Annotated in this window: 53 protein-coding genes and 1 tRNA gene (1 of these 54 only partly in view); 24 read left to right on the top strand and 30 right to left on the bottom strand. The window is 67.4% G+C overall.

What is annotated here, in order from left to right; translation table 11 throughout:
* The 4 genes from nagA to nagE all read left to right on the top strand — a co-directional run.
* On the top strand, positions 1 to 80 hold the 3' end of the coding sequence (gene nagA, locus MMB92_RS19240) for an N-acetylglucosamine-6-phosphate deacetylase (protein WP_012492393.1). It extends 1,024 nt beyond the left edge of the window; only the last 80 of its 1,104 coding nucleotides appear in the window; its start codon lies beyond the left edge, outside the window; its stop codon occupies positions 78 to 80.
* A complete protein-coding gene (locus MMB92_RS19235; RefSeq protein WP_006499033.1) occupies positions 73 to 1,104 on the top strand; it encodes an SIS domain-containing protein in 1,032 nt (343 codons plus the stop codon). Before nagA ends, MMB92_RS19235 begins: the two co-directional genes overlap by 8 nt.
* A 15-nt stretch (positions 1,105 to 1,119) precedes the next feature.
* Positions 1,120 to 3,702 (top strand): phosphoenolpyruvate--protein phosphotransferase, encoded by a 2,583-nt coding sequence (gene ptsP, locus MMB92_RS19230; RefSeq protein ID WP_277562861.1) that lies wholly within the window; start codon positions 1,120 to 1,122, stop codon positions 3,700 to 3,702.
* 86 nt (positions 3,703 to 3,788) lie between these two features.
* Positions 3,789 to 5,555: an N-acetylglucosamine-specific PTS transporter subunit IIBC gene (gene nagE / locus MMB92_RS19225; RefSeq protein WP_006499031.1), complete on the top strand. Its 1,767-nt coding sequence runs from the start codon at positions 3,789 to 3,791 to the stop codon at positions 5,553 to 5,555.
* Between the two features lie 180 nt (positions 5,556 to 5,735).
* Here nagE and MMB92_RS19220 read toward each other — a convergent pair whose 3' ends face one another.
* From MMB92_RS19220 to rpoH, 6 genes are all read right to left on the bottom strand, one after another.
* Positions 5,736 to 8,222: a family 20 glycosylhydrolase gene (locus MMB92_RS19220; RefSeq protein WP_111442038.1), complete on the bottom strand. Its 2,487-nt coding sequence runs from the start codon at positions 8,220 to 8,222 to the stop codon at positions 5,736 to 5,738.
* Positions 8,223 to 8,792: 570 nt separating this feature from the next.
* Positions 8,793 to 8,915 (bottom strand): cytochrome bd-I oxidase subunit CydX, encoded by a 123-nt coding sequence (cydX, locus tag MMB92_RS19215; protein ID WP_006483737.1) that lies wholly within the window; start codon positions 8,913 to 8,915, stop codon positions 8,793 to 8,795.
* A 62-nt stretch (positions 8,916 to 8,977) separates the two neighbouring features.
* Complete coding sequence (gene cydB / locus MMB92_RS19210; protein WP_006483746.1) at positions 8,978 to 10,114, bottom strand: cytochrome d ubiquinol oxidase subunit II; 1,137 nt, start codon at positions 10,112 to 10,114, stop codon at positions 8,978 to 8,980.
* Positions 10,115 to 10,145: 31 nt separating this feature from the next.
* The gene (locus MMB92_RS19205; protein ID WP_006483728.1) at positions 10,146 to 11,726 is read right to left on the bottom strand and encodes a cytochrome ubiquinol oxidase subunit I; all 1,581 of its coding nucleotides are present in this window, start codon (positions 11,724 to 11,726) and stop codon (positions 10,146 to 10,148) included.
* Complete coding sequence (gene cydP / locus MMB92_RS19200) at positions 11,716 to 11,982, bottom strand: cytochrome oxidase putative small subunit CydP (protein ID WP_006499026.1); 267 nt, start codon at positions 11,980 to 11,982, stop codon at positions 11,716 to 11,718. Before cydP ends, MMB92_RS19205 begins: the two co-directional genes overlap by 11 nt.
* 366 nt (positions 11,983 to 12,348) lie before the next feature.
* Positions 12,349 to 13,284, bottom strand: a complete 936-nt coding sequence (gene rpoH, locus MMB92_RS19195; protein WP_006483735.1) for an RNA polymerase sigma factor RpoH — start codon at positions 13,282 to 13,284, stop codon at positions 12,349 to 12,351.
* 360 nt (positions 13,285 to 13,644) lie between these two features.
* On the opposite strand from rpoH, the gene pagL reads away from it, so the two are divergent.
* On the top strand, positions 13,645 to 14,214 hold the full coding sequence (gene pagL, locus MMB92_RS19190; RefSeq protein ID WP_006483740.1) for a lipid A 3-O-deacylase PagL: 570 nt from the start codon (positions 13,645 to 13,647) through the stop codon (positions 14,212 to 14,214).
* Positions 14,215 to 14,259: 45 nt separating this feature from the next.
* Complete coding sequence (locus tag MMB92_RS19185) at positions 14,260 to 14,643, top strand: nuclear transport factor 2 family protein (RefSeq protein ID WP_006483747.1); 384 nt, start codon at positions 14,260 to 14,262, stop codon at positions 14,641 to 14,643.
* 144 nt (positions 14,644 to 14,787) lie between these two features.
* Here the strand turns inward: MMB92_RS19185 and leuA are convergent, their stop codons facing one another.
* Both leuA and ybiB read right to left on the bottom strand, forming a co-directional pair.
* Positions 14,788 to 16,434, bottom strand: a complete 1,647-nt coding sequence (gene leuA / locus MMB92_RS19180) for a 2-isopropylmalate synthase (RefSeq protein ID WP_006499025.1) — start codon at positions 16,432 to 16,434, stop codon at positions 14,788 to 14,790.
* A 368-nt stretch (positions 16,435 to 16,802) separates the two neighbouring features.
* Positions 16,803 to 17,777 carry a DNA-binding protein YbiB gene (gene ybiB, locus MMB92_RS19175; RefSeq protein ID WP_205672180.1) on the bottom strand — a complete coding sequence of 325 codons (975 nt, stop codon included), beginning with the start codon at positions 17,775 to 17,777 and terminating at the stop codon, positions 16,803 to 16,805.
* 179 nt (positions 17,778 to 17,956) lie between these two features.
* On the opposite strand from ybiB, the gene maiA reads away from it, so the two are divergent.
* Positions 17,957 to 18,601: a maleylacetoacetate isomerase gene (gene maiA, locus MMB92_RS19170; RefSeq protein ID WP_006499022.1), complete on the top strand. Its 645-nt coding sequence runs from the start codon at positions 17,957 to 17,959 to the stop codon at positions 18,599 to 18,601.
* Positions 18,602 to 18,686: 85 nt separating this feature from the next.
* Here maiA and ftsY read toward each other — a convergent pair whose 3' ends face one another.
* A complete protein-coding gene (gene ftsY / locus MMB92_RS19165; RefSeq protein ID WP_006483736.1) occupies positions 18,687 to 19,847 on the bottom strand; it encodes a signal recognition particle-docking protein FtsY in 1,161 nt (386 codons plus the stop codon).
* A gap of 216 nt (positions 19,848 to 20,063) precedes the next feature.
* Here ftsY and rsmD point away from each other — a divergent pair, with 216 nt between their 5' ends.
* The 3 genes from rsmD to MMB92_RS19150 all read left to right on the top strand — a co-directional run bounded on the left by rsmD (position 20,064) and on the right by MMB92_RS19150 (position 21,613).
* Entirely contained in the window at positions 20,064 to 20,678 is a 615-nt protein-coding gene (gene rsmD / locus MMB92_RS19160) for a 16S rRNA (guanine(966)-N(2))-methyltransferase RsmD (RefSeq protein ID WP_006483748.1), read from the top strand.
* Between the two features lie 111 nt (positions 20,679 to 20,789).
* Positions 20,790 to 21,287: a pantetheine-phosphate adenylyltransferase gene (gene coaD, locus MMB92_RS19155; RefSeq protein WP_006477773.1), complete on the top strand. Its 498-nt coding sequence runs from the start codon at positions 20,790 to 20,792 to the stop codon at positions 21,285 to 21,287.
* A gap of 59 nt (positions 21,288 to 21,346) precedes the next feature.
* On the top strand, positions 21,347 to 21,613 hold the full coding sequence (locus MMB92_RS19150) for a YfhL family 4Fe-4S dicluster ferredoxin (protein ID WP_043206196.1): 267 nt from the start codon (positions 21,347 to 21,349) through the stop codon (positions 21,611 to 21,613).
* A 78-nt stretch (positions 21,614 to 21,691) separates the two neighbouring features.
* On the opposite strand, the gene hisC is transcribed toward MMB92_RS19150, so the two are convergent.
* From hisC to MMB92_RS19110, 8 genes are all read right to left on the bottom strand, one after another.
* A complete protein-coding gene (gene hisC, locus MMB92_RS19145; RefSeq protein ID WP_034201349.1) occupies positions 21,692 to 22,759 on the bottom strand; it encodes a histidinol-phosphate transaminase in 1,068 nt (355 codons plus the stop codon).
* A 116-nt stretch (positions 22,760 to 22,875) separates the two neighbouring features.
* On the bottom strand, positions 22,876 to 23,475 hold the full coding sequence (gene pth / locus MMB92_RS19140; RefSeq protein WP_034201350.1) for an aminoacyl-tRNA hydrolase: 600 nt from the start codon (positions 23,473 to 23,475) through the stop codon (positions 22,876 to 22,878).
* Positions 23,476 to 23,595: 120 nt separating this feature from the next.
* Positions 23,596 to 24,201, bottom strand: a complete 606-nt coding sequence (locus MMB92_RS19135) for a 50S ribosomal protein L25/general stress protein Ctc (protein ID WP_006483734.1) — start codon at positions 24,199 to 24,201, stop codon at positions 23,596 to 23,598.
* Positions 24,202 to 24,362: 161 nt separating this feature from the next.
* A complete protein-coding gene (locus tag MMB92_RS19130) occupies positions 24,363 to 25,325 on the bottom strand; it encodes a ribose-phosphate pyrophosphokinase (RefSeq protein ID WP_006483739.1) in 963 nt (320 codons plus the stop codon).
* A gap of 44 nt (positions 25,326 to 25,369) precedes the next feature.
* Positions 25,370 to 25,446, bottom strand: a tRNA-Gln gene (locus MMB92_RS19125).
* Positions 25,447 to 25,501: 55 nt separating this feature from the next.
* On the bottom strand, positions 25,502 to 26,383 hold the full coding sequence (gene ispE, locus MMB92_RS19120) for a 4-(cytidine 5'-diphospho)-2-C-methyl-D-erythritol kinase (protein WP_058901819.1): 882 nt from the start codon (positions 26,381 to 26,383) through the stop codon (positions 25,502 to 25,504).
* Between the two features lie 27 nt (positions 26,384 to 26,410).
* A complete protein-coding gene (gene lolB, locus MMB92_RS19115; protein WP_020979425.1) occupies positions 26,411 to 27,031 on the bottom strand; it encodes a lipoprotein insertase outer membrane protein LolB in 621 nt (206 codons plus the stop codon).
* Positions 27,031 to 28,854 carry a tetratricopeptide repeat protein gene (locus MMB92_RS19110; protein WP_006483151.1) on the bottom strand — a complete coding sequence of 608 codons (1,824 nt, stop codon included), beginning with the start codon at positions 28,852 to 28,854 and terminating at the stop codon, positions 27,031 to 27,033. Before MMB92_RS19110 ends, lolB begins: the two co-directional genes overlap by 1 nt.
* Before the next feature lie 247 nt (positions 28,855 to 29,101).
* On the opposite strand from MMB92_RS19110, the gene mutM reads away from it, so the two are divergent.
* Positions 29,102 to 29,929, top strand: coding sequence for a bifunctional DNA-formamidopyrimidine glycosylase/DNA-(apurinic or apyrimidinic site) lyase (mutM, locus tag MMB92_RS19105; protein WP_058901818.1), 828 nt, complete (start codon positions 29,102 to 29,104; stop codon positions 29,927 to 29,929).
* A gap of 24 nt (positions 29,930 to 29,953) precedes the next feature.
* Positions 29,954 to 31,060, top strand: coding sequence for an A/G-specific adenine glycosylase (mutY, locus tag MMB92_RS19100; protein WP_048986777.1), 1,107 nt, complete (start codon positions 29,954 to 29,956; stop codon positions 31,058 to 31,060).
* 117 nt (positions 31,061 to 31,177) lie between these two features.
* Here the strand turns inward: mutY and MMB92_RS19095 are convergent, their stop codons facing one another.
* The 11 genes from MMB92_RS19095 to kdsD form a co-directional block, all read right to left on the bottom strand.
* A complete protein-coding gene (locus MMB92_RS19095; protein WP_006483137.1) occupies positions 31,178 to 31,813 on the bottom strand; it encodes an LON peptidase substrate-binding domain-containing protein in 636 nt (211 codons plus the stop codon).
* 26 nt (positions 31,814 to 31,839) lie between these two features.
* A complete protein-coding gene (gene rapZ / locus MMB92_RS19090; protein WP_006483144.1) occupies positions 31,840 to 32,748 on the bottom strand; it encodes an RNase adapter RapZ in 909 nt (302 codons plus the stop codon).
* Positions 32,749 to 32,822: 74 nt separating this feature from the next.
* The gene (gene hprK / locus MMB92_RS19085) at positions 32,823 to 33,791 is read right to left on the bottom strand and encodes an HPr(Ser) kinase/phosphatase (RefSeq protein ID WP_006483133.1); all 969 of its coding nucleotides are present in this window, start codon (positions 33,789 to 33,791) and stop codon (positions 32,823 to 32,825) included.
* A gap of 129 nt (positions 33,792 to 33,920) precedes the next feature.
* Complete coding sequence (locus MMB92_RS19080) at positions 33,921 to 34,433, bottom strand: PTS sugar transporter subunit IIA (protein ID WP_034195643.1); 513 nt, start codon at positions 34,431 to 34,433, stop codon at positions 33,921 to 33,923.
* Positions 34,434 to 34,628: 195 nt separating this feature from the next.
* On the bottom strand, positions 34,629 to 34,988 hold the full coding sequence (gene raiA / locus MMB92_RS19075; protein ID WP_006477786.1) for a ribosome-associated translation inhibitor RaiA: 360 nt from the start codon (positions 34,986 to 34,988) through the stop codon (positions 34,629 to 34,631).
* 158 nt (positions 34,989 to 35,146) lie between these two features.
* Positions 35,147 to 36,652 (bottom strand): RNA polymerase factor sigma-54, encoded by a 1,506-nt coding sequence (locus tag MMB92_RS19070; protein ID WP_006483132.1) that lies wholly within the window; start codon positions 36,650 to 36,652, stop codon positions 35,147 to 35,149.
* 172 nt (positions 36,653 to 36,824) lie between these two features.
* Positions 36,825 to 37,601, bottom strand: a complete 777-nt coding sequence (gene lptB / locus MMB92_RS19065; protein WP_006483143.1) for an LPS export ABC transporter ATP-binding protein — start codon at positions 37,599 to 37,601, stop codon at positions 36,825 to 36,827.
* Complete coding sequence (gene lptA, locus MMB92_RS19060; RefSeq protein WP_006483139.1) at positions 37,598 to 38,263, bottom strand: lipopolysaccharide transport periplasmic protein LptA; 666 nt, start codon at positions 38,261 to 38,263, stop codon at positions 37,598 to 37,600. The genes lptB and lptA overlap by 4 nt, the downstream gene beginning before the upstream one ends.
* Before the next feature lie 20 nt (positions 38,264 to 38,283).
* Positions 38,284 to 38,898 (bottom strand): LPS export ABC transporter periplasmic protein LptC, encoded by a 615-nt coding sequence (lptC, locus tag MMB92_RS19055; RefSeq protein WP_006483145.1) that lies wholly within the window; start codon positions 38,896 to 38,898, stop codon positions 38,284 to 38,286.
* Positions 38,899 to 38,901: 3 nt separating this feature from the next.
* Complete coding sequence (locus tag MMB92_RS19050) at positions 38,902 to 39,438, bottom strand: HAD family hydrolase (protein ID WP_006483148.1); 537 nt, start codon at positions 39,436 to 39,438, stop codon at positions 38,902 to 38,904.
* Complete coding sequence (gene kdsD, locus MMB92_RS19045) at positions 39,438 to 40,421, bottom strand: arabinose 5-phosphate isomerase KdsD (protein ID WP_006483136.1); 984 nt, start codon at positions 40,419 to 40,421, stop codon at positions 39,438 to 39,440. Before kdsD ends, MMB92_RS19050 begins: the two co-directional genes overlap by 1 nt.
* A gap of 125 nt (positions 40,422 to 40,546) precedes the next feature.
* Between kdsD and MMB92_RS19040 the strand changes: the two genes are divergently transcribed.
* From MMB92_RS19040 to purU, 5 genes are all read left to right on the top strand, one after another.
* Entirely contained in the window at positions 40,547 to 42,553 is a 2,007-nt protein-coding gene (locus MMB92_RS19040; protein WP_006491635.1) for a monovalent cation:proton antiporter family protein, read from the top strand.
* Between the two features lie 77 nt (positions 42,554 to 42,630).
* The gene (locus MMB92_RS19035; protein WP_034178636.1) at positions 42,631 to 43,197 is read left to right on the top strand and encodes an adenine phosphoribosyltransferase; all 567 of its coding nucleotides are present in this window, start codon (positions 42,631 to 42,633) and stop codon (positions 43,195 to 43,197) included.
* Positions 43,198 to 43,272: 75 nt separating this feature from the next.
* Positions 43,273 to 43,887: a LysE family translocator gene (locus MMB92_RS19030; RefSeq protein WP_006483140.1), complete on the top strand. Its 615-nt coding sequence runs from the start codon at positions 43,273 to 43,275 to the stop codon at positions 43,885 to 43,887.
* A 5-nt stretch (positions 43,888 to 43,892) separates the two neighbouring features.
* On the top strand, positions 43,893 to 44,759 hold the full coding sequence (locus MMB92_RS19025) for an NUDIX hydrolase family protein (protein ID WP_006483154.1): 867 nt from the start codon (positions 43,893 to 43,895) through the stop codon (positions 44,757 to 44,759).
* Between the two features lie 73 nt (positions 44,760 to 44,832).
* A complete protein-coding gene (gene purU / locus MMB92_RS19020) occupies positions 44,833 to 45,717 on the top strand; it encodes a formyltetrahydrofolate deformylase (RefSeq protein ID WP_006483149.1) in 885 nt (294 codons plus the stop codon).
* 93 nt (positions 45,718 to 45,810) lie between these two features.
* Here the strand turns inward: purU and MMB92_RS19015 are convergent, their stop codons facing one another.
* A complete protein-coding gene (locus MMB92_RS19015; protein WP_006483146.1) occupies positions 45,811 to 46,893 on the bottom strand; it encodes a hypothetical protein in 1,083 nt (360 codons plus the stop codon).
* Positions 46,894 to 47,113: 220 nt separating this feature from the next.
* Positions 47,114 to 49,999 carry an excinuclease ABC subunit UvrA gene (uvrA, locus tag MMB92_RS19010; RefSeq protein WP_006483142.1) on the bottom strand — a complete coding sequence of 962 codons (2,886 nt, stop codon included), beginning with the start codon at positions 49,997 to 49,999 and terminating at the stop codon, positions 47,114 to 47,116.
* Positions 50,000 to 50,263: 264 nt separating this feature from the next.
* Here uvrA and MMB92_RS19005 point away from each other — a divergent pair, with 264 nt between their 5' ends.
* From MMB92_RS19005 to MMB92_RS18975, 7 genes are all read left to right on the top strand, one after another.
* On the top strand, positions 50,264 to 51,451 hold the full coding sequence (locus tag MMB92_RS19005) for an MFS transporter (protein WP_006483141.1): 1,188 nt from the start codon (positions 50,264 to 50,266) through the stop codon (positions 51,449 to 51,451).
* Positions 51,452 to 51,550: 99 nt separating this feature from the next.
* Complete coding sequence (locus tag MMB92_RS19000) at positions 51,551 to 52,105, top strand: single-stranded DNA-binding protein (RefSeq protein ID WP_034201356.1); 555 nt, start codon at positions 51,551 to 51,553, stop codon at positions 52,103 to 52,105.
* A 122-nt stretch (positions 52,106 to 52,227) separates the two neighbouring features.
* A complete protein-coding gene (mug, locus tag MMB92_RS18995; RefSeq protein ID WP_060210961.1) occupies positions 52,228 to 52,758 on the top strand; it encodes a G/U mismatch-specific DNA glycosylase in 531 nt (176 codons plus the stop codon).
* Positions 52,745 to 53,368 carry a DNA-3-methyladenine glycosylase gene (locus MMB92_RS18990; protein WP_058901815.1) on the top strand — a complete coding sequence of 208 codons (624 nt, stop codon included), beginning with the start codon at positions 52,745 to 52,747 and terminating at the stop codon, positions 53,366 to 53,368. Before mug ends, MMB92_RS18990 begins: the two co-directional genes overlap by 14 nt.
* Before the next feature lie 101 nt (positions 53,369 to 53,469).
* Positions 53,470 to 54,234: a ParA family protein gene (locus tag MMB92_RS18985; RefSeq protein WP_034201359.1), complete on the top strand. Its 765-nt coding sequence runs from the start codon at positions 53,470 to 53,472 to the stop codon at positions 54,232 to 54,234.
* Between the two features lie 496 nt (positions 54,235 to 54,730).
* Positions 54,731 to 55,315, top strand: coding sequence for a TIGR01841 family phasin (gene phaP / locus MMB92_RS18980; protein ID WP_006491043.1), 585 nt, complete (start codon positions 54,731 to 54,733; stop codon positions 55,313 to 55,315).
* Between the two features lie 285 nt (positions 55,316 to 55,600).
* A partial coding sequence (locus MMB92_RS18975; protein WP_277562860.1) for an acetyl-CoA C-acyltransferase occupies positions 55,601 to 56,412 on the top strand: 812 nt, incomplete at its 3' end.

Below are 56,412 nucleotides of genomic sequence, written 5' to 3'. Positions count from 1 at the left end.
CCGACCTCGCGGTGTTCGATCGCGACCTGAACCTCACCGCGACCTACGTCGAAGGAGAATCGATTGTCGAATATGCTTAAGGAAGCGCGCGAGTCCGCCCAGGTCGTCGCCGCGCAGATCGCCGACACCGCGCGCGTCGAAGCGCTCGCCGGCCAATTGCTCGATCACCCGCCGGCCGTCGCGCTGACGGTCGCGCGCGGCAGCTCGGATCACGCCGCCAGCTATTTCGCGAGCCTGACGATGAGCCGCCTCGGCGTGCCGGTCGCGTCGCTGCCGATGTCGGTCGCGACGCTGCAGCAGGCGCCGCTGAAGGTGCAGGACCAGCTCGCGATCGCGTTCTCCCAGTCGGGCAAGAGCCCCGATCTCGTCAATACGATGGCCGCGCTGCGCGAAGCCGGCGCGCGCACCGTCGCCGCCGTGAACGTGCTGCCGTCGCCGCTCGCCGATGCGTGCGAGCACCAGTTGCCGCTGCTGGCCGGCCCCGAACTGTCGGTCGCCGCGACCAAGAGCTATATCGCGATGCTGTCGCTGTCCGCGCAGATCGTCGCGTACTGGCAGCGCGACGCCGCGCTGATGACCGCGCTGCGCGGGCTGCCCGACGTGCTCGCGCAGGCCGGCCGGCTCGACTGGTCGCAAGCCGTCGCGGCGCTCGCGGGCGTCGAGCGGATGATCGTCATCGGCCGTGGTCTGGGCCTCGCGATCGCGCAGGAAGCCGCGCTGAAGCTGAAGGAAACGTCCGGCATCCAGGCCGAGGCATTCTCGAGCGCCGAAGTCCGTCACGGCCCGATGGAGCTGATCGACCGCGACTATCCGCTGCTCGTGTTCGCGCCGCCGGGGCCCGAACAGGCCGGCCTGCTGCAGCTCGCCGCGGACATGCGCGCCCGCGGCGCCGCCGTGCTGCTCGCGGCGCCGGCCGGCACGCCCGGCGTATCGACGCCCGGCGTATCCGGCACCGTGCTGCCGCTCGCGCAGTCCGCCCATTCGGCGCTCGACCCGATCGCCGCCATTCTTTCGTTCTACGTGATGGCGGCGGATCTCGCCGTCGCGCGCGGGCGCAATCCCGACACGCCGCGCCACCTGAACAAAGTCACCGAAACGCACTGATAGCCGAGAAAGCCGATGAGACGCGCCGAGGAATCCCAGTTGAAGAGCCCCACCCACGATCAGATCGTTCTGCTCAGCCCGTTGACGGGGCCGATCGTCGCGCTGGCCGACGTGCCCGATCCGGTGTTCTCCGGCGGGATGTTCGGCGACGGCATCGGCATCGACCCGCTCGCGGGCCGGCTCGTCGCGCCGTGCGCGGGCGTCGTGTCGCATCTCGCGCGCACGGGCCATGCGGTCACGATCACGACACCGCAAGGCGCGGAAGTGCTGCTGCACATCGGCATCGACACCGTCGAGCTGAACGGACAGGGCTTCATCGCGCACGTCGAAGCCGGCTCGCGTGTCGAGGCGGGCGCGCTGTTGATCGAGTTCGACCAGGACGCGGTGGCGCGCCACGCGCATTCGCTCGTGTCGGTGATCGCGATCGCGAATTCCGACGCGTTCGAGGTGGTCGAGCGCGCGAGCGGTTTCGCGACCGCCGGCGAGACGCCGTTGCTCGCGCTGCGCGGCAAGGGCGAAGCCGCCGCGCAGGCGGCGCAGGCCGGTGCTGCCGCGCAGAACGAAGTGCGCCGCGAGATCGTGCTCGCGCAGCCGGGCGGGCTGCATGCGCGGCCGGCCGCACGGGCGCGTGAAGCCGTGCGCGGGTTCGATGCGACCGTCGACGTGCTGTTCGACGGCCGCAAGGCGTCGATCGCGAGCGTTGTCGGCCTGCTCGGCCTCGGCGCCGGCGAAGGCGCGACGGTCGAACTGGTCGGGCGCGGCGCGCACGCGCAGCAGGCCGTCGATGCGGTCGAGCGCGAGCTGCTGCGCGAGGCGCACGGCGAAGTGGAAGAAAAGCCGGCGCGGCTGAAGTCGCCCGCGCCGCAAGCCATCGCGCACGCACCCGGCGCGACGCTCGACCCGAACACGCTCGCCGGCGTATGCGCGGCGCCCGGCATCGCGGTCGGCACGCTGGTGCGTCTCGACGATGCGGACATCGTGCCGACCGAGCAGGCGTCCGGCACGCCGGCCGCGGAAAGCCGCCGCCTCGACCAGGCGCTGAAGGCGGTCGACGCCGAACTCGGCGAAACGGTGCGCAACGCCTCGGCGCGCGGTGCGGTGGGCGAGGCGGGCATCTTCGCGGTGCATCGCGTGCTGCTGGAGGACCCGACGCTGGTCGACGCGGCGCGCGACCTGATCAGTCTCGGCAAGGGCGCGGGCTTCGCGTGGCGCGCGACGATCCGCACGCAGATCGACACGCTGTCGAAGCTCGACGACGCGCTGCTCGCCGAACGCGCGGCCGACCTGCGCGACATCGAGAAGCGCGTGCTGCGCGCGCTCGGTCATACGAACGGCGCCGCGCGCGCGCTGCCCGACGAGGCCGTGCTCGCGGCCGAGGAATTCACGCCGTCCGACCTGGCGTCGCTCGATCGCGAACGCGTGACCGCGCTCGTGATGGCGCGCGGCGGCGCGACGTCGCACGCGGCGATCATCGCGCGGCAGCTCGGCATCCCGGCGCTGGTGGCGGTCGGCGATGCACTGTACGCGATTCCGGACGGCACGCAGGTCGTCGTCGATGCGAGCGCGGGCCGGCTCGAACATGCCCCGACCGCGCTCGACGTCGAGCGCGCGCGGCACGAGCGCCAGCGCCTGGACGGCGTGCGCGAGGCGAACCGGCAACAGGCCGGCGAGGCGGCCGCGACGGTCGACGGTCGCGCGATCGAGGTCGCCGCGAACATCGCGACGCTCGACGACGCGAGTACCGCGGTCGACAACGGCGCGGACGCGGTCGGCCTGCTGCGCACCGAACTGATGTTCATCCATCGCCAGGCCGCGCCGACGGTGGTCGAGCATCAGCAGAGCTACCAGTCGATCGTCGACGCGCTGCAGGGCCGCACGGCGATCATCCGCACGCTCGACGTCGGCGCGGACAAGGAAGTCGACTACCTGACGCTGCCGCCCGAACCGAACCCGGCGCTCGGCCTGCGCGGCATCCGTCTCGCGCAGGTGCGCCCCGATCTGCTCGACGATCAGTTGCAGGGCCTGCTCGCGGTGAAGCCGTTCGGCGCGGTGCGCATCCTGCTGCCGATGGTGACCGACGCGGGCGAGCTCGTGCGGCTGCGCAAGCGCATCGACGAATTCGCGCGCGCGCAGGGCCGCACCGAGCCGATCGAGGTCGGCGTGATGATCGAGGTGCCGTCGGCCGCGCTGCTGGCCGACCAGCTCGCGCAGCACGCGGATTTCCTGTCGATCGGCACCAACGACCTGACCCAGTACACGCTCGCGATGGACCGCTGCCAGGCCGACCTGGCCGCGCTGTCCGACGGCCTGCATCCGGCCGTGCTGCGCCTGATCGACATCGCGGTGCGCGGCGCCGCGAAGCACGGCAAGTGGGTCGGCGTATGCGGCGCACTCGGCGGCGATCCGCTCGCGGTGCCGGTCCTGGTGGGCCTCGGCGTGACCGAACTGTCGGTCGATCCGGTGTCGGTGCCGGGCATCAAGGCGCGTGTGCGCCGTCTCGATTACCAGTTGTGCCGTCAGCGCGCGCAGGATCTGCTCGCGCTCGACTCGGCACAGGCGGTAAGGGCAGCAAGCCGCGAGGTCTGGCCGCTCGACTGAGCGTCGACGGCAGGTTCGCGACCGGTTTCACGACGAAGGCATTCGCTCAACGACGATTAATGACGAGACAAGGATTGGAGGACTGAATGAACGGGAATCCGTTTCTGAAAATACAGGGCCTGGGCCGGGCACTGATGCTGCCGATCGCGGTATTGCCGGTCGCCGGCATCCTGCTGCGACTCGGCCAGCCGGACGTGTTCAACATCAAGATGATCGCCGACGCCGGCGGCGCGATCTTCGACAACCTGCCGCTCTTGTTCGCGATCGGCGTGGCGGTCGGCTTCGCGAAGGACAACAACGGCGTGGCGGCGCTCGCGGGCGCGATCGGTTACCTGATCGAAACCGCGATCATGAAGGACATCGATCCCAAGCTGAACATGGGCGTGCTGTCCGGGATCATCGCGGGGGTCGTCGCGGGCCTGCTGTACAACCGCTACAAGGACATCAAGCTGCCGGACTACCTCGCGTTCTTCGGCGGCAAGCGGTTCGTGCCGATCATCACCGGGCTGGTCTGCGTGATACTGGGCATCGCGTTCGGGTACGTGTGGCAGCCGATCCAGCATGCGATCGACGCGGCCGGCCAGTGGCTGACGACGGCGGGCGCGATCGGTGCGTTCGTGTTCGGCTTCCTGAACCGTCTGCTGCTCGTCACCGGCCTGCACCACATCATCAACTCGCTCGCGTGGTTCGTGTTCGGCAACTTCACGCCGCCCGCCGGCGGCGAGATCGTGCACGGCGACCTGCACCGCTTCTTCGCGGGCGACCCGACCGCGGGCACCTTCATGGCCGGCTTCTTCCCGATCATGATGTTCGGCCTGCCGGCGGCGTGTCTCGCGATGCTGCACGAGGCGCCGAAGGAGCGCCGCGCGATGGTCGGCGGCCTGCTGTTCTCGATGGCGCTGACGTCGTTCCTGACCGGCGTGACCGAGCCGATCGAGTTCAGCTTCATGTTCCTCGCGCCGGTGCTGTACGTGATCCACGCGGTGCTGACGGGCTTGTCGCTCGCGATCTGCCAGATTCTCGGCGTGAAGCTCGGCTTCACGTTCTCCGCCGGCGCGATCGACTACGTGCTGAACTACGGGCTGTCGACGAAGGGCTGGATCGCGATTCCGCTCGGCATCGCGTACGGCGCCGCGTACTACGGGCTGTTCCGCTTCTTCATCCGCAAGTTCAACATGGCCACGCCGGGCCGCGAGCCGGCGTCGACCGATGCGGCCACGGAATCGTACGCATCGGGCGGGTTCGTCGCACCGGCCGCGGGCGCGGCTGCAACGGCTGCCGCACCGCGCGCGCAACGCTACATCGCCGCGCTCGGCGGCGCGGCCAACCTGTCGGTCGTCGACGCGTGCACGACGCGCCTGCGCCTGACCGTCGTCGATCCGGAGCAGGTGTCGGAGCCGGAACTGAAGTCGATCGGCGCGCGCGGCGTGCTCAAGCGCGGCGGCAACAGCGTGCAGGTGATCATCGGGCCCGAGGCCGACATCATTGCCGACGAGATGCGCGCCGCGATCGGCGGCGGCGCGACCGGTGCGGCCGCGCCGGCGACGGCCGCCGCGCAGCCGGTCACGGGCGCGGCCGCCGGCCCGCTCGATCCGGAACCGACCCGCTGGCTCGCGGTGTTCGGCGGTGCGACCAACGTCGCGTCGCTCGATGCGGTGGCCACCACGCGCCTGCGCGTGGTCGTGCGCGATCCGTCGGCGGTCGATCGCGAGCGTCTCGGCACGCTCGATGTCGCGTGGGTGTCGCTCGACACGTTCCACATCGTCTGCGGCAACGCGGCCGCGCGCTATGCCGAACAACTCGGCGCGCGCCTGCCGCCGTCGGGCGGCGGGGCGGCAGCCCAACCGGCGTGATGCGGTGAAGCCGGCCCGGCCTCCGCGCGGCGGATGCGGGTCGGCGGTCAAGAGAGGCCAAAAGAAAACGGCTTGCGACGACGATGTCGCAAGCCGTTTTTGCTTTGGAGACGGCGGTGCGCGATACGCGATGCGTTGCGCCGCATCGCGCGTCGCTCGACTGCCTGGCCGGTCAGCCGATCACGGATTCGTCAGCGTGAAGGTCGGCTTCCGGTAGCCGACGCCGGCGCGGTCGAGCTTCGGCAATTCGCGTTGCGTGAGCAGCGTCGCGAAGCCGGCCCAGTCGCGCTGCAGCGCGGCGATGTCGACGTGATGCGTGTCGCCGCGCTTGAAGCGCACGCCGGCCGCATACGGCAGCTCCCAGTCGGCCCGGTGCCACGCGCGCTCGGCGAGCGCGAGCAGTCGCGGATAGGTCATGTATTCGAGAAAGGTGTCGTTGCGCATCACCTCGCCCCACGCCTGGCCCTGCATGCCTTCGATGCGCGGCGCGGGGCCCGTGCCCGTCACCTCGAACGGGTTGCCGTCGCGGTCGCCCATCACTTCGGCGTTCTGCGGCAGGTTCTCCGGCGCGAGCGAGAACACCTTGTACTCGTCGGTCGCGTGCGAGCCCCAGTAGTAGCCGCGCTCGCGCGGATTGAGCGTGTACGGGAAGTCGAAGTACAGGTAGTCGGGCAGCGCGAGCACCGTCTGGTAGCCCTTGCCGCTCAGGTCGCGCGCGCTGTCCGACGCGCCCCAGAAGATCGTGTCCCACAGCGACACCATCACGTGGCGCGTGCTGAAATCCTGCGGCCCGTTCGCATGCTTGATGCCGTCCTGCCACGCGGCCATCGTGCCGATCCCGTTCGCGTTGACCGCCGCGCTCACCTGTTTCGCGAAACGCGTCGGCAGCTCGTCGATCGACTTGATCTCGCCGCGCTGGAGCAGCGCCGTGCAAGCGGGCGAACGCGCCCACGGCTTGTCCTGCGCGGCCAGATCGATGCGCCCCTTGTTCGGGTCGGTGCCGTTCAGCGGCTGGAAGCCGCCGCCGAGGAAGATGTTCTTCGCTTCGTCGCCGCCGTAGTGCCACGTCTGCAGCGGCGCCTGCGCGTCCGCGTGCATCGCCGCGATCTCGCGGATCACCTTCGACGCGAAGTTGAGCGCGCCCGGCACGCACGGGTTCAGGTCGCTGCGCCGGTCGTAGAACTGCACCGTCGTCAGGTTCGTCGTGTCCTGCGGGTCGAGCAGCCGGTATGCGTTCGCTTCCTGCTCGCGACCCGCCGCATGCAGCCGCCGGTAGCGCGCCTCCATCGTCACGACGGCCGCCCGCGCATGCGCGGGCATGTCGATCTCGGGAATGATCTGAACGAAGCGCGCGGCCGCGTAGCGCACGAGCGCCACGTAGTCGTCGCGCGTCAGGTAGCCGCCGCCCGAGCGATTGTCCGGCCCGGAGCCGAGCTGCGGCAGCAGGCAGCGCGTCTCGCTCGGGTCGTGGCAGCGGCGTCCCCCGATCTCGGTCAGCTCGGGCAGGCCGGGAATCTCGATGCGCCAGCCTTCGTCGTCGGACAGATGCAGGTGCAGGCGGTTGAGCTTGTACGCGCTCATCTGGTCGATCAGGCGGCGCAGCGTCGCCGGCTGCTTGAAGTTGCGCGCGAGGTCGACGTGCATCCCGCGATGCGTGAAGCGCGGCGCATCCTCGACGAGCATCGCCGGGATCGGGCCGCCGCCGGCCGGCGCGAGCGAGTAGAGCGTCTGCACGCCGTAGTAGAGGCCCGCGCGATCGTAGCCTTCGATCAGCACGCCGCGCGGCCCGATCGCGAGCCGGTAGCCGCCCGGTGTCGCGAGGTCGGCCGGCAGCCGGCGCGGCGCGACGAAGCCGCGCACCGGCACGCCTGCGCCGTCGAGTCCGAGGGTCGTCGCGCGCTCGCGCAGCGCCGCGACCTGTGCGTCAGGCAGGTCCGGCAGCGCGAGTTCGACGCCGCGCAGCTCGAGCGTGCCGGGCAGCGGCAGCTCGCGCTTCACGCTCGGCAGCGCGCGACCGGGATCGGGCCGCACGGCCACGGGCGGCGCGTTGCCGGTCGAATTGTTCTGCGCGTCGGCCGGCAGCGATTCGACGTAGCGCAGCTCGTTGTCGGTGTCGTCGTAGCGCAGCACGGCCGGCGGCGCGCCGTCGACGACGACGTACGGACGCGGAATCACGTCGCTGTAACGCAGCAGCCAGTATTCGGCGACGAACGGCAGCTCGATGCGCTCGCCGGGCGCGAGCCGCACCGAGCCCGGCTGCGGCGTCAGCTCGTACAGGTCGCCGGTGAGCCGCCGCAGCGCGAAGCCCGGCCGGTCGATCCGCAGCAGGCGGCGGATGCTGTGCAGGTAGAGCTTCCAGCCGCCGTCGGCGATCGCCGCATGGCCGCGGTTCTGCAGGATCAGGCGGCCGGTCGCGCAGGCGGCGCCGTCGGCGCCGAGATCGGCGCACGGTACGCCGGCCGCGGCCGCGTGGTTGTTGTCGACGGCCACGCGCAACGCGAGGCCGTTCGACAGCAGCGTCGCGAGGCTGGCCGCCTGGGCGGCGGCCGCTTGCGCGGTGCCGGCGTTCGCGCCAGCGGCGGCCGACGCCGGCACCGCGGAGATCGCCGCCGGCGACAGCACCGCGATCAGCAGGCCGGCAATGAGGGAGGGCAAGGTACGCTTCAATTCGAACTCCTGAGAAAAAGGGGGCGTAGCGGCGCCGTGACGCGACGTTGCTGCGATCGGGTCTTTCAGTGGAGCTGCGGGAGATACCAGCACGCGGAGCGATGCGGCTGCGCCGCGCGCATTCGGCACGCGGGCGCGTGCGTTACGGAACGGGAGGCGGGCATGCGTGCCGGTCGGCGCGGCGCGGCGGCGTGCGCGGAATCATCGGCGGCTCGCGGCGTTCGCTGCAGCGGCGAGACGGCCGCAATCGACGGCGCGCGGTTGGCCGCGCACGAGCGCGACGACGGCACGCGCCGTGGCACGCGGACGTCGACACGGCGCGCACGCGCACGCCACACACGGGATTCGCATGTCTCCCCCACCCAGAAGGAATCGGCCTGTCAGCGGCCGTGTCCAACGATCTTATGAAACCTTTTATTGGTATTCAAGTGGTATCAATCTGGCGCTAAATTGGCATCGCCGTGCGACGTCCCGCCGGCGCGGCCGTGACGAAAAAAAACCTCGCGCGAAGCGAGGTTCTTTCCGTTGTCGGACGGCGGCCGCGCGTATCGCGCGCGGTGCGTCACTGCGTCAGTCGCGGCGCGCACGCACCGGCGCTTCCTGCGGCTTCTGCCGCGCTTCGAGCCACATCGCGTTGACGATGCCGAACGACAGCGCGACGCCGATACCGAGAATCCAGCTGAAATACCACATGATCCGACTCCTTGCGAAACGGTGGGCGAGGGCGCCTGCGCGCCCCGGCCCGGTTCAGTGCGTCAATACATCGAGTGCTTGTTCTCTTCGAGCGTCTGGTGCGTGACCTTGCCGCGCATCACGCGATACACCCAGCTCGTGTAGAGCAGGATGATCGGCAGGAACACGATCACCGCGAACAGCATCACCTGCAGCGTCATGTGGCTCGACGTCGAATCCCACACGGTCAGGCTGCTGCGCGGGTCGAGCGACGACGGCATGATGAACGGGAACATCGAGAAGCCGGCGGTCAGGATCACGCCGACGATCATCAGGCCCGTGCAGAAGAACGCCGTCTTCTCCTGCTTCGAGCCGGCGAGCAGCAGCGCGAGCACGCCGCCCGCGATCCCGACGACGGGCGCCGCGATCATCCACGGATACTCGCCGTAGTTCGCGAGCCAGAGGCCCGAACCGGCGGCGACGTCCTTGAGCAGCGGGTTCGCGACGGTGTCGGTCGGCGCGGCGTGGGTGATGTGGAAGCCGCCGATATACGAAGCGACGAGCACGCCGGCCAGAACGAACAGCACGACCGCGAGGAACGACGCGACGCGCAGCGCGATCGACGCACGGCGCGCGATCACGCCGTCGGTCTTCATCTTGATGAACGCGGCGCCGTGCGCGACGAGCATCGTGAGGCTGACGAGCCCGCACAGCAGCGCGAACGGGTTCAGCAGCGCCCAGAAGCCGCCGTAGTAGGTCACGCGCAGGTCGCTGTCGAACTTGAACGGCACGCCCTGCAGCAGGTTGCCGAACGCGACGCCGAACACCAGCGCCGGCACGAAGCCGCCGACGAACAGGCCCCAGTCCCAGCCCGCGCGCCAGCGCGGGTCGGGCCGCTTGCTGCGGTAGTCGAAGCCCACCGGCCGGAAGAACAGCGCGAACAGCACGAGCAGCATCGCGAAGTAGAAGCCGGAGAACGACGCGGCGTAGACGAGCGGCCACGCGGCGAACATCGCACCGCCGGCCGTGATCAGCCACACCTGGTTGCCTTCCCACGTCGCGCCGACCGTGTTGACGATGATGCGGCGCTCCTCGTCGGTCTTGCCGAGGAACGGCAGCAGCGCGGTCGCGCCCATGTCGAAGCCGTCGGTGACGGCGAAGCCGATCAGCAGCACGCCGACGAGCAGCCACCAGATCAGCTTGAGAGTTGCATAGTCCATAGCGATTCCTTGTTCGGTTGCGAGGGCGTGCTCAGACCGCGGCCCGCTCGCCGGCGGCGGCGAGTTCGTGGTGATAGCGGCCGGTATGCAGCGACGACGGGCCGAGGCGCGCGTACTTGAACATCAGCTTGATCTCGATGATGAACAGTACCGTGTAGAACGCGATGAAACCGGCGAGGCTCAGGTACAGGTCTGTCGACGTCAGGCTGGACGCGGACAGATGCGTCGGCAGGATGCCCGCGATCGTCCACGGCTGGCGGCCGAGCTCGGCGACGACCCAGCCGAATTCCGCGGCGAGCCACGGCAGCGGGATCGCCCACACCGCATAGCGCAGGAACCAGCGGCGGTTGTCCTGCAGCAACTGCCGGCGCGCGCAGAACCAGAACGCGGCGACGAAGGTCGCGAGGAACAGGAAGCCGAGGAACACCATGATCCGGAACGAGAAGAATACGGGCGCGACCGGCGGGATCGTCTTCTTCGCGGCGGCCTTGATCTGCTCGGGCGTCGCATCGACCACGTTCGGCGTGAACTGCTTGAGCATCAGTCCGTAGCCGAGATACTGCTTGTGCTGGTCGAACAGCGCGCGGGTCGCGTCGCTCGTGTCGCCTTCCTTGATCTTCTGCAAGGCGCCGTACGCGACCATCCCGCTCTGGATGTGTTCCTCGCTGTGCTTCGCGAGCTCGCGCAGGCCGATCACCGGCTCGTCGATCGAGCGCGTCGCGATCAGGCCGAGCGCGTACGGGATCTTGATCGCGTAGTCGGTGCGCTCTTCCTTCTGGTTCGGGATGCCGATCAGCGTGAACGATGCCGGCGCCGGCTGGGTTTCCCATTCCGATTCGATCGCGGCGAGCTTCATCTTCTGCACTTCGCCGGTCGTGTAGCCCGATTCGTCGCCGAGCACGATCACGCACAGCGTGGCCGCGAGGCCGAAGCCGGCCGCGACCGCGAACGAGCGCAGCGCGAAGTCGACGTCGCGCTTTTTCAGCAGGTACCACGACGAAATGCCGAGCACGAACATCGCGGCCGTCACGTAACCGGCCGACACGGTGTGCACGAACTTCACCTGCGCGACCGGGTTGAACAGCACGTCGAACAGGCTCGTCAGCTCCATACGCATCGTCTGGTAGTTGAACTCGGCGCCGACCGGGTTGTTCATCCAGCCGTTCGCGACGAGGATCCACAGCGCGGACAGGTTCGAGCCCAGCGCGACGAGGAACGTGACGACCAGGTGCTTGACCTTCGACAGGCGGTTCCAGCCGAAGAAGAACAGGCCGACGAACGTGGATTCGAGGAAGAACGCCATCAGGCCTTCGACCGCGAGCGGCACGCCGAAGATGTCGCCGACGTAGTGCGAGTAGTACGACCAGTTCGTGCCGAACTGGAATTCGAGCGTGATGCCGGTCGTCACGCCCATCGCGAAGTTGATCCCGAACAGCTTGCCCCAGAACTGGGTCATGTCCTTGTAGACCTGTTTGCCGGTCATCACGTAGACGGCTTCCATGATGACGAGCAGCCAGGACAGGCCGAGCGTCAGCGGCACGAACAGGAAGTGGTAGAGCGCCGTGATGCCGAACTGCAGACGTGACAGATCGACGACTTCGCTACTTATCATGGTGGTCTCCCTCGGTAGATGCAGGCGCCGGCACCGAGAGCAGCTTCTCGGCCACGGCGGCAGGCGGCAACGACATGTGCTCGGCCTGCGGATGATTGAAGAATGCGTATTTGAGCGACATCAGGAGGATCAGCTTGACGATCAGCACCAGCGCGATGTCGCGGGCGAGGGTGGGGCCGCGTGCCCACGCGGCGATGCGCGCGCGCCAGCCGATCGTGCCGGCCGGCCGCGAAGGCTCTTTATTGATCGAGATCAAGGCGATTATCCTGAATCGATTGAGATCGGATTGGGGGCGACTTTACGTCGGATTGGTGACGGCCGTGAAGCTGTTTTAATCCTTTTGCGCCTGACATGCCAATTTTAAAAGGACGGCTTTCCGCTGCCGAGTGCTGCGCTGCGGCAGACCGTCGCGAAGCGTGGGGTAAAAATTGAGGTGGATCAAGGTTATGCGGAAGGGCGCTGCAAATGACGCAATATCCGATGAATCAGGTCAATTAATCGGCGTAGAAACGGCGTGTGAAACGCGTTGAAAAGCGGGTGAAAAGCAGCGGAAAAACGGACGAAAAAAAACCGCTGCCGGTCAGGCAGCGGTTTTCGACGAAGCGCTCTAAATTGCCGCGATTTACGCGTATTCGGCGAGCGCCGTGCGCATCTTTTTCATCGCGCTCGCTTCGATCTGGCGGATGCGTTCCGCCGACACGCCGAACTCGGCGGCGAGATCGTGCAGCGTCGAGCCGCCCGAGCCGTCGTCGTCGACGTGCAGCCAGCGCGCCTCGATGATGCGGCGGCTGCGTGCATCGAGCGCGTCGAGCGCCTGCGCGATGCCGTCCGTCTGCAGCATGTCGCGCTGACGCGCGGCGAGCACGGCGGTCGGCTCGTTGTGCGAGTCGGCCAGGTAGGCGATCGGCGCGTACGACTCCTCGCCGTCTTCCACCTGGCCTTCGAGCGCGATGTCGCCGCCCGACAGGCGCGTTTCCATCTCGGTGACTTCCTCGCGCTTGACGTTGAGCTCCTGCGCGAGGCCGTCGATTTCCTCGGGCGTCATCGCCTGCATGCTCTTCTTGTGGCTGCGCAGGTTGAAGAACAGCTTGCGCTGCGCCTTCGTCGTCGCGACCTTCACCATGCGCCAGTTGCGCAGGATGTACTCGTGGATCTCGGCCTTGATCCAGTGAATCGCATACGACACCAGGCGCACGTTTTGCGCCGGGTCGAATCGCTTCACGGCTTTCATCAGGCCGATGTTGCCTTCCTGGATCAGGTCGCCGTGCGGCAGGCCGTAGCCGAGATAGTTGCGCGCGATCGACACGACGAGACGCAGGTGCGACAGCACGAGGCGGCGCGCCGCGTCGAGGTTGTTGTCGTCGCGGAATTCGGTTGCGTAGCGGCGTTCCTCCTCGGCGGTCAGCAGCGGGATGCGGTTGACGGCCTGGATGTACGCGTCGATGTTGCCGAGCTGGCCGGGCAACATCGATTGGGCTGCGAGCGCCAGCGAGCCTGCCGATTCGGCCTTGGCCGGCGTCGGGCTCAGGGTGTTCGGGAGGGTCAGGGCGTTGCTCACTAAAAACTCCTTTGGAATCAGGGACAAACCCCCGGTCTCGAATGAGATTCCGTGGGTCATCTTAGCACTCCCGCAAGGTGAGTGCTAATTCCTTAGAGCGGGCGGGGGCATCGGAGTTCCCCATTTTTCTATCGAACCAGTCGAGCCGATAGTCTATTCTGCGACCAGGGTGGCGCCACGAAGTTCCGTAAGCCGTTGTTTCTGATGGGAATCAGTAGACGATTTCGATTTTTGTCGTTTTGGAAGGAAGCCATTTCGTTTCGTGATGCCGATCCGAAAAGTCCTTTACCATACCATTCAGTTCGCTCGGGCCCGGCCGTTGCGGCAGGCTCCATTCAACCCACAAAGTTGGAGTGTCAGATGAACAATAAGAAGAATCGCCGGCCCCGCAGCCGGCTGGTGCTGCATGCGATGCTGGCAGCGTCTCTTCTGGGCGGATCGGGTGCGGCTTTCGCGGATCGCTGGGGGATCCAGGCGGGCGGCGGGTTTTCGGATCGTCACGGGGTCGACAAGGCCGATATCGGCGTGGTGTGGGATCCGGGCTGGAACTGGTGGGAAGTCGGCGGCTGGCACTTCGCGTTCGTCGTCGAAGGGCACGCCGGCTACTGGCACACGGGCGGCAACGTCCACAGCAGCATCGGCGAGTTCGGCGTGACGCCGATGTTCCGCTTCATCAAGAGCAGCGGGCAGATTCGCCCGTTCATCGAGGCGGGCGGCGGCGTCCGGCTCCTGACGCACCCGACGATCTCGGACAATTTCTCGCTGTCGACCGCGTTCCAGTTCGCGCCGACGGGCGGCGTGGGCGTGCAGTTCGGCCAACGGCAACAGTATCAGGTCGGCTACCGTTTTGAACATGTGTCTAACGCGGGTATCAAAGAGCCGAATCCTGGTATAAATTTCCACCAGTTCTACCTGCAGTACAACTTCTGATCCGTACGCCCGTGCAAGGCGGGCGCGTTGCCGAGGAGTCAGGCGATGGCGAAGGTGGTCGATGCGATCCGCGCGCTCGAGCGCGACCGGTTCCGGGCGATGGTGGACGGCGACGGCGAGGCGCTCGACGCGCTGTTGTCGGACAAGGTGTTTTTCGTCCATACCAACGGCAAACGCGAAACCAAGCAGCAGTTCATCGACGCCATCGTCGCCGGCCGCCGCCGCTATCGCCAGATCGAAATCCAGTCGCAGGACGTGCTGCCGGTCGGCGACGAGACCTGCGTCGTCACGGGGCGCGCGTTGATCGAGATGGAAACCAACAACGGCGGCCTCGTGTTCCCGATTGCCTATACGTCCGTCCACACGCACGACCACGGTCGCTGGAGCCTGTTCGCGTGGCAGGCGACGCGGTGCGCGACCGAGGCGTGAGCGCGGGTAACGCGCCTTTTTCATGCCCCGACCGAAGCGGCCTTCTGAGCCGCTTTTTGTTGCCGCGTGCGGCGCGGATCGCGCGTCGCACGGGCGGTCACGCCCCGCTCGCTGACGTTTCAACCCTGCATCGAAGCCCCGCGTTCAGGCCGCCGCGCGGCGATCCGCGCAGTGCCATGCCGAGCGGTTGATCGCGCTGACGACCGCATCGAGCGCCGCACTCGCCGCATCGGCGTGCACGCCGACACCGTGCCGCAGCGGCGCGTCGCCGACCCGGCAGCCGACCGATACCGCGACCCGGCCGTCCGCCGTGCGCGTGGATTCGCACGACGCGATGTCGATCGTGGCGCCGGCGGCGCTCGCGAATGCCGCGGCGAAACGTCGCACGGCGTCGTCGGGCGTCGCGTCGGCGGCGGGCGCCAGCGCGATCTCGCGGTTTTGCCAGCGCGCGCCGATGCCGTGGCGCGCGGCCGGGCCGTCCGTCTCGAAGAATTCGCGCGCGAACAGCGCGCAGATCGTGTCGCCCGTCACTTCCTCGCCCGATGCGTCGGCGAGCGTCTGCACCGCATGGCTGAACTCGATCTGGACGCGGCGCGTCGGCGTGAAGCCCATCCCGCGTTCGAGCAGGAAGGTCGCGCCGCCCTTGCCGGATTGGCTGTTCACGCGGATCACCGCGTCGTAGCTGCGGCCGAGATCCGCCGGGTCGATCGGCAGGTACGGCACTTCCCAGATCGCATCGGGGCGCTGCTGCGCGAAGCCCTTGCGGATCGCGTCCTGGTGCGAGCCGGAAAACGCGGTGAACACGAGGTCGCCCGCGTACGGATGGCGCGGATGCACGGGAATCTGGTTGCAGCGTTCGACGACGCGGCGCACGGCGTCGATGTCGGAGAAGTCAAGGCCCGGGTCGATGCCTTGCGTGTAGAGGTTCAGCGCGAGCGTGACGAGATCGACGTTGCCGGTGCGCTCGCCGTTGCCGAACAGGCAGCCTTCGATGCGGTCGGCGCCCGCGAGCAGCGCGAGTTCGGCCGCCGCGACCGCGGTGCCGCGATCGTTGTGCGGATGCACGGACAGCACGATGCTGTCGCGATACGCGAGGTTGCGGTCCATCCATTCGATCTGGTCGGCGAACACGTTCGGGGTTGCGGCCTCGACGGTGGCCGGCAGGTTGACGATCATCTTGTGGTCGCGGGTCGGGCGCCACGTCTGCGCGACCGCGTCGCAGATCTCGCGCGCGAACGTCAGCTCGGTCATGCTGAAGGTTTCCGGCGAGTACTGGAAGGTCCAGTGCGTCTCCGGGCGCGCGGCCGCGTGTGCCTTGATGATGCGCGTGCCGTCGATCGCGAGCGCCTTCACGTCGTTCTTCGACATGCCGAACACGATGCGGCGGAACGACGGGCAGACCGCGTTGTACAGGTGCACGATCGCGCGCGGCACGCCTTCGAGCGCATCGAACGTACGGGCGATCAGGTCTTCGCGCGACTGCACGAGCACCTCGATCGTCACGTCGTCGGGAATCCGCTTGTCGTCGATCAGCTTGCGGACGAAATCGAAGTCGGTTTGCGACGCCGACGGAAAACCGACTTCGATCTCCTTGAACCCGATGGCGACCAGCATTTCGAAGAACTCGAGCTTCTGCTCGATGCTCATCGGCTCGATCAGCGACTGGTTGCCGTCGCGCAGGTCGGTGCTCATCCACACGGGCGCACGCTCGATGGTGCGGGCCGGCCAGCGGCGGCCATTGAGGCGAACGGGCTCGAACGGACGGTACTTGTCTTGCGGATTGCGCATCATCTTCTGGACCTCGGGTCTCAAGTCGCGAGCGAAGACGGGGCGGCATGGGCGACGGTTGGCGCTGCCTCGCATCCCGGCGCACGATGGCGCCGCAGATGCGGATGATCTTCGCGAATCGGCCGACGGATAGACGGACGAAGGCTGACGACTTCGGGTTGTAAAAACTGCGAGAGGGGTACTGCGAGGAACTGCTGGGAGGACCGTGCGAACAGCACACGGCGCTACGACAGCCTTAGGCTAGTCGTAGCGATAGCGGCCGCGCTAGGCGGCCGGAGGTAATTCGGAGGGTGTTCGGAAAGGAACGCATGACGGCCACTCTATGCCAGGATGCGCTCGCGTGTCAAATGTCGGGATAAAGGGGCAGGTCGTCAGCGCGCGATGCGGGCGATCTGCACAATCGTCGCGACCTGGCGCGCCACGGTGTCGGGCACCGGCACCTCGCCGCGCAGCACGGCGTCCGTCCACTCGGCCGTGGTCGCCGCATCGCGCGACTCGGGCAGTGCGACGGGCGGTGCGGCGGTCGACGAACGCTCGGCCTCGATCAGCGTGTCGCACACGCCGTCATGCAGCCAGTCGACCTGCACCTGGCGCCGCGTGTCGGCCACCGCTTCGCCTTCGGTGCCGCGCGCGAGCAGCGCGCCGCCGAGCGCGGCGTCCGGATGATCGCGGAACAGCTGCGCGAGGCTGTCACGGTACGGCGGGTGCGTGTAGTTGACGAGCCGCAGCCCGGCCGGCGCGAACGGCTGCAGGATCTTCACGAGCGTATGCGTCGAGTTGCGCACGCCGAGCACGCTGCGCATCGACAGCAGGTGCGCGATGCGCGGCGCCAGCACGTCGATCGGCGCGAACGCGACGCGGCGTTCGGCGAGCGTGTCCTCGATCGCATCGTGCGACGTCGACGGCGGGAGCGACAGCGCCGAGAAGATCTCGGCGCTCGTCACGCGGCCCGGATCCTGCTCGACCCCATGCACGAGCACCGGCACGCCTTCGCGCGCGAGCAGCAGCGCGAGCAGCGGCACGAGGTTCGGTTGCTTGCGCGCGCCGTTGTAGCTCGGAATCGACACCGGGCGGAACGCGGCGTCCTGCACGTGCACCGGCTCGAACGACGCCTGCGCGGCGGCGAGCATCGCGGCCAGTTCGTCGGCGGATTCGCCCTTCAGCCGATAGGCGATCAGGATCGCGCCGAGTTCGACGTCCGACACGCGCGCATCGAGCATCGCGCGATAGAGCGCGAACGTGTCCTCGGCGGACAGGGCGCGCGCGCCGTGCGGGCCGCGGCCGATTTCCTTGATGAAGCGGGCGCAAGGGAACGGAGCGGCGGCGGGATCGTGGGAAGCGGTCATCGGAACGTGGGGCGGGCGGCCGGCATCGGGCCGCGCGGTGAGCGGTGAGGAATGCCCCGAGTATCGCACGGGCGCGGGCGCGCATCGTGCCGCGCTACACTCTGGTTCCCGGCGGCGCGCGCACCGGCTGCGCCGCGCCCGTGCCGCTGCCGACCGAATACGACTACGAGAGACATCCCATGAAGCTCTACAGCTATTTCCGCAGTTCCGCGTCGTACCGCGTGCGGATCGCCCTGAACCTCAAGCAGTTGCCGTTCGACTATGCGCCCGTGCACATGCTGCGCGATGGCGGCGAGCAACTGAAGGACGCGTACCGCGCGCTGAATCCGGATGCGGTCGTGCCGACGCTGATCGATGGCGACGCGACGCTGCAGCAGTCGCTCGCGATCATCGAATATCTCGACGAAACCCATCCCGAGCCCGCGCTCCTGCCGAAGCAGCCGGTCGATCGTGCGTACGTGCGCGCGGTCGCGCTGCAGATCGCGTGCGAAATCCACCCGCTCAACAACCTGCGCGTGCTCAAGTACCTGAAGCACACGCTGAAGGTGCCCGAGGACGCAAAGAACGCGTGGTACCGGCACTGGATCGAGGCGGGCTTCGAAACGCTCGAGGCGCGTCTCGCGAACGACCCGCGCACCGGCAAGCTGTGCTTCGGCGACACGCCGACGCTCGCCGACGTGTGCCTCGTGCCGCAGGTGTTCAACGCGAACCGCTTCTCGATCGACACGACGCGCTTCCCGACGATCCAGCGGATCGTCGACCATGCGGCGACGATCGACGCGTTCAAGGCCGCCGAGCCGGGCGCGCAGCCCGACGCGGAATGAGCGCGGCGCGCCCGTGGCGAGCATGATCGGGCGCGCATGAAAAAGGGCGCCCGAAGGCGCCCCGTGCGATGCAGGCCGGCGGCGTTCAGCCGAGCAGCGCGTCCGCGAATTCCACCGCGCTGAACGGCTGCAGGTCCTCGACCTTCTCGCCGACGCCGATGAAGTAGACGGGCACCGGCCGTTGCCGCGCGATCGCGGCGAGAATCCCGCCCTTCGCGGTGCCGTCGAGCTTCGTGACGATCAGGCCGGTCAGGCCCAGCGCGTCGTCGAAGGCCTTCACCTGCGTGAGCGCGTTCTGGCCGGTGTTCGCGTCGATCACCAGCAGCACTTCGTGCGGCGCGCCGTCGTGCGCCTTCGCGATCACGCGCTTCACCTTCTTCAGCTCCTCCATCAGATGCAGCTGCGTCGGCAGGCGGCCGGCCGTGTCGGCCATCATCACGTCGATCTTGCGTGCGCGCGCGGCGCTGACCGCGTCGAAGATCACCGCGGCCGGATCGCCGCTCTCCTGCTGCACGACCGTCACGTTGTTGCGCTCGCCCCAGACCGCCAGCTGTTCGCGCGCGGCCGCGCGGAACGTGTCGCCGGCAGCCAGCAGCACCGACTGGTCGAAGCTCTGCAGGTGCTTCGCGAGCTTGCCGATGCTGGTCGTCTTGCCTGCGCCGTTCACGCCGGTGATCATCATCACGAGCGGCTGCGCGCGGCCGAGCATCAGCGATTTCTCGAGCGGCGTCAGCAGCTCGACGAGCAGGTCGTGCAGCGCAGCCTTCACCTGCTGCGGATCGGTCAGCCGGCCCGCGCGCACCTTTTCGCGCAGCGCGCCGAGCAGGTATTCGGTCGCGTCGACGCCCGCGTCGGACATCAGCAGCGCGGTTTCGAGCTCCTCGTACAGATCCTCGTCGATCTTCGTGTTGACGAAGACGCCGGTGATGCTCGAGCCCGTCTTCGCGAGCCCCGTCTTCAGGCGCGCGAGCCACGACTTCTTCGCGGACGCGTCCTGCAGCGGCGGCGGCACGATCTCGACCGTCTCGACGACTTCGTCGCGGCCGTCGTTGGTCGGCGTGACGGTCATCACGACGGCCGGCGCAGCCGGTTGCGCGGGCGCCGGCGGCACGCTGGCCGCGGGCGGCGCGTCGAGCACGGGCGCGTCGGCGTCGGACGCTTCGTCCGCTTGCTGCGCGTCGGCCGATTGCGATTCCGCCGGATCGGGCTCCTGCGTTTTCTTGAATCGTTTGAAGAAACTGAACATGGTCTGACGTCGGGAAGAGGGCGGGCCGCCGCCGGGAGCGGGGCGCCGGACGGGCCGTTCTGCGTTCGCGCGGGCGCGGCGCACGGCGGCCGAAACCGTGCATTTTATCAGTGCGGCGTGGCGCTCGCGTCAGTGCGCGTCGCCGCTGTGGTAACGTGCGCCTGTTTGGCGGCGCGCCCCTGCGCGTGCCCGGTCCCTCCGTTGTCGATATCCCGTATGTCCCGTTCCTCTTCCGGCCGCCCCGCGGCCTCTCCCGGCCGCGGCAAGCCGCACACGATCCGCATCATCGGCGGCGACTGGAAACGCACGCCGCTCGCGGTGCTCGATCTCGACGGCTTGCGCCCGACCCCCGATCGCGTGCGCGAGACGCTGTTCAACTGGCTCGGCCAGGATCTCGAAGGCCGCCGCTGCCTCGACCTGTTCGCGGGCACCGGCGCGCTCGGCTTCGAGGCCGCGTCGCGCGGCGCGGCGAGCGTCGTGATGGTCGAGCGTCATCCGCGCGCCGCGCAGCAGTTGCGGGCGATCAAGGACAAGCTCGGCGCCCGTTCGGTCGAGATCGCCGAAGCCGATGCGCTGCGGCTCGCGGCCGGCCTGACGCCGGGCGCGTTCGACGTCGTGTTCCTCGATCCGCCGTTCGACGACCTGGCCGCGCTCGAGCGTGCGATCGCGCTGTCGGCGCCGCTCGTCGCGGCGGGTGGCGCGTTGTACGTCGAAACGGGGGCGGAACTCGATCCGGCCGCGCACGACGCGCTCGCAGGCTGGCAGGTGGTGAAGCACGGCAAGGCCGGTGCGGTTCACTATCATTTGCTGCGGCGCGAAAATGATGAATAATGCGCGTTCCATACGAGGCGGCGCGCCGCAAAGGCGACGCATGCCCATCTCGGCAGCGGCGCGTGCATCGCACGGCTGCCATCCCGTTTGCGTGATGACAGGAGGAGCGACATGGTAGTCGCCGTGTATCCCGGTACGTTCGATCCGCTGACGCGCGGGCACGAAGACCTCGTGCGGCGTGCGTCGAGCATTTTTGATACGCTGGTGGTGGGCGTTGCCGACAGCCGCGCGAAAAAGCCGTTTTTCTCGCTCGAGGAACGTCTGACGATTGCGAACGAGGTGCTCGGCCATTACCCGAACGTGAAGGTGATGAGTTTCACCGGCCTCCTGAAGGATTTCGTCCGCGTGAACAATGCGCGCGTGATCGTGCGCGGGCTGCGCGCGGTGTCCGATTTCGAGTATGAGTTCCAGATGGCGGGGATGAACCGCTATCTGCTGCCCGACGTCGAGACGATGTTCATGACGCCGTCCGACCAGTACCAGTTCATCTCGGGGACGATCGTGCGCGAAATCGCGCAATTGGGCGGCGATGTCAGCAAATTCGTGTTTCCGTCCGTCGAGAAATGGCTGACCGAGAAGGTCACCGCGATGGGAGGCCCTGCCGCGTGATGCGGCGCCGGCCGGTTTCGTTGCGAAGCCGGCCGCCGGCCTGAAGAAGTGAGATCAGTATGGCTTTGATGATTACCGACGAGTGCATCAATTGCGACGTGTGCGAGCCCGAGTGCCCGAACGGCGCGATTTCGATGGGCCCGGACATCTACGTGATCGACCCGAACAAGTGCACCGAGTGCGTCGGCCATTTCGACGAACCGCAGTGCCAGCAGGTGTGTCCGGTCGAATGCATTCCGCGCGATCCGCAGCATGACGAATCGCATGCGCAATTGATGGAGAAGTACCACGCGCTGATCGCCGTGAAGGGCGGCGACGCGTCGTGATCCGGCGCTGACGCGCGCTTTGTGTGGCGCGCGCGTCGCGCTTTCAGCCCGGCGCCATTCGGCGCCGGTTCTTCCGTATCAGGCCAGCAGCTCGCGCAACGCCGCGACGAGCGCGTCGCATTCGGCATCGGTGCCGACGGTGATGCGAAGATGCTGGTCGATCCGCGGCAGCCGGAAGTGCCGCACGAAAATTTCCCGTTCCTTCAGCTTCGCCGCGATCGCGCCCGCATCGTGCGCGGGATGGCGCGCGAACACGAAATTCGCGGCCGACGGCACGATCTCGAAGCCGAGTGCGTCGAGCGCCTGCGTGAGCCGCGCCCGGCTGTCGATCACGCGCCGGCAGGTGGCGTTGAAATAGTCGGTGTCTTCGTACGCGGCCTGCGCGGCGACCTGCGCGAGCCGGTCGAGCGGATACGAGTTGAAGCTGTCCTTCACGCGGTTCAACGCGTCGATCAGCGCCGCATCGCCGAACGCGAAGCCGACGCGCATGCCCGCGAGCGAGCGCGCCTTCGACGTCGTATGCACGACGAGCAGATTCGGATGGCGATCGATCAGCGTAATGGCCGACTGCGCGCCGAAATCGACGTACGCTTCGTCGATCACGACGACCGACGACGGATTCGCGGCCGCGATCCGCTCGACGTCCGCGAGCGGCAGCGCGCGCCCGGTCGGTGCATTCGGGTTCGGAAACAGCACGCCGCCGGCGTCGTCGAGATAGTCGTCGACACGGATCGAGAAATCGTCCGCGAGCGGCACGACCGTGGTCTCGACGCCGTACAGGCGCGCGTAGGTCGGATAGAAGCTGTACGTGATGTCGGGGAAGCGCAGCGGCCGGTCGTGCTTGAGCAGCGCCTGGAACGTGTGCGCGAGCACCTCGTCGGAGCCGTTGCCGACGAACACCTGTTCGGGCTTGATGCGGTGATGGGCCGCGACCGTCTCGCGCAGCGCGCGCGCGACCGGGTCCGGATAGCGGCGCAGCGTGTCGCCGGTGCCGCCGAGTTCGCGGGCGATCGCCGCGACGACGCGCGGCGACGGCGGATAGGGATTCTCGTTGGTGTTCAGCTTGACGGGGTGCGCAAGCGCGGGCTGTTCGCCCGGCACGTAAGGCACGAGTTGCTGAACGACGTCGCTCCAGTAACGGCTCACCGCTTGGCTCCTGTCGGGCAAAACGTCGAGATTACCGCATGTGCGCGTCGCGGTGGGGCGGACGAGGCCGCCCGGTTGCGCCGGACGGCCGATGCACCAGGCGGGTGCGACGGGCGTCAGTTGCGATGCAGCTGCATCGTCGCGCGGTCGAGTTCGCCCTTGATGACCATCGGCATCACGGCGAGCGCGCGTTCGATCGATGCGTCGATCACGTCCTGCTCCTCGCGGCGCGGCGGCTTCAGCACGAAGTTCGCGACGTCGGGCTTCGCGCCGGCGCGCGCGCTTTCCGGAATCAGGTCGCGCGGATGGCCGATGCCGATCCGCAGCCGCCAGTATTGCTGCGACGACAGGTGCGCGGTGATGTCCTTGAGGCCGTTGTGGCCGCCGCTGCCGCCACCGAGCTTCAGCTTCACGGTGCCGGGCGGCAGGTCGAGCTCGTCGTGCGCGACGAGGATCTGGTCGGGCAGGATCTTGAAGAATTGCGCGAGCGCGACGACCGACTGGCCGGAGCGGTTCATGTAGGTCTGCGGCTCGAGCAGATGGACTTCCTCGCCATGCAGGCGCGCTTTCGCATAGAAGCCGTGGAAGCGGCGTTCGTCGCGCAGCGTCGTGCCGGCTTCGCGGGCGAGCTGGTCGATCAGCCAGAAGCCGGCGTTGTGGCGCGTCGCGGTGTATTCCGCCCCGGGATTGCCGAGGCCGACGATCAGTTTGATCATGACGTTTCGAAGGCGGCAACGGCCGCCTGGGCGCAGAAAAAGAAAAACCCGCCGGGCAAGCCGCGGCGGGTTGCGTCGACCGTTTCGTGAAACGGATCGAGGGGGCGCGTACGCAGCCGCTTAGGCAGCCGGCGTTTCGCCTTCTGCTGCGTCCGACACGGCGCCAGCCGGGACCGTCGCCGAGGCGACAACCGGGTTTTCCGCGTCGACGTGCGCGACCAGCGTCACGCCCTTCGGCAGTGCGATGTCCTTCGCGTGCAGCGACTGACCGGCTTCGATCTTCGACAGGTCGACTTCGAGGAACTCCGGCAGGGCAGCCGGCAGGCACTCGACTTCGATTTCCGTCGCGACGTGCGAAACGATCGCGCTCGACAGCTTCACGGCCGGGCTGACTTCAGCGTTCAGGAAGTGCAGCGGCACCTTCGTGTGCAGCTTCTTCTTCGCGTCGACGCGCTGGAAGTCCACGTGCAGCACCAGTTGCTTGAACGGGTGGTATTGCACGTCGCGCAGCAGAACCTGTTGCGACTGGCCGGCCACTTCGAGGTCGAGGATCGACGAGTGGAAAGCTTCCTTCTTCAGGGCGTGCCACAGGGCGTTGTGATCGAGTTCGATCTTTTGCGGGGCTGCTTCGCCACCGTAAACGATACCCGTGGTCTTACCGGCGTTGCGCAGGCGGCGGCTCGCACCCGTACCTTGCTGTTGGCGCTCGAAAGCGACGACTTTCATGTGATTCTCCAATGGCTGCCCGCGACCAGGCAGTAAAACGGGGCCATCAAATGGCGGCCCCCGATGAAACGGCCGGGGTTTCGTCTATCCCGTCCGATTGTGCAAAAAGCGAAGCGTCGCCGCTTCGCTTTCTGCGCATGCTTTGTTCAGTCGATTCGCGATCAGGATTCCGCGAACAGCGACATCACCGAATCGCCGCGGCGAATCCGCGAGAACGTTTCGGCCAGCAGGCTCGCGCTCGTCAGCGAGCGGATCTTCGAGCAGGCCAGCGATTCGGCCGACAGCGGAATCGTATCGGTGACGACGAGCTCGTCGAGTGCCGACGCGGCGATGCGATCGGCGGCGCCGCCGGACAGCACCGGATGCGTCGCGTACGCGAACACCTGCTTCGCACCGCGGTCCTTCAGCACTTGCGCGGCCTTGCACAGCGTGCCGGCCGTATCGACCATGTCGTCCATGATCACGCAGGTGCGGCCTTCGACTTCACCGATGATGTTCATCACTTCGGCGACGTTCGCCTTCGGACGACGCTTGTCGATGATCGCGAGATCGCAGTTGAGCTGCTTCGCGAGTGCACGGGCACGCACGACGCCGCCGACGTCCGGCGACACGACGAGCAGATCCGAGTAGTTCTGCTTGCGCAGGTCGCCCAGCAGGATCGGCGTGGCGTAGATGTTGTCGACCGGGATGTCGAAGAAGCCTTGAATCTGGTCGGCGTGCAGATCCATCGTGATGATCCGCTCGACGCCGGCGATTTCCAGCATGTTCGCGATGACCTTCGCCGAGATCGCGACGCGCGCCGAACGCGGGCGGCGATCCTGACGGGCATAGCCGAAGTAGGGGATGGCAGCAGTGATCCGGCCAGCGGATGCGCGCTTGAGCGCATCGACCATGATCATCAGTTCCATCAGGTTGTCGTTCGTCGGTGCGCACGTGGATTGCAGGACGAAGACGTCCTTGCCGCGCACGTTTTCCTGGATCTCGACCTGGATCTCGCCGTCGGAGAAACGGCTGACCATTGCTTTGCCGAGGGGGATACCAAGGATATTGACGACTTCCTGGGCGAGCGCGGGATTCGCGTTGCCAGTAAAGACCATCAGGCCATCATGGCTGTGGCTGCTCATCGTGCACCTGCTTCAGGCTTGGGCGGGAAATGCGGGAAAATTTTTGGCAGGGGAGGAAGGACTCGAACCCTCGCATGCCGGAATCAAAATCCGGTGCCTTGACCAACTTGGCGACTCCCCTACACTTAACTGATAACTTCACCGAACTCGTGTAGGCCGTTCGGCAAAGTAAAACTTCATGACGCGAAAGTGAAGAGCGGATGCTCGTTCAGACTCTCGGCAACTGCGCCATTCCAACTGGCGTGCAGTTTGGCTTTCGCCGCTTCTGCCTCGTGCTTGCTGTGAAACGCTGCAAACACGCTTGCTCCGGAGCCGGTCATCCTCGCGGGGGTCACATCATACAACCATTTGACCACCTGCGCAACTTCCGCGTACTTCCTTGTTACAACTTCCTGCATATCGTTCCGGCCGAAGCTATCTGGCCATCCCGCATCGCTGGTTTGCTGTGCAAGAAAGTCAGCAATTGTGACGGGCTTCGTATCTCTTGTCAACAACTCATCTGAAAATATTTCAGCGGTCGGGACATGAACGCGTGGCGTCACAACCAAGAACCAGCGAGTCGGCAATTGTACCTCAGCTAATTCTTCTCCGATACCCTCTGCGAACGCATTTTTTCCAAAAATAAAAAACGGCACGTCGGCGCCGAGTTTGACCGCGAGCGATTGAAGTTCGGCGCGCGGCAAATCGAGTTGCCACAGGCGGTTCAGCGCGAGCAGCGTCGTCGCCGCGTCGGAGCTGCCGCCGCCGAGGCCGGCGCCCATCGGCAGGATCTTGTCGATCTCGATGTCGACGCCGTGCGCGGTGCCCGTATGCGTTTTCAGCAGGTTGGCCGCGCGCACGACGAGGTCGCTTTCCTCGGGCACGCCGGGCACGTCGGTGACGCGTGCGACGCGGCCGTCGTCGCGCAGCGTGAAGTGCAGCGTGTCGCCCCAGTTCAGCAGCTGGAATACGCTCTGCAGATCGTGATAGCCGTTCGGACGGCGGCCGGTGATGTGCAGGAACAGGTTGAGTTTCGCGGGCGCCAGGCAGTTGCGCAGCGAGCGGGTCGAATCGGTCATGCGGGTATCGGGGCTAGGCGCGCGTGCTCACTGATCGAGCACGAGCTTGATGTCGAGCGGCGGCGTCGCGCGCACGAGGTTGACGCGTTTGACGCCCGTGGCCGGGGCATCCGCGTAGGCAAGGTAGTCGATCGTCCAGCCGTCCTGACGGATCTGCTTGACGCGCGTGCCGTCGGCCGGGTCGCGCACGGTTTCCGCCGGCGTCGCGGGGGCAACGGTCGGCAGCAGCCAGTAGCGCAGGCCCGCGAGCGGCAGCTCGAAGCCGAGCGTTTTCTGCATCAGGTCGCCGACGTCGGGCGCATATTGGGTCGGACGGTTCGGCAATTCGAGCGACGCCGCGCGCGGCGTCGATTTCACGACCGCGAGCGTCTGGCCGAGCGGGCTGCGCAGCTCGAGCGACACGTCGTCGCCGTGCTCCTGCCAGTCGAAGTTGCCGTACACGTTCTGCGGGTTGCCGAGCCGATCGTCGTACCGCACCGCGAAGCGGCCATGGTACGCATGCGTCGCGGCCGTCTGCAGTGCGGCGCCCGTCGACGTGCCGGCCGGCGGCGGCGTGCTCGCGCAGCCGGCGAGCGCGAGCGCCGCGCCGGCCGCGGCCAGCGTGCGCTGCGTGCGGAAGGACAGGGAAAACATCGGGAACATCCGCATCAGAGGCCGTTGATCTGCAGGCGTTTCAGCGTCTGCACGAGCGTTTCATTGTCGGGCTCGAGCTTCTGCGCGGCGCGCCACGCGTTGCGCGCGTCGTCCTGCGCGCCGCTCTTCCACAGCACTTCGCCGAGATGCGCGCCGATTTCGGCGTTCGGCTGCAATTCGTACGCGCGTTGCAGCACTTTCGTCGCGCCGGCCGTGTCGCCCATCCGGTACTTCACCCAGCCGAGGCTGTCCATGATGTACGCGTCGTTCGGCGCGAGCGCCATCGCCTTGTCGATCAGCTTGCTGGCCTCGGGCAGGCGCTGGTTGCGATCGGCGAGCGAATAGCCGAGCGCGTTGTAGGCCTGCGGGTTGTCGGGCTGCGTGCGGATCAGTTCGCGCAACTGCTTTTCCATCGTCGCGTAGTGGCCGGTCTTTTCGGCCGCCATCGCGTAGTCGTAGCGCAGGTCGGGATCGTCCGGGAAGTCCTGGACGGCCTGCCCGAGCCGCGCCTCCGCTTCCGGATAGCGCTTCGCGGTGAACAGGATCGACGCATCGGTGCGCGCCACCACGGCCGCGTCGCGCGGATCCGTGATCGGCAGGTTGTCGAGCACCTTGCGCGCCTCGTCGGTCTTGCCCTGTTTCTGCAGCAGCTGTGCGCGCGTGATCTGCGCGGGCAGGTAGTGCTGGCTCGTCTGGTCGACCTTGTCGAGCCATTGCGACGCCTGCGCGTCGTTGTTCTGGTCGATCGCGATCTGCGCGAGGTAGATGTAGCCCTGGCCGACGTCGAGGTTCGGCTGCTTGTCGCCGAGCTGCACGTACTGCTTCAGGTAGCCGGTCGCCTCGTCGAGTTTCTTCTGCTGGATCTTGATCAGCGCGAGCGCCATCAGCGGCGTCGGATCCTTCGAGTCGAGCTTGCGCATCGTCTCGAACTGCTTCTGCGCGTCATCGAGGCGGTCGTCGGCGAGATAGAGCTGCGACAGTGCGAGCCGCGCGTCACGCGACTTCGGATTCTGCTGAACATATTTCTCGAACGACGCGATGCCCGCCGCGCGTTCCGCCGGCCCCATCTGCGACAGCATCAGCGCCGCCGGCAGGTAGTCGGGGCGGATCTGCAGCGCCTGCTTCAGCGATTGCGCGGCGCCGTCCTTGTCGTCGACCGCGAGCTGCTGCCGCGCGATCGCGAGCTGCGCCTCGGGGCGATTCATGTCGTTCTTCAGCATGTCCTTCAGCACCGCGAGGCCGCCGACGCGGTCGGGGCCGCGTACCAGCAGCGCCTGCAGCGCGAGGATCGCCGGACCGCGCGTGTCGCCGGTCGCGCGGGCCAGCTCGCGCGCGAGCATCGGCTGCGCATCGGCCGGCTTGCCGGCGAGCACCAGCAGCGCGGCGTCGACCTGCGACGCCCGGTTCGAATCCGGTGCGTACTGGCGCCACAGATTCGCGGCGGACAGTGCGTCGGCCGGGCTCTGCGCGCCGAGCGCGATTTCGGTCGCGCGCTGCGCCATGCGCGGGTCGCGCGTGTCGCGGGCCAGCGCGAGGTAGGTCTGGTAGGCCGGTGCCGGCTGGTTGCGCTGAAGCGCGACCTCGGCGGCGAGCACCTGATAGACGATCTGGCTCGTCAGCGGCACAGCGGGGAGATTTTTCTGCTCGTCCGGCATCACATGCTCGAACGCACCCTGCGGCTCCGCGTCGTCCGAGGCCGGATCCTGCGCGTGGGCCGGAAAGGCGGTGAGGGTCCAGGCGGCAAACAGCGCGGCACCGAGTGCACGGCGGACCGGGAAGGCGCGCGCGCCGCGCACGGCGGCGGGGCGCTTCTGAAGCAGCTTCGAGGGCAGGGTCATGGAAATCCGTTCGATGTTTCAACCGATTGTAACGCGCTCGCTACAATACACGCACGATCGTGATAGGGTCCGTTTACCTGTGGAACCCACATGCGAATGCCCGAAATCGCCCGCCTCGCGTGCTGCCAGGCCGGGCGATTTCGGGCATTCCCGTGTTTAATTCGGGGTCGTCGCGAGAACGGCCGTTCTCGTGGCGCCGCATGCGCATTCTTTCTGTAAGCAGACCGTAGCCTCAGACCCGCAAAACATGCCAGAGTTGCCAGAAGTCGAAGTCACGCGCCGGGGCATCGAGCCCTTTGTCGCGGGCCGCCGCGTCGAGCGTGTCGACGTCCGTACCGCGATGCTGCGCTGGCCCGTGCCGGCGGGGCTCGCCGAGCAGTTGCGCGCGCGCGAGGTGCTCGCCGTCGAGCGCCGCGGCAAATATCTGCTGTTCGAGGTCGATGCGGGCTGGTTCATCGTCCACCTCGGGATGACGGGCACGCTGCGCGTGCTGCCCGCGGCCGGCGTGCCGGTCGCCGCGAAGCACGACCACATCGACTGGATCTTCGACGAATTCGTGCTGCGGTTCCGCGATCCGCGCCGCTTCGGCGCCGTGCTGTGGCACCCGCGCGAAGCAGGCGACGTGCATGCGCATCCGCTCCTCGCGAGCCTCGGCGTCGAGCCGTTTTCGCCGGCGTTCACCGGCGCGCTGCTGCATGCGCGCACGCGTGGCCGCACGGTGTCGGTCAAGCAGGCGCTGCTCGCGGGCGACATGGTCGTCGGCGTCGGCAACATCTACGCGTCGGAGAGCCTGTTTCGCGCCGGCATCCGGCCGACGACGGCTGCCGGCAAGGTTTCGCTGCCGCGCTACGAGCGGCTGGCCGACGCGGTGCGCGCGACGCTCGCGGACGCGATCGAGCGCGGCGGCAGCACGTTGCGCGATTTCGTCGGCAGCAACGGCGAAAGCGGCTACTTCCAGCTCGACTGTTTCGTCTACGATCGCGCCAGCCAGCCGTGCCGCGTATGCGGCACGCCGATTCGCCAGATCGTGCAGGGCCAGCGGTCGACCTATTACTGCCCGACGTGCCAGCGTTGAAACCCTTTTCCACAATTCGATAACTTGAAGCCGCCCCGCATCGCCCCCGCTCCGTTCCCCGCCACGCCGCTGCACCGCACGTTCGCCACGCGTCTCGTCGCGTGGCAGCGCGCGCACGGCCGCCATGACCTGCCGTGGCAGAACACCCGCGATCCGTACCGGATCTGGCTGTCGGAAATCATGCTGCAGCAGACGCAGGTATCGACCGTCATTCCGTATTACACGCGCTTTCTCGATCGCTACCCGGACGTCGCCGCGCTCGCGGCCGCGCCGAGCGACGACGTGATGGCGCTGTGGGCGGGCCTTGGCTACTACTCGCGCGCGCGCAACCTGCACCGCTGCGCGCAGGTCGTCGTCGCCGAGCACGGCGGCGCGTTTCCGGCGACGCCCGACGCGCTGGCCGAACTGCCGGGCATCGGCCGCTCGACGGCCGCCGCGATCGCGTCGTTTGCGTACGGTGCGCGCGCGACGATCCTCGACGGCAACGTGAAGCGCGTGCTTGCGCGGGTATTCGGCGTCGAGGGCTTTCCGGGCGAGAAGCGTGTCGAGAACGACATGTGGGCGCTCGCCGAATCGCTGCTGCCCGATGCCGCGAACGCGGCCGACGTGAGCGCGTATACGCAGGGGCTGATGGATCTGGGCGCGACGCTGTGCGTGCGCGGCAAGCCCGACTGCGCGCGCTGCCCGTTCGCCGGCGACTGCGTCGCGCAATCGACCGGCCGCCAGCGCGAACTGCCGGCCGCACGGCCGAAGAAGGCCGTGCCGACGCGCAAGACCTGGATGCTCGTGCTGCGCGATGGCGACGCCGTGTTGCTCGAGCGCCGGCCGCCGACCGGCATCTGGGGCGGACTATGGAGCCTGCCGCAAGCGGACGGCGATGCCGCGCTCGCGGATCTTGCGCGCGGTTTCGGTGGCGGTCGCACGGTGCCGCTCGCGCCGCTCACGCATACGTTCACGCATTTCCGGCTCGAGATCGAGCCGCGGCTGAGTGATCTGGCGGACGGCGGCGGCCTGCCGTCGCAGGCGCGGGACGCGGACACCGCCTGGGTGCCGCTGAGCCGGCTCGACGCGTACGGCGTGCCGGCGCCCGTGCGCAAGCTGCTCGATGCGCTGAGCGGGCCGCTGCTGTAACGAACCGGGGAAAGGTGCGGCGCGGGCGGCGTTCGACAGGGCGGCGGGCCACCGCGCGCGAAAAAGGCATTCGGGCGGGCGATGCGCGACGAATCAGCCGCGATAGTCAAGCCGGGCTTACAGCCAGCCGTGCCGGTCGAGCACGTGGTGCACGGCGTCGATGCGCGCACCGACGTCCGGAAACTCCATCAGCTTCTGTCGCGCGCGCAGGTCGAGCGGCAGCAATTCCGCGAGGCGGTTCGATACCCAGCTCGGATCGTCGAGGCGGAACGGTTCGCCGAACGGCATTTTTTCCGGATCGGATTTCTTCAACGCGTCGATGATGCGCTCGAGCACCTCGGCGCACGAACCGAACTGCGCGAGCGCCTGTTCGCCTTCGAGCGGGATGTCGTCGGGCAGCGGCTCCGCGATGCCGACCAGCAGCCCGTTGCCTTCGACGCGATACGACAGCAGCTCGAAACGCTGCGTGCCGATCGCCTGCAGATACAGCATCCCGAATTCGCCGGTATCGCACTCGGTGATGCGCGCCATGCAGCCGATGGTTTCGGGCACCGACACCGCGCCGTCCTGCGCGACTTCGGGCCCGCTCTTGAGCAGGCACACGCCGAACGGGGCGTCGTCGCGCAGGCACGTGCGGGACATGTCGAGATAGCGCGCCTCGAACACCTTGAGCGGGAGCAGGCCCCCGGGAAACAGCACCGTGTGCAGCGGAAACAACGGCAGGTCGATCAGGGTGGTCGATAGGGAGGACATGGCGCGCGGGCGTTGGGCGGGTGTCGCTAGGGTCGGTCGACCTCGGAGACGAGCCGCGACGACGCGTCGACATCCACTGGCGCGTCACGATGCCGCACGATCACGTTCGCCTCGCGCGCCAGGCGCGCGGCGAGCGTTTCCGCGATGAACACCGAGCGATGCTGGCCGCCCGTGCAGCCGATGGCGACGGTCAGGTAGCTGCGGTTGTCATCGCGGAAGTGCGGCAGCCATTTCATCAGGAACGCATGGATGTCGTCGATCATCTGATGGACGATCGGCAGTGCGTCGAGAAAGGCGATGACCGGCTGGTCGAGCCCGGTGAGCGGGCGCAACTGGTGGTCGTAGTACGGATTCGGCAGCGCGCGCACGTCGAACATCAGGTCGGCGTCGAGCGGCACGCCGCGCTTGAAGCCGAACGATTCGAACATCACCATCAGATCGTTGTTCTTCTGCTCGATGAAGCGCTTGACCCAGGTGCGCAGCGCGTTCGCGCGCAGCGTGCTGGTATCGATCTGGTGGCCGAATTCGGCGAGCGGCGCGACGAGTTCGCGCTCGCGCTCGATCGCTTCCTCGAGCGACGACAGCAGGCCGACATCCGCATCGTGCGACAGCGAACCGGACAGCGGATGGCGGCGGCGCGTTTCGGAGAAGCGCTGGATCAGCGCCTGGGTGCTCGCGTTGAGGAACAGCACGCGCACGTCGTGTTCGCGGGACAGCTCGCGGATCAGGCCGGGCATCTCGTCGAGCGACGCGCTCGAGCGCGCGTCGATCGCGACCGCGAGCCGGCGCTGGCCGTCCTGGGCAAGGTAGCGGGCGAGTTCGGGGAGCACGTGCGGCGGCAGGTTGTCGACGCAGTAATAGCCTGCGTCTTCGAGCGCGTTCAGCGCGACGGACTTGCCTGAGCCGGAGATGCCGGTGATGAGGACGATGCGCATGGGAACGGAGAATCCTGACATTTCATCATAGCACCGGCTCGACGCGTCGGCGTTGCGCGGCCGGCGCGTGCGGGTTACACGAGTTTGCCGGGGAACTGACTGTCGGGATCTTGCATCGCGAGTCGTTGCCGATCCATGAAATCGCGCAACGTGTCGATTCCGCGCAACTGCAGGATCGTGTTCCGGACGGCCGCCTCGACGAGCACCGCGAGGTTGCGGCCGGCCGCGACCTGGATCGTGACCTTGCTGATCGGCAAGCCGAGCACGTCGACGGTCTGGCTTTCGAGCGGCAGGCGCTGGAATTCGCCGTCGGGGCGCCGCACGAGCTGAACGATCAGCTTCAGCTTCATTTTCCGCCGCACGGCGGTTTCGCCGAAGATCGTCTTGATGTCGAGCAGGCCGAGGCCGCGCACTTCGAGCAGGTTTTGCAGCAACGGCGGGCAGCGCCCTTCGACGAAATCGGGGCCAAGACGGACGAAATCGACCGCGTCGTCGGCGACGAGGCCGTGGCCGCGGCTGATCAGCTCGAGGCCGAGCTCGCTCTTGCCGAGGCCCGAATCGCCGGTCAGCAGCACGCCCATCCCGAGGATGTCGAGGAACACGCCGTGCAGCGTCGCGCGCGGCGCGAGGATGCGCGACATGTAGAGCCGCAGGCTGTCGATCACCGCGGCGGCCGACATCGGCGTCGTGAACAGCGGAGTGGACGAGCGCGTGCAGCGCAGCACCAGTTCGGGCGGCGCCGCGGCGCCGCCGGCGACGACGAGGAACGGCGGTTCGAGCGCGATCAGCTCGGCCATGTGGCGCGAACGGTCTTCGTCGGTCTGGCGCTGGTAGTAGTCGATTTCGGCTTCGCCGAGCACCTGGATCCGGTTCGGGTGGATCAGGTTCAGGTGGCCGACGAGGTCGGCGCTCGACGTGGCGTTGCCGACCGTGTCGGCCGAAAAGCCGCGTTCCCAGCCTTCATGCCCCGTCAGCCAGCTCAGTTTCAGCGTGGCTGCGTTGTCGTCGAAGATGCTCTGGGCGTTGATGCTGGACGTATCCATGACTCTCGTCACTCCAATGGGCCGGTGCGGGCGCGCGGCGACGGACGTCGCCATGCCGGGCCGGCGCCGGGCGGCCCTGGACGGCGGCGTGGGCCGCCTCGTACGGGGAAATATTCCGCCCGGAACAACTCAAGGTTGCCACTGAGTGAGCAGGCGATGCAACTCGGCGATATCCGTTTCGTTGTGCAGACGCTCGCGGGCGTCGCGATCGGACAGCAGTTGCGCGATTTCCGACAGGATCTCGAGGTGCTGCTGGGTGGCTTGCTCGGGAACGAGCAGGAAGATCAGGAGGCCGACCGGCTGGCCGTCGGGCGCTTCGAACGGGATCGCATCGGCGAGGCGGACGAACGCGGCGAGCGGGTGCTTGAGGCCCTTGATGCGGCCGTGCGGAATCGCGACACCTTCGCCGAGCCCGGTCGAACCGAGGCGCTCGCGCGCGAACAGGTTGTCCGTGACGGTGCTGCGGGCGATGCCGTTCTGATTCTCGAACATCAGCCCGGCTTGTTCGAAGACGCGTTTCTTGCTGGTGACGGAGAGGTCGATGACGACGTTCTCTATGGGCAGGATTTTGGCTAGGCGATTCATGTTGGCAGGCGATTGGGCGGCCTGGGGTCTCCTTGCGGCGGCGGACTGATTTTCCATGTTCGGCGATATCAAGGCATGTGGCATCGGCAACCTGCAGCGCAGCTACCGCATCCAACGCCCCCCGGCGATAACCGGAACATTATAGAGCACAGCCGCGTGCGTGGCGCAGCACGGACGGACCGGTTGCACCTTCGCGCGGAGTCACAAAAAAAACGCCCGGCGAACCGGGCGGCGTGCGTGTTGCGGTGACGGTTATTGCGGCGGCAGCTCGATCTGGTCGATCGACGGCTGAAGCTTGATCGGGTCGTGCGCGTGCGTTTGCAGGCGCTCCATGTGCTTGACGACCTGGCGATCCAGCTTGTCGATCAGCAGATCGATCGCGGCATACAGGTTGCCGTTCGCGCTTTCGACGAAGATGTCCTTGCCCTTCAGGTGCAGGTTGATTTCCGCGCGCTGCTGCTTGTCCTTTTCCTTGTGGTTGTCGACCGAGAGGATCACAGTGCCATCGATCACCTGATCGCTATGCCGTAGCACCCGGTCCAGCTTGGTGATCACGTATTCGCGAATCGCAGGCGTGACTTCGAGATGATGTCCACTGATCTTCAGGTTCATAGTGCTTCTCCAAGCGAGTGGCCACCCGGCCGCATCGAGGCGGCGCTCCGGTCGACTTGCCCGTGCCGCACGAAGCGGCGTATCGCGGACAGATCGTCCGGCCTGTTCCCCGTGTGCGCGGTGGCCGGGACACGCCTGCCGCCGGGCAGGCAGCAGGCTTAAAGAGACTTGCGCAGATTCACTGCCGGGATCTTGAGGGCTTCGCGATATTTCGCAACCGTGCGGCGCGCGACCACGAAACCCTGTTCTGCCAGCAGCTCGGCAATGCGGCTGTCCGAAAGTGGCGATTTTGGGTCTTCAGCTCCTATCAGTTGCTTGATGAGGGCTCGGATGGCGGTCGACGAGGCGGCGCCACCGGTGTCGGTCGAGACGTGAGATCCGAAGAAGTACTTAAATTCAAGCGTCCCGAACGGGGTCAGCATGTACTTCCCGGTTGTCACACGGCTGACAGTCGACTCGTGTAGGCCCAGCGTATCAGCTATTTCCCGCAAAACCAAGGGGCGCATGGCAATTTCACCGTGCGCAAAGAAATTCTTCTGACGCTCGACAATAGCCTGCGCGACACGCAGGATCGTGTCGAATCGCTGCTGGATATTCTTGATCAGCCAGCGCGCTTCCTGGAGCTGCTGTTTCAGCGATCCGGCCGACGGATCGCCGCGGCTGTTGCGCAGGATGTTCGCGTACAGGTTGTTGATCCGCAGGCGCGGCACGACTTCCGGATTGAGCTCCGCGAGCCAGCCCTGGCCGGCCTTCTTCACGATGATGTCGGGCACGACGTAGTCGGCCTCGGCCTTGCCGTATGCGGCGCCGGGGAACGGCTCCAGCGAGCGGATCAGTGCGTGCGCGTCGCGCAGCGCGTCGTCGCTCGCCTTCAGGTGCTTGCGCAACCGTGTGAAGTCGCGTGCGGCGAGCAGTTCGAGGTGCTGCGACACGATCTCGAGCGCGAGCGTGCGCGTCGGGGACGGATCGAGACGCAGCAGCTGCAGCTTCAGGCATTCGGACGCCGAGCGCGCGCCGACGCCGGCCGGGTCGAAGCTGTGCAGCAGCGCGAGCGCCGCGTTCAGTTCGTCGCAGTCGATTTCCAGTTCGGGCGGCAGGTCGGCGAGCACTTCGTCGAGCGTGGCGGTCAGGTAGCCGTCGTCGTCGAGCGATTCGATCAGGAACATCACGAGCGCGCGATCGCGCGGGCCGGCCTGCGTGACGCGCAACTGCGCGGCGAGGTGGTCGCGCAGCGACGTCGCGGCTTCCTGCACCTGCAGCGGCGGCAGGTCGTCGTCGTCGGACGCGCCGCTCGAGCGGCCGTATTCGTCGAGGTTCCACTGCGGGCCGTCGTTGCCGTCGCCGGACCCGTAGCCGTCGTATTCGTCGGCGCCGGCCGGCTCGTCGCGCTCCGCGCGATCGCTGGACGGGCTGCTGCCGTTGGTCGCGGCGGGCTCGGTGTTCTGTGCGGGCGGCGTCTGCGCGATCAGCGATCCGTCCGCCGCGACGCGCAGCGGGCTCGCGATCCATTCGTCGTCGTTCTCGAGCAGCGGGTTCTGCGCGACGGCCATCGCGACTTCCTGCTGCAGTTCGAGCGTCGACAACTGCAGGAGCCGGATCGACTGCTGCAGCTGAGGCGTCAGCGCAAGATGTTGCGACAGGCGGAGTTGAAGGCTGGCTTTCATGGCAAGGAGGGAGTCATACCGGCAGTTTGCCACGACCCAGGCGCATTGAGCCATCCGCGATTACGCGCGGCGCGCCGCCCGGCCGCGGGCATGCCCGCGGGCGTGGATGCAAAGCGGGGCGCAGCCCCGCGCGGCGATGCCGGGCGGGGTGCAGCCAGCCACGAGGAGGACGTTACATGCGGAAGTGTTCGCCGAGGTACACGCGGCGCACGCTTTCGTTTTCGATGATTTCGCTCGGCGCGCCGGCGGCCAGCACCGAACCGTCGCTGATGATGTACGCGTGGTCGCAGATGCCGAGCGTTTCGCGGACGTTGTGGTCCGTGATCAGCACGCCGATGTTGCGCTGTTTCAGGAACTTGACGATCTTCTGGATCTCGAGCACCGCGATCGGATCGACGCCGGCGAACGGTTCGTCGAGCAGGATGAAGCTCGGGTTGGTCGCGAGCGCGCGCGCGATCTCGACGCGGCGCCGTTCGCCGCCCGACAGCGACAGCGCGGGGTTCTCGCGCAGGTGGCCGATCTGCAGCTCGTCGAGCAGCGCTTCGGTACGCGACGAGATCGCGTCCTTCGACAGCCGCTTGCCGTCCTCGTCGTGCTGCAGCTCGAGCACCGCGCGGATGTTTTCCTCGACGGTCAGCTTGCGGAACACCGACGCTTCCTGCGGCAGGTACGACAGGCCGAGCGACGCGCGCTTGTGGATCGGCAGCAGGCTGATCGAGCTGCCGTTCAGCGTGATTTCGCCCGCGTCCGTCGGCACGAGGCCGACGATCATGTAGAACGACGTGGTCTTGCCGGCGCCGTTCGGGCCGAGCAGGCCGACGACTTCGCCGCTCTTCACGTCGAGCGACACGTCCTTGACGACCGTGCGTGAGCCGTAGCGCTTCTTCAGGTTGCGCACGACGAGCGAGCTCGTCGTGCCGGCCGGCTGGCGGTTCGGAAGCGCGTTCATTGGCCCGGCGCTCCCTGGATCGTGGTCGACGGCGACAGCTTGGCCGGCGCCCCGTTCAGCGGCGCGGGGCCGCCGTTCTTCGGCGACAGCATCGCGCGCACGCGGCCGTTCGGGTTGCCCGGCGCCGCGACGTCCTTGCCGCCCTTCGCGGTGTAGAAGTCGCGCTGGCCGTCGTACGTGATCACGCTGCCGTGCACGGTATCGGCGACCGTCGACGTGCCCTGCAGGCGGCGCACGGTCGCGGCGGTGGTCAGCGTGGTGAGATCCTGCTTGCCGTCGTAGTCGATGCGCTCGGCGTCGCCGTCGATGTATTCGTCGAGGCCTTCGCGCTTCTGGCGGAACGTCGCGTGCTTCTTGCCGCTGCCGAACGACGTCGCGTACTGATAGCCTTCCGGGTCCTGGCGCACTTCGACGCGATCGCCCTTGATGATGATCGTGCCCTTCGTGATCACGACGTTGCCGGTCGCGACCGTGACCTGCTTCAGATCGTCATAGGTCAGGTTGTCGGCCTCGACGTTGATCGGCTTGTTCTGGTCGGCCTTCTCGGCATGGGCGAGCGGCGCCAGCCCGACGAGCGGGAGCGCCACGAGCGTCGCGGCGAGCGCGGCGCGGACGGCGCGCGCAGCGCCGCCGGAAATCTGTCGAGGGAACGGTTCGTTCATGCAGTCACGTGAGGGATGCGTCACCTGGGTTGACCTTTCGAGCCGCCGGACGTGTCCGCCGCGGCGATCGTGCCGCGCACGTTGCCGTAGAGCTCGATGACCCGGGTGACGTTGTTGTACTTCATGCCGTCGGTCGCGTTGACGAGCGACAGGCCGCGCTGAAGTTTAACCGGCTTTTCGGTCTGGATCACATCGTCATTGACGAAGATCCGGAAATGCTGGGAATCGGCCTGCATCTGCGGATCGCCGCCGCCGGCCGCGCGCAGGATGCGCGCATCGTCGTACAAATCGACGATCGACACGTCGCCGTTGACGGTGCCGCGCTTCGCGGTGGTCGTCACGACCGGCTTGCCGGGCTGGAACGCGCGCATGGCCGGATCGGTCAGGTCGCTGCCTTCGGTGTCTTCGTAATGGACCAGCTTCGCGGCCGTCAGCCGGTACTGGGTCGTGCCGGTCTGGTCGAGCTCGGTGACCGAGAAGTTGTCGGCGAAATAGTCGGGCGTATGGCGCTTCGGCTGCACGGCGCCCTCGCCGGGCGGCGGCAGCGTGGCCTGCAGCAGCCACCACGTGACGCCCGCGAGCGCGGCGACCGCGACGAGCGGCAGCATCTGGGTCCAGCGGAAATGCGTGCTCATCGGTCAGGCTCCGCAGGCGGCGGCGAGCAGCGCGTCGTAGCGGCGCTGCGCGCGCAGGATCGCATCGCAGACCTCGCGCACGGCGCCGTGGCCGCCGCGGGCCTCGGCGACCCAGTGCGCGCGGGCGATCACCTCGGGGTGCGCGTTCGCGGGGGCCGTCGCGAAGCCGCAGCGCAGCATCACCGGCAGGTCGGGCCAGTCGTCGCCCATGTAGCCGCAGGCGTCGGCCGTCAGGCCGAGCGACGCGATCAGGTCGGCGAACACGGTGAGCTTGTTCTCGACGCCCTGGAACAAGTGCGCGATCTTCATTTCCTTCGCGCGCGCCGCGACGATGTCCGAGCGGCGGCCCGTGATGATCGCGGTCGCGATGCCGGCTTCGCCGAGCAGCTTCACGCCATGGCCGTCGAGCGAATTGAACGACTTCATCGCGTCGCCGGCCGCGGTAAACAGCAGGCCGCCGTCGGTCAGCACGCCGTCGACGTCGAAAATCATCAGCTTCACGCGGCTCGCGCGTTCGGCCGCAGTCAGCGCTGCGCTCATCAGATCACCTTCTTCGAAAACAGGTCGTGCATGTTCAGCGCGCCGATCAGCGCGCCGTCGGCATCGACGACCAGCATCTGGTTGATCCGGTGGCGCTCCATCAGTTCCACGGCCTCGACGGCCAGGTGATCCGGCGCGATCGTGCGCGGGTCGCGCGTCATGACTTCGGTGATCGGCAGCGTGCGGAAATCGCCGTCGCGGGCGAGCACGCGGCGCAGGTCGCCGTCCGTGAAGATGCCGGCGACCTTGCCGTCGGCGTCGACCACGGCCGTCATGCCGAGGCGCTTCGCGGTGATCTGGAACAGCGCGTCCGACAGCGTCGCGTTCAGCCCGACGGACGGGACGTCGTCGCCCGAGCGCATCACGTCGCGCACGTAGGTGAGCAGGCGCCGGCCGAGCGCGCCGCCCGGATGCGAGCGCGCGAAATCTTCCGAGCCGAAGCCGCGCGCGTCGAGCACGGCGACGGCGAGCGCGTCGCCGAGCGCGAGCGCCGCGGTCGTGCTCGCGGTGGGCGCGAGGTTCAGCGGGCACGCTTCCTTCGACACCGCGGCGTTCAGGTTCACGTCGGCGAGCGTGCCGAGGCTCGACCCCGCGCGGCCCGTGATCGCGATCAGCTTCGCGCCGATCCGCTTCACGAGCGGCAGGATCGCGACGAGTTCTTCCGACTCGCCGGAATAGGAGATGCCGATGAAGACGTCGTCGGAGGTGACCATCCCGAGGTCGCCGTGGCTGGCCTCGGCGGGGTGGACGAAGAAGGCCGGCGTACCGGTGCTGGCCAGCGTGGCTGCGATCTTGCGGGCGATATGCCCCGATTTGCCGATCCCGGAGACCACGACGCGGCCGCGGCAGCCGAGCAGCAGCGCCACGGCCTGGACGAAGCCGCCGTCGAGCTGGTCGCGCAGCGCGCGCACGGCGTCCGCCTCGATGTCGAGCACGTCGCGGGCGAGCGCGAGCGCCCGATCATCATTGATTTTCGCTATCATGCGCGGAGTATAGCAAAGGCGTTTGTTCGCCGCGCCGCGCCTTCGGACTCGTCCGAGGTCGCCTGTCCACCGCCACCACCCGCGCCCGCATTGCCGTGGCCCCGACGAACGAGGACGCTTCGCCTGTGATTTCCCCGCTCGAAATGACCCTGCTGCTGCTGCTGGCCTCGGTGGTGGGCGTCGTCGTATTCCGCTCGTTGAACCTGCCGCCGATGCTCGGCTATCTGACCGTCGGCATCCTGGTCGGCCCGCACGCCTTCGGCGTCGCGGCGGATCTCGAACGGGCCGAGCACCTCGCGGAATTCGGCGTGGTGTTCCTGATGTTTTCGATCGGCCTCGAATTCTCGCTCGCGAAGCTGAGGGCGATGCAGCGGCTCGTGTTCGGACTCGGCCTCTTGCAGGTCGTCGCGACCCTCGTGCTCGCGCTCGTGCTCGGCGCGCTGTTCGAGCGCTGGGTGCACATCACGTGGCAGGGCAGTATCGCGCTCGGCGGCGCGCTCGCGATGTCGTCGACGGCGATCGTGTCGAAGATGCTCGCCGAGCGGCTCGAGATCGAGACCGAGCACGGCCGCAACATCTTCGGCGTGCTGCTGTTCCAGGATCTCGCGGTGGTGCCGCTGTTGATCGTGATCGCCGCGTTCGGCGCCGAGTCGTCGAAGGATCTCGCGCTCACGCTCGGCTTCGCGGCGGTCAAGATCGTGATCGCGCTCGCGCTGCTGCTCGTCATCGGCCAGCGCTTCATGACGCGCTGGCTCAACGTCGTCGCGCGGCGCCGCTCGCAGGAGCTGTTCGTGCTGAACCTGCTGCTCGTCACGCTCGGCGCCGCGTTCATCACCGACCGCTTCGGGCTGTCGCTCGCGCTCGGCGCGTTCATCGCCGGGATGCTCATTTCCGAGACGCCGTTCCGCCATCAGGTGGAGGAGGACATCAAGCCGTTCCGCGACGTGCTGCTCGGCCTGTTCTTCGTGACGACGGGGATGCTGCTCGACCCGCGCGTGATCTGGGAGCATCCGCTGATCGTGCTCGGCTTCTTCGTCGGGCAGATCCTGTTCAAGGCGACGATGATCGCCGGGCTCGCGCGGCTGTTCGGCGCGACGCCGGGCGTCGCGATGCGCACGGGCATCGGCCTCGCGCAGGCCGGCGAATTCGGCTTCGTGCTGCTGAACCTGATCCTCGACCGGCATCTCGTCGATTCGACGCTGCTGCAGGCGATCCTCGCGTCGATGCTGCTGTCGATGCTCGCCGCGCCGTTCCTGATCCAGAACGCCGACCGCATCGTGATGCGGCTGTCGTCGACCGAATGGATGCAGCAGTCGCTGCAGATGACGCGGATCGCGACGCAAAGCCTGAAGCAGCGCGGCCACGTGATCATCTGCGGCTACGGCCGCGCGGGCCAGAACCTCGCGCGCATGCTCGAACAGGAAGGCATTTCGTACGTCGCGCTCGACCTCGATCCCGATCGCGTGAGCGCGGCGGCGACCGCCGGCGAATCGGTGGTGTTCGGCGACGCGGCGCGCCGCGAGTCGCTGCTCGCGGCCGGTATCCACCGGGCGGCGGCCGTCGCGATCACCTACGCGAACACGCCGTCCGCGCTGCGCGTGCTGCACCACGTGCACGAGCTCGAACCGACGCTGCCCGCGATCGTGCGTACCGTGGACGATGCCGACCTGGAGAAACTGCTCGCGGCCGGCGCGACCGAGGTGATTCCGGAGATCGTCGAGGGCAGCCTGATGCTGGCGTCGCATACGCTGGTGCTGGTCGGCGTGCCGATGCGCAAGGTCGTGCGGCGCGTCGAGGAGATGCGCGACGAGCGTTACAGCCTGCTGCGCGGCTATTTCCGCGGCGCCGACGACGCGGACGACGACGATCACGAGCAGGTGCGGCTACAATCGGTGCCGGTCGATGCGCGCGCGGACGCGGTCGGGCGTTCGCTGGAAGAACTCGGGCTGTACGCGCTCGGGCTGGAAGTCACGGCGATCCGCCGGCACGGCATCCGCGGCGTCGAACCCGATCCGCAGACCAAGCTGCGCGCGAGCGACATCGTGGTGCTGCGCGGGCTGCCCGAGGCGCTCGCGCTCGCGGAGGAGCGGTTGTCGCGCCATCGGCGCGACCCGCCGGCCGCGGCCGCGTGAGCCGCGATTCACAACCTGACCCGTATTGATCAGAAACGGTGCCCGATCTTCGCGCACCGTTTTTTTCGGAGAGTTTCATGCCGCATTCGTCGTCGGGCGCACCGCTCGATCCGGTCGCCTTCATCCATAGCCAGATCCGCACGGTGCCGGACTGGCCGCAGCCGGGCGTGCAGTTCCGCGACATCACGACGCTGCTGCAGAGCCCGAAGGCGCTGCGCATCCTCGTCGACCTGTTCGTCGAACGCTATGTCGACGCGAAGCTCGACTACGTCGCGGGCCTCGACGCGCGCGGCTTCATCATCGCGCCGATCGTCGCGTACGAGCTGAGCGTCGGCTTCGTGCCGATCCGCAAGGTCGGCAAGCTGCCGTACAAGACCCGTTCGGAATCGTACGACCTCGAATACGGCAGCGCGACGGTCGAGATCCACGAAGATGCGTGCCGCCCCGGCGATCGCGTGATCATCATGGACGACCTGATCGCGACCGGCGGCACGATGATGGCGGGGCGCAACCTGCTGCAGCGGCTCGGCGCGGTGGTCGTCGAGGGTGCGGCGATCATCGACCTGCCCGATCTCGGCGGCTCGGCGCTGCTGCGCAACGCCGGACTGCCGGTCTACACCGTTACCGAATTCTCCGGCCACTGAACGCCGGTCCCCCGGGGCGGGCCGCCCCGGCTTGCGCTGATTCACGCCTGGTTCACATTCCGCAGCGAGGTCACGATGCCCAACTTCATGCTGTTTCTCGCCACGTCGATCGCGATCACGTTCGCGCCGGGTCCCGACAACCTGCAGGTGCTCGCCCGCGGCATCTCGCAGGGTCGCGCGGCCGGCTTCGTCGCCGCGCTCGGCTTCACGGCGGGGATCCTGTTCCACACGACGCTCGCGGCGCTCGGCGTCGCGGCCGTGCTGCGTTCGTCGCCGGTCGCGTTCCAGATCCTGAAGCTCGCGGGCGCCGCGTACCTCGTGTGGATCGGCATCAAGGCGCTGCGCAGCCAGGGCCTCGCGAACGCGCATGCGCGGCCGCCGCAGCCGCTCGGCACGATCTTCCGGCAGAGCGTGATCGGCAACCTGATGAACCCGAAGGTCACGCTGTTCTTCGTCGTGTTCCTGCCGCAGTTCGTCGATCCGCACGGCGCGCAGAGCGTGACGCTGCAGATGTTCGAACTCGGCGCGCTGTTCATGCTGCAGACGGCCGCGGTCTTCTCGCTGTTCGGCGTCGGCGCGGGCATGATCGGCACGTGGCTGAAGCGCCGCCCGAAGGCCGGCGTGTGGCTCGACCGGATCGCCGGCGCGACGTTCATCGCGATCGGCATTCGCGTCGCGCTGAAGGATTGATGACGATGACGTTTCCGTGCATCGCGGCCGCGCGCCGCTTCGATCCGGCCGCGCACCTGCGTTTCGAGATCGCCGGCCAGGCGGTCGGCTGGGTGCGCCGCCAGGACGTCGCGAAGCTCGCGCGCTGGCCCGACGTGTTCGAGCTGACCGGCGAGCGCGTCGTGCTGTCGGCGCGCTACGATTCGGTCGACGCGCGCAGCATGGCGCTGGCCAGCGCGATCGGCGCGCTCGCCGCCGAAGGCGCGATTCCCGGCTGGCGCGACGAGATCTACGCGATCCGCAACCGCTTCGACGATCCGCCGCTCGCGTACATCGAGCGCGCCGCGTCGCGCTTCTTCGGCACGCAGACCTATGCGGTGCACGTGAACGGCATCGTAGAATATGCGGTTACGCCGGGCGAGCCGCCCGCCGCGGCTGCGCCGAAGATGTGGCTCGGCCGCCGCAGCGCGACCAAGGCCACCGACCCCGGCATGCTCGACAACGTCGTCGCGGGCGGGATCGGCTGGGGGCTGGGCGTTCACGAGACGCTCGCGAAGGAATGCTGGGAAGAAGCCGGCATTCCGGCCGACCTGGCGGCGCGCGCGATCGCGGGCCGCACGGTGCAGGTGCTGAATTCGCTGCCGGAAGGCACGCAATCCGAACTGATCTTCGTGTACGACCTGCCGCTGCCGCACGACTTCGCGCCACGCAACCAGGACGGCGAAGTGGCCGAGCACCTGCTGGCCAGCGTGCCCGAGGTGATCGGCTGGTTGCGCGAAGGCCGCGCGACGATGGATGCGAGCCTCGCGACGCTCGATACGCTGCTGCGCCACCGCTGGATTGCGGCGGCCGACGCGGCCGGCATCGACGCGCTGTTCGTACCGGCGGCGTGACGCGCGCCGAGCGCGCAGCCGCGCGGCGCGAACGGGCAATTTGACGAATACGGAAACAATGGGAGTAGCGGTCATGCCGACCGATCACAGCTTTATCTTGAAACTGTCGTGCCCCGACCGGCACGGCATCGTCCATGCGGTCTCGGGCTTCCTGTTCGAGCGCAGCAACAACATCCTCGATTCCGCGCAGTTCGGCGACAGCCGCACCAGCGAGTTCTTCATGCGCGTGCACTTCGAGCAGGACGGCGGCGGCGTGGATGCCGCGTCGGCGCTCGACACGCTTCGCAAGGAATTCGCGCCGCTCGCCGAACAGTTCTCGATGCGCTGGGAGCTGCACGATGCGGCCGTGAAGCCGCGCGTCGTGATCATGGTGTCGAAGATCGGCCACTGCCTGAACGACCTGCTGTTCCGCTATCGCACGGGCCAGCTGCCGATCGAGATTCCGGCGATCGTGTCGAACCACAAGGAGTTCTACCAGCTCGCGGCGAGCTACAACATTCCGTTCCATCACTTCCCGCTGATCGGCGGTTCGTCCGATGCCGCGAAGGCCGCGCAGGAAGCGCGCGTGCTGGAAGTGATCGACGAGCACCAGGCCGATCTCGTCGTGCTCGCGCGCTACATGCAGATCCTGTCGCCGAATATGTGCGAGCAGCTCGCCGGGCGCGCGATCAACATCCACCATTCGTTCCTGCCGAGCTTCAAGGGCGCGAAGCCGTACTACCAGGCGTTCGACCGCGGCGTGAAGCTGATCGGCGCGACCGCGCACTACGTGACGACCGATCTCGACGAAGGCCCGATCATCGAGCAGGAAGTCGAACGTGTCGATCACAGCATGACGCCCGACCAGCTGACCGCGATCGGCCGCGACGTCGAGTGCGTGACGCTCGCGCGGGCGGTGAAGTGGCACGTCGAGCACCGGATCGTGCTGAACGGGACGAAGACGGTCGTGTTCCGCTGATCCGTTGGCCGCGAACGGCCGGCTCCACAAGCAAAAACGCCGCGCCCTTCACGGGGCGCGGCGTTTTTGCTTTCCGCTGGCTGGCGGGCGGTTTCAGATCAGCCGCAGCAGGTACAGCTCGCGTTTCAGGTACGCATAGAAGATCGGCGCGGCGATCACGCCCGGCAGCCCGAACGCGGCTTCCATGATCAGCATCGCGAGCAGCAGCTCCCACGCGCGCGACTCGATCTGGCCGCCGATGATCTTCGCGTTCAGGAAGTATTCGAGCTTGTGGATGACCACGAGGAACGCGAGCGACGCGATCGCGGTGCCCATGCTGACCGACAGCGACACCGCGACGATCAGCGTGTTCGAGATCAGGTTGCCGATCACCGGCAGCAGGCCGACGATGAACGTGACGAGCACGAGCGTTTTCGACAGCGGCAGCCGCTGGTGGAAGATCGGCAGCGCGACGAGCAGATAGATGCCGGTGAATGCCGCGTTGATCGCCGAGATCTTGATCTGCGCGAACACGATGCGGCGGAACGCGTCGGAGAAGCGCGACACGCGCATGACGAGCGCGGTCGACAGCGGCCGGCGCACCTTGCCCTGCTCGACGCCGATCGCGATCATCGCGCCGATGATCATCCCGAACAGCACGTGGCCGAAGCCGCGCGCGACGCTCTTGCCGCTTTGCTGGAGCTGGTCCATGTGCGAGTGCATCAGCACGGCCGCCTTCGTCTTCATCTGTTCGACGTCGACGGGCAGCAGATTGGCGATCCACGCCGGCGTGCGTGCGCGGGTCTGCTCGACGATCTGCATCAGCTGGTCGAGCAGGCTCTGCAGGTTCGGCACCGTGTGCTCGAAATGCTCGATGATGCCGATCGTCAGGCCGGTGAGCGCGCCGACGATCGCGATCGACAACAGCACGACGGCGACCCAGCGCGCGCGCATGCTGGTGGTGTGGCGTTCGATCACGGGTGCGATCGTGTGGATCAGCTGGTAGACGAGCAGGCCGGCGAGCATCCCGCCGAGCAGCCGGAGCTCGAGGACGAGCCACATCATGACGAGCGCGAAGAGATAGCTGCCGATCTCGAGCGCCGACAGCTTCGGCAGGCTCAAGTCGCTCGTCAGCCGCACGCTGCGCAGGTGCGGCTCGCGGTTCTGCGTGTCGCGCGACTCTTGTTGCTTCTCCATCGTGGATTCCTGTCGTCCGTGTATCGTGCCGCGCAGCGCGCGGCAGCGTGCGGGCCGCCCGGCGCCGCACCGGATTGGTGCGGATGGCGAACCTTACGACCGTAAAGTATAGCTGCCATTATGGTCCGCAAACGGGCCGTTTGGCGCGTGGTGTAAACGCAGAAGGGAAAACGAGGAGGCGCGCGGCCGGACGGCCGCGCGCGGGCCGGGTGGAGCGGCGTCAGCCGGCCGCGACTTTGCGGGTCGGACGCTTGAGCAGCGGTGCGAGGTACTTGCCGGTGAAGCTCGCCTTCGTCTTCGCGACCTGCTCGGGCGTGCCCTGCGCGATGATCTGACCGCCGCCGGCGCCGCCCTCGGGGCCGAGGTCGATCACCCAGTCGGCCGTCTTGATCACGTCGAGGTTGTGCTCGATGATCACGACCGTGTTGCCCTGGTCGCGCAGCCGGTGGATCACTTCCAGCAGCAGCGCGATGTCGTGGAAGTGCAGGCCGGTGGTCGGCTCGTCGAGGATGTACAGCGTGCGGCCGGTGTCGCGCTTGGACAGCTCCAGCGACAGCTTCACGCGCTGCGCCTCGCCGCCCGACAGCGTCGTGGCCGACTGGCCGAGGCGGATGTAGCCGAGGCCGACGTCGAGCAGCGTCTTCAGCTTGCGTGCGATGACCGGCACCGCGCTGAAGAACTCGTACGCGTGCTCGACCGTCATGTCGAGCACTTCGCTGATGTTCTTGCCCTTGTACTGCACTTCGAGCGTTTCGCGGTTGTAGCGCTTGCCGTGGCACACGTCGCACGGCACGTAGACGTCCGGCAAAAAGTGCATCTCGACCTTCAGCACGCCGTCGCCCTGGCACGATTCGCAGCGGCCGCCCTTCACGTTGAACGAGAAGCGGCCCGGATCGTAGCCGCGCTCCTTCGACGTCGGGACGCCCGAGAACAGCTCGCGGATCGGCGTGAACAGGCCCGTGTACGTGGCCGGGTTCGAGCGCGGCGTGCGGCCGATCGGCGACTGGTCGACGTTGATCACCTTGTCGAAGTGCTCGAGGCCCTCGATCGCCTCGTGCGGCGCCGGCTCGGCCGCCGAGCCGTACAGGTGGCGCGCGACCGCGTGATACAGCGTGTCGTTGATCAGCGTCGACTTGCCGGAGCCCGACACGCCGGTGATGCAGGTCAGGAGGCCGACCGGCAGTTCCAGATCGACGTGCTTCAGGTTGTTGCCGTGCGCGTCGACGATGCGCAGCATCCGCTCCGGATCGGGCGCGAGCCGCTCGTCCGGGTACTCGATCACGCGCTTGCCGAGCAGGTACTGGCCGGTCAGCGACTGCGGATTCGACTGCACCTGCTTCGGCGTGCCTTCGGCGACCACGACGCCGCCGTGCTCGCCCGCGCCGGGGCCCATGTCGACCACGTAGTCGGCCGTGCGGATCATGTCCTCGTCGTGCTCGACGACGATCACCGAGTTGCCGAGGTCGCGCAGGTGCTTGAGCGTCGCGATCAGGCGGTCGTTGTCGCGCTGGTGCAGGCCGATCGACGGCTCGTCGAGCACGTACATCACGCCCGTGAGCCCCGAGCCGATCTGCGACGCGAGCCGGATGCGCTGCGCCTCGCCGCCCGACAAGGTCTCGGCGCTGCGCTCGAGCGACAGGTAGTCGAGGCCGACGTTGTTCAGGAACGTCAGGCGCGCGACGATTTCCTTGATCACCTTGTCGGCGATCTCGCGCTTCGCGCCGTCGAGCGTCAGCCCGTCGAAGTAGCCGAGCGCGTCGCGCAGCGGCCAGCCGCTGATTTCATAGATGCCGCGCGCGTAGTCGCCGGTGCCGATCCGCACGTGGCGCGCCTCGCGGCGCAGGCGCGTGCCGTCGCACGACGGGCACGGCTGGTTGTTCTGGTACTTCGACAGCTCTTCGCGCACCGCGACCGAATCGGTCTCGCGGTAGCGGCGCTCGAGGTTCGGGATGATCCCTTCGAACACGTGCTCGCGGATCGTCGTGCGGCCGCGCTCGTTGATGTACGAGAACGGAATCGTCTGCTTGCCCGAGCCGAACAGCAGCACCTTGCGGATCTTTTCGGGGAGATCCTCGAATGCGGCGTCGATGTCGAACTCGTAGAACGCCGCGAGGCTCTGCAGCATCTGGAAGTAGAACTGGTTGCGGCGGTCCCAGCCCTTCACCGCGCCCGCGGCCAGCGACAGCGACGGGTGCGCGACGACCCGCTTCGGGTCGAAGAACGTGATCTGGCCGAGGCCGTCGCATTCCGGGCACGCGCCCATCGGGTTGTTGAACGAGAACAGGCGCGGCTCGAGCTCCTGCAGCGAGTACGAGCAGATCGGGCACGCGAACTTCGAGCTGAACAGGTGCTCGTGATCGGTATCCATCTCGAGCGCGATCGCGCGGCCGTCGGCCAGGCGCAGCGCGGTTTCGAACGATTCGGCGAGCCGCTGCTTCATGTCCGGGCGCACTTTCAGGCGATCGACGACGACGTCGATCGTGTGCTTGTCGTTCTTCTTCAGCTTCGGCAGCGACTCGACCTCGTAGATCTTCGCGACGCCTTCGTTCGCGGCGCCGCCGCCCGAGCGCACGCGAAAGCGCACGAAGCCCTGCGCCTGCATGTCCTCGAACAGCTCGGCGTGCTCGCCCTTGCGGTTCGCGACGACGGGCGCGAGGATCATCAGCTTGGTTTCCTCGGGCAGCGCGAGCGCCGCGTCGACCATCTGCGACACGCTCTGCGCCTCGAGCGGGATGTCGTGGTCGGGGCAGTACGGCGTGCCGACACGTGCGTACAAAAGTCGCAGGTAGTCGTGGATTTCCGTGACCGTGCCGACGGTCGAACGCGGGTTGTGGGACGTGGCCTTCTGCTCGATCGAGATCGCCGGCGACAGCCCCTCGATCAGGTCGACATCGGGCTTCTCCATCAGCTGCAGGAACTGGCGGGCGTACGCGGACAGGCTTTCCACGTAGCGGCGCTGGCCTTCGGCATAAAGGGTGTCGAACGCGAGCGACGACTTGCCCGACCCGGACAACCCGGTAATCACGACCAGCTTGTGGCGCGGCAGGTCGAGATTGACGTTTTTCAGGTTGTGGGTGCGTGCCCCACGGATACGGATCTGTTCCATGAACCTGGCGAAAATGGAGGGAACCAAACCTGCTACTATAACGGCTTTTCGAGACCGTCGTTTACGGCCCCCAGCCTTTACAGCAGGTGGCAGCAAGGCGACACCTGCGCCGGGGAATGCGGTCGCGCCGCACGGTTCCGGGCGGCCCGCAGGCCGTCTGCATCCGGCCCCGACGCGTCGCCCGAAAGGCCGCCAGGCCGCCGGTCCTGATCTTCCGCCGCCCGCCGCCGGGCGGACATTCCGATCATTCGAAATTCATTCCCGATGTCCAATCCGTCTGCCACGTCTTCCCGCATGACTGCGCCCGAACTGCGCGCGACCACGTCGCTCGCGGCGATCTTCGCGTTGCGCATGCTCGGCCTGTTCATGATCATGCCGGTGTTCTCCGTCTACGCGAAAACCATCCCGGGCGGCGACAACGTGCTGCTCGTCGGGATCGCGCTCGGGGCCTACGGCGTCACGCAGTCGCTGTTCTATATCTTCTACGGGTGGGCGTCCGACAAGTTCGGCCGCAAGCCGGTGATCGCCACCGGCCTCGTGATCTTCGCGCTCGGCAGCTTCGTCGCCGCGTTCGCGCACGACATCACGTGGATCATCGTCGGCCGCGTGATCCAGGGGATGGGCGCCGTGTCGTCGGCGGTGCTCGCGTTCATCGCCGACCTGACTTCCGAGCAGAACCGCACGAAGGCGATGGCGATGGTCGGCGGGTCGATCGGCGTGTCGTTCGCGGTCGCGATCGTCGGCGCGCCGATCGTGTTCCACTGGGTCGGGATGAGCGGGCTGTTCGCGATCGTCGGCGTGCTGTCGATCCTCGCGATCGGCGTCGTGCTGTGGATCGTGCCCGATGCGGCGAAGCCCGTGCACGTGCCCGCGCCGTTCGCCGAGGTGCTGCACAACGTCGAGCTGCTGCGCCTGAACTTCGGCGTGCTGGTGCTGCATGCGACGCAGACGGCGCTGTTCCTCGTCGTGCCGCGCCTCTTGGTCGACGGCGGGCTGCCGGTCGCCGCGCACTGGAAGGTCTACCTGCCGGTGATGGGGCTCGCGTTCGTGATGATGGTGCCGGCGATCATCGTCGCGGAAAAACGGGGCAAGATGAAGCCGGTGCTGCTCGGCGGCATTCTGGCTATCCTGATCGGTCAATTGCTGCTGGGCAGCGCGCCGCATACCATCCTGATTGTGGCGGCGATTCTCTTCGTCTACTTCCTCGGGTTCAACATCCTGGAAGCGTCGCAGCCGTCGCTCGTGTCGAAGCTCGCGCCGGGTTCGCGCAAGGGCGCGGCCACGGGCGTCTACAACACCACGCAGTCGATCGGGCTCGCGCTCGGCGGCATCGTGGGCGGCTGGCTGCTGAAGCATGGGGGCGCGAACACGGTGTTCTACACGTGTTCGGGGCTCGTGGCCGCGTGGCTTATAATCGCGGCCAATATGAAGGCGCCGCCGCGCAAGGCCTGAACCTCACTCGGGCAGGCATCGGCAGCGCGCCGGCGTGCCCGGCGGGCCGTTCCGGCGACACACGCGGGCGGCCCGGCATCGAATTTACTGGAGAAACACATGGCATCCGTCAACAAGGTCATCCTCGTCGGCAATCTCGGCGCCGATCCTGAAGTCCGTTACCTGCCGAGCGGCGACGCGGTTGCGAACATCCGTCTCGCGACGACCGATCGCTACAAGGACAAGGCGAGCGGCGATTTCAAGGAAATGACCGAGTGGCATCGCGTCGCGTTCTTCGGCCGTCTGGCGGAAATCGTCAGCGAATACCTGAAGAAGGGTTCGTCGGTCTATATCGAAGGCCGCATCCGCACGCGCAAGTGGCAGGGCCAGGACGGCCAGGACCGTTACTCGACCGAAATCGTCGCCGAACAGATGCAGATGCTCGGCGGCCGCGGCGGTTCGGGCGGCGGCGGTGGCGGCGGTGACGAAGGCGGTTATGGCGGCGGCTACGGTGGTGGTGGCGGCGGTCGCGGCGAGCAGGCGGAGCGTGGCGGCGGCGGTCGTGCCGGCGGCGGCGGCGCGGCGCGTGGCGGTGCGGGTGGTGGCGGCCAGAGCCGTCCGAGCGCACCGGCAGGCGGCGGCTTCGACGAGATGGACGACGATATCCCGTTCTGATCGCCAGTCGCACCCTCGCATCACGATGGGCCCGAATATCCGAGTCAAGCCAGTCGCTTGGCCCGGGTTTTCGGGCCTTGTTTCGTTTACGTCGTTCCCGCCGGTCGCACGCCGGATGAACCGTGGCTGACGCACTCCCCGACCTCATCGCGCCCGATCTCGACGTCCTGTTCTGCGGGATCAATCCCGGCCTGCTCGCGGCCGCGACCGGCCATCACTTCGCGGGGAGAAACAACCGCTTCTGGCGCGTGCTCCATCTCGCGGGCTTCACGCCGACGGAAATTTCGCCGCTGGACGATCGCGAGATCCTCCGTTACGGCTGCGGGCTGACGGCCGTGGTGCCGCGGCCGACCGCGCGTGCCGATCAGCTTTCGCGCGCGGAATTCGCGGTCGCCGGCGCCGCGTTCCAGCAGAAAGTCGCGCAGCATGCGCCGCGCTTCGTCGCGTTTCTCGGCAAGGCGGCCTATTCGGCGCTGTCGGGGCAGCGCGAAGTCGCGTGGGGATTGCAGTCGGCCCGCATCGAGCATGCGCGGGTGTGGGTGCTGCCGAATCCCAGCGGGAGAAACCGCGCATTCGGGCTCGACGATCTGATCGATGCGTATCGCGAGCTTCATTCCGCGGCGATCACGGAGGGACACGATGCGACGCAGTAAGACGGCGGCTCCGTGGCCGGGCGCCATCGTGCCACGCGCATTCTTCAACCGCATGGCCACCGAGGTCGCGCCGCAACTGCTCAACAAGATCCTCGCGGCCGCGGACGGCCGGGCCGGCCGCATCGTCGAAGTGGAAGCGTATGCGGGCGCACTCGATCCGGCGGCGCACACCTATCGCGGCAAGACCCCGCGCAACGCGACGATGTTCGGGCCGCCCGGGCACTTCTACGTTTATTTCACGTACGGCATGCACTGGTGCTGCAACTGCGTGTGCGGCCCGGACGGCGCGGGAACGGGCGTGCTGATCCGGGCGCTGGAGCCGCTGCACGGACTCGAACAGATGCGTGCGGCGCGGCCGCCGCGCACGCGCGATCGCGACTTGTGCCGCGGGCCGGCCCGGCTGACGCAGGCGATGGGGATCGGCGGCGCGCAGGATGGCGTCGACCTGGCCGGCGCGCATCAAGGGTTCGCGATCGTCGACGACGGGCTGGCGCCGCCCGCCGGTCTGGCGGGCGGGCCGCGCATCGGCATTCGCGTCGGCCAGGATCTCCCGTGGCGGTGGAGCGTGCCCGGCAACCGCTACGTATCGGGCGCGGTGCCGCGCGTGTGACGCGTGGCGCGCACTGTCGCGTCCAATTCGACCTGCGTCACGCGGTCGCCATGATTGACCCGCTAAGCTGGCCGTTTCGACGTTTCGAGCGAGGGGACACCATGCGGCGGGTCGTGTTCAACCAGAAGGGCGGCGTGGGCAAGTCGACGATCGTCTGCAACCTGGCGGCGATCAGCGCGAGCGAAGGATTGCGCACGCTCGTCATCGATCTCGATGCGCAGGCGAACTCGACGCGCTACCTGCTCGGCGACGCGGCGGCCGACGCGCAACCGGGCGTGGCCGGTTTCTTCGAAACCGCGCTGACCTTCAACTTCCGGCCGGTCGACGTCGCGTCGTTCATCCACGCGACCCCGTTCGACGGACTCGACGTGATGCCCGCGCATCCGGATCTCGACACGCTGCACGGCAAGCTCGAATCACGCTACAAGATCTACAAGCTGCGCGACGCGCTCAACGAGCTCGACACTTACGATGCGGTGTACATCGACACGCCGCCCGCGCTGAATTTCTATACGCGCTCGGCGCTGATCGCGGTCGAGCGCTGTCTGATCCCGTTCGACTGCGACGATTTCTCGCGCCGCGCGCTGTACACGCTGCTCGAGAACGTGAAGGAAATCCAGCAGGACCACAACGCGGCGCTCGAAGTCGAAGGGATCGTCATCAACCAGTTCCAGCCGCGCGCGAGCCTGCCGCAACGGCTGGTCGACGAACTCGTCGACGAAGGGCTGCCGGTGCTCGCGTCGCGGTTGTCCGCGTCGGTGAAGATCCGCGAATCGCATCAGCAGTCGACGCCGGTGATCCATCTCGAACCGACCCACAAGCTCGCGCAGGAATTCCGCGCGCTGCATCGCGAACTGGCCGGCTGACCCCGCGCTTCACCGCATCGACCAAGGCCGCTTCGAGCGGCCTCGTTTTTATCGCGATCGTAATTCATCCGATCATTGAATTCGTCATTAATAATCCAGAAAACGATTTCATAATAAATCCCGAAAAAACGATTACATCGGCGACCACTCCATTTTTAATGAGGGCCGGTTTTCTAATAAACGGAATAATGGATTGGTAAATATTGCGCGACGTCACGATGCGCTATGCTGTAAAAAGGTAAAAAGGCATTGCGGGTCGGAGCGTGCGGGCATCCTGCCCGCGATGTCGGCACGCGGACTGCAGCGGCCGCTCTAAAGGGTAATAAGGGTTTATACCTATCATTAATGCCATTTAATTGACAATTAATCGCTCTAGAATGACTTCCTTCAACCGCTCGTGCTCAAACAGGTACGGGTCGTCAATAAGGAAGCGCTGTCGATCAAGCTTCCATTTTTCTTTACGTCGTCTCTCGCATTGCTAACAGGAGCGTGCCCGATGTCCGTATTTGCCCCCGAAAAACTCGCCGCCGATTATCAATCCGGTATCGCCGCCTGGTTCGCGATCGCCCGTCCGGCGATCCACGGTTTCGAGGCCGTCGTCGAACTCAACCTGCAAGCGGCCCGCACGGCGCTCGAGGAATACGAGGACAAGCTGAAGAACGCGTTCAACGGCAACAACCCGGCCGCGGGCTTCGCGCAGCAGGTCGCCGCGCCGCAGGAAGCGGCCGGCAAGGTCGTGTCGTATGGCCGCCATCTGTTCGACATCGCGGTGTCGACGCAATCCGAATGGGCGAAGGTCGCGCAGGCCCAGTACGAACAGAACGACAAGCGCCTGAAGGACGTGCTCGGCGAACTGTCGAAGCACGCACCGGCCGGCTCGGCGCCGGTGGTGGCCGCGCTGAATTCGGCGTTGTCCGCGGCGACCGCCGCGGCCGACTCCGTGCGTGCAGCGACGGGGCAGGCGATCGAAGCGGCGCAGAGCGGTTTCGATGCAGTCAGCGAAACGGCCACCCGCGGCGCCAAGCAGACGGCTGCGGCCGCCCGCAAGGACGCCGCGGCTGCGCGCGAATCGGCTGCGTGATCTGAACGCGTGCTGAATGCGTGTCGCGCGCAGGCGCGACACGCTTGATCGGCGCCGGACGGCGCCGGCGCCGCGTGTGCCACGCGGGGCCGGCGAGCGTCCGATGCGCCGCGAGACGCCCGTGCACGGTTGCCCGTGCGGCGGTGTGCCGTGCCGCCGGTGCGAACAGGCGCCGCACGCGAAGATGGCGCGACCGCGACCGCGATCGCACCGGTTGGCCCGACGCGCGCCGTCGCCCCGTGCCGGCGTCACAACGACGAACTGATTTCGATGCAGGAATTGAACATGACGGATGTAGTGATCGTATCGGCCGCGCGGACCGCGGTCGGCAAATTCGGCGGCTCGCTGGCGAAGGTTGCGGCGCCCGAACTGGGCGCGACGGTGATCCGCGCAGTGCTGGAGCGTGCGGGCGTGAAGCCCGAGCAGGTCAGCGAAGTGATCATGGGCCAGGTGCTGACGGCCGGCTCCGGGCAGAACCCGGCGCGGCAGTCGCTGATCAAGGCGGGGCTGCCGAACGCCGTGCCGGGGATGACGATCAACAAGGTGTGCGGCTCGGGCCTGAAGGCCGTGATGCTGGCGGCGAACGCGATCGTCGCGGGCGACGCGGAGATCGTGATCGCGGGTGGCCAGGAGAACATGAGCGCGTCGCCGCACGTGCTGCCGGGCTCGCGCGACGGGTTCCGGATGGGCGACGCGAAGCTGGTCGACACGATGATCGTCGACGGGCTGTGGGACGTGTACAACCAGTACCACATGGGGATCACGGCGGAGAACGTCGCGAAGGAATACGGGATCACGCGCGAAGAGCAGGACGCGTTCGCGGCGCTGTCGCAGAACAAGGCGGAAGCCGCGCAGAAGGCCGGGCGTTTCAACGACGAGATCGTGCCGGTGTCGATTCCGCAACGCAAGGGCGAGCCGGTGCAGTTCGCGACGGACGAGTTCGTGCGTCACGGCGTGACGGCGGAGTCGCTGGCGGGGCTGAAGCCGGCGTTCGCGAAGGACGGCTCGGTGACGGCGGCGAACGCGTCGGGGCTGAACGATGGGGCGGCCGCGGTGCTGGTGATGTCGGCGCAGAAGGCAGCCGCCTTGGGCCTGAC

This window comes from Burkholderia sp. IO2, from assembly GCF_029522185.1.
Lineage (GTDB): Bacteria > Pseudomonadota > Gammaproteobacteria > Burkholderiales > Burkholderiaceae > Burkholderia > Burkholderia cenocepacia.
The sequence above is the reverse complement of the archived record's forward strand: the minus strand, read 5'-3'. Positions and strand labels throughout refer to the sequence as shown.

Coding starts and splice junctions, on each gene's coding strand:
- MMB92_RS19235 (WP_006499033.1), top strand. CDS start 73: ATGCTTAAGGAAGCGCGCGAGTCCGCCCAGGTCGTCGCCGCGCAGATC.
- ptsP (WP_277562861.1), top strand. CDS start 1,120: ATGAGACGCGCCGAGGAATCCCAGTTGAAGAGCCCCACCCACGATCAG.
- nagE (WP_006499031.1), top strand. CDS start 3,789: ATGAACGGGAATCCGTTTCTGAAAATACAGGGCCTGGGCCGGGCACTG.
- cydX (WP_006483737.1), bottom strand. CDS start 8,915: ATGTGGTATTTCAGCTGGATTCTCGGTATCGGCGTCGCGCTGTCGTTC.
- cydB (WP_006483746.1), bottom strand. CDS start 10,114: ATGGACTATGCAACTCTCAAGCTGATCTGGTGGCTGCTCGTCGGCGTG.
- MMB92_RS19205 (WP_006483728.1), bottom strand. CDS start 11,726: ATGATAAGTAGCGAAGTCGTCGATCTGTCACGTCTGCAGTTCGGCATC.
- pagL (WP_006483740.1), top strand. CDS start 13,645: ATGAACAATAAGAAGAATCGCCGGCCCCGCAGCCGGCTGGTGCTGCAT.
- MMB92_RS19185 (WP_006483747.1), top strand. CDS start 14,260: ATGGCGAAGGTGGTCGATGCGATCCGCGCGCTCGAGCGCGACCGGTTC.
- leuA (WP_006499025.1), bottom strand. CDS start 16,434: ATGATGCGCAATCCGCAAGACAAGTACCGTCCGTTCGAGCCCGTTCGC.
- ybiB (WP_205672180.1), bottom strand. CDS start 17,777: ATGACCGCTTCCCACGATCCCGCCGCCGCTCCGTTCCCTTGCGCCCGC.
- maiA (WP_006499022.1), top strand. CDS start 17,957: ATGAAGCTCTACAGCTATTTCCGCAGTTCCGCGTCGTACCGCGTGCGG.
- ftsY (WP_006483736.1), bottom strand. CDS start 19,847: ATGTTCAGTTTCTTCAAACGATTCAAGAAAACGCAGGAGCCCGATCCG.
- rsmD (WP_006483748.1), top strand. CDS start 20,064: ATGTCCCGTTCCTCTTCCGGCCGCCCCGCGGCCTCTCCCGGCCGCGGC.
- coaD (WP_006477773.1), top strand. CDS start 20,790: ATGGTAGTCGCCGTGTATCCCGGTACGTTCGATCCGCTGACGCGCGGG.
- MMB92_RS19150 (WP_043206196.1), top strand. CDS start 21,347: ATGGCTTTGATGATTACCGACGAGTGCATCAATTGCGACGTGTGCGAG.
- pth (WP_034201350.1), bottom strand. CDS start 23,475: ATGATCAAACTGATCGTCGGCCTCGGCAATCCCGGGGCGGAATACACC.
- MMB92_RS19135 (WP_006483734.1), bottom strand. CDS start 24,201: ATGAAAGTCGTCGCTTTCGAGCGCCAACAGCAAGGTACGGGTGCGAGC.
- MMB92_RS19130 (WP_006483739.1), bottom strand. CDS start 25,325: ATGAGCAGCCACAGCCATGATGGCCTGATGGTCTTTACTGGCAACGCG.
- ispE (WP_058901819.1), bottom strand. CDS start 26,383: ATGACCGATTCGACCCGCTCGCTGCGCAACTGCCTGGCGCCCGCGAAA.
- lolB (WP_020979425.1), bottom strand. CDS start 27,031: ATGCGGATGTTCCCGATGTTTTCCCTGTCCTTCCGCACGCAGCGCACG.
- MMB92_RS19110 (WP_006483151.1), bottom strand. CDS start 28,854: ATGACCCTGCCCTCGAAGCTGCTTCAGAAGCGCCCCGCCGCCGTGCGC.
- mutM (WP_058901818.1), top strand. CDS start 29,102: ATGCCAGAGTTGCCAGAAGTCGAAGTCACGCGCCGGGGCATCGAGCCC.
- MMB92_RS19095 (WP_006483137.1), bottom strand. CDS start 31,813: ATGTCCTCCCTATCGACCACCCTGATCGACCTGCCGTTGTTTCCGCTG.
- rapZ (WP_006483144.1), bottom strand. CDS start 32,748: ATGCGCATCGTCCTCATCACCGGCATCTCCGGCTCAGGCAAGTCCGTC.
- hprK (WP_006483133.1), bottom strand. CDS start 33,791: ATGGATACGTCCAGCATCAACGCCCAGAGCATCTTCGACGACAACGCA.
- MMB92_RS19080 (WP_034195643.1), bottom strand. CDS start 34,433: ATGGAAAATCAGTCCGCCGCCGCAAGGAGACCCCAGGCCGCCCAATCG.
- raiA (WP_006477786.1), bottom strand. CDS start 34,988: ATGAACCTGAAGATCAGTGGACATCATCTCGAAGTCACGCCTGCGATT.
- MMB92_RS19070 (WP_006483132.1), bottom strand. CDS start 36,652: ATGAAAGCCAGCCTTCAACTCCGCCTGTCGCAACATCTTGCGCTGACG.
- lptB (WP_006483143.1), bottom strand. CDS start 37,601: ATGAACGCGCTTCCGAACCGCCAGCCGGCCGGCACGACGAGCTCGCTC.
- lptA (WP_006483139.1), bottom strand. CDS start 38,263: ATGAACGAACCGTTCCCTCGACAGATTTCCGGCGGCGCTGCGCGCGCC.
- lptC (WP_006483145.1), bottom strand. CDS start 38,898: ATGAGCACGCATTTCCGCTGGACCCAGATGCTGCCGCTCGTCGCGGTC.
- MMB92_RS19050 (WP_006483148.1), bottom strand. CDS start 39,438: ATGAGCGCAGCGCTGACTGCGGCCGAACGCGCGAGCCGCGTGAAGCTG.
- kdsD (WP_006483136.1), bottom strand. CDS start 40,421: ATGATAGCGAAAATCAATGATGATCGGGCGCTCGCGCTCGCCCGCGAC.
- MMB92_RS19035 (WP_034178636.1), top strand. CDS start 42,631: ATGCCGCATTCGTCGTCGGGCGCACCGCTCGATCCGGTCGCCTTCATC.
- MMB92_RS19030 (WP_006483140.1), top strand. CDS start 43,273: ATGCCCAACTTCATGCTGTTTCTCGCCACGTCGATCGCGATCACGTTC.
- MMB92_RS19025 (WP_006483154.1), top strand. CDS start 43,893: ATGACGTTTCCGTGCATCGCGGCCGCGCGCCGCTTCGATCCGGCCGCG.
- purU (WP_006483149.1), top strand. CDS start 44,833: ATGCCGACCGATCACAGCTTTATCTTGAAACTGTCGTGCCCCGACCGG.
- MMB92_RS19015 (WP_006483146.1), bottom strand. CDS start 46,893: ATGGAGAAGCAACAAGAGTCGCGCGACACGCAGAACCGCGAGCCGCAC.
- uvrA (WP_006483142.1), bottom strand. CDS start 49,999: ATGGAACAGATCCGTATCCGTGGGGCACGCACCCACAACCTGAAAAAC.
- MMB92_RS19005 (WP_006483141.1), top strand. CDS start 50,264: ATGTCCAATCCGTCTGCCACGTCTTCCCGCATGACTGCGCCCGAACTG.
- MMB92_RS19000 (WP_034201356.1), top strand. CDS start 51,551: ATGGCATCCGTCAACAAGGTCATCCTCGTCGGCAATCTCGGCGCCGAT.
- MMB92_RS18990 (WP_058901815.1), top strand. CDS start 52,745: ATGCGACGCAGTAAGACGGCGGCTCCGTGGCCGGGCGCCATCGTGCCA.
- MMB92_RS18985 (WP_034201359.1), top strand. CDS start 53,470: ATGCGGCGGGTCGTGTTCAACCAGAAGGGCGGCGTGGGCAAGTCGACG.
- phaP (WP_006491043.1), top strand. CDS start 54,731: ATGTCCGTATTTGCCCCCGAAAAACTCGCCGCCGATTATCAATCCGGT.